Origin of the sequence: Methanothermococcus thermolithotrophicus DSM 2095 (assembly GCF_000376965.1) — an archaeon.
GTDB lineage: Archaea > AGJL01 > Methanococci > Methanococcales > Methanococcaceae > Methanothermococcus > Methanothermococcus thermolithotrophicus.
Map to the genome: position 1 here is coordinate 1 of NZ_AQXV01000055.1, position 57,671 is coordinate 57,671.

The window sequence follows — 57,671 nt, forward strand, 5'->3', positions numbered from 1 at the left end:
CCCTATACTTTTCATCTTTTTTTATTGTTTTACTAGTTTATATGCCTTTCTATTTTGAAGTGATTTTTCTTACTGGTTGATTATCAAATAGTATTTAAAAGCAAGAAAGGTTGTGTATCATGATTATAAATACTAAACACAACAGTAGGAGAAAAGAAGCGTTATCCAACCTTATTTTATATTATTTAAACTCATTAATCCTTAAAACATATAGAATAACCTTAAAATACCAACATATATAAAAAATAAAGAATCTCCATCGAAAAAAACAGTAATACTTTTTTGCATTTTTCTCGGAACAAAATCAGATGCCCCATATATAAAAGCTAGAAAGCAAAATTAAAAAATTTAATGATCATCATCAAAAATATTAATCACTTACAACACACATTCCTATAACAGCAATCAATACATTTTCTTTTATTTACTTTAATGCCATCAGGAAATTCCTCATTTTCAATTATATCAAATATCAAATCAACAAATATAATAGCATCATCAAAATCTTTTTTCTTAAATTCTATTTCCTTAACTAAATTCCCGCTTCTAACATAAACCACATAGCCCTTTTTAACATCCACATCAAAATTATCCTTAATTAACAACCCATAAAGCACCGATTGATACTTATGAGTCTTAAACAACTTATTCTTAAACTCGGCGAACTTATAATCAAGTGGTGAATAACTACCATCCCCGAGCTCTACAATCTCATCCACTACCCCAACAATTCTATACTTTTTAGATGACAAATAAACATCAATGTATTTTGATTTTGCATTTATACTTTTTCTAATGTATCCTTTGTTTATTTTCTCCCTTAATTCATGAATGTTCCTACCAATAACAACTTTTTCCCTTTTTTCTTCATGCTGTGGAATGCCTAAAACTCTCTCAAAATAAACAAATCTCGGGCAATACATATACTCCACAACATCGGAAACTGTTATCATCTCTTCATCGCTCATTTAAAGCACCAGCGTATTTTTATTATCGGTGATTAAATCTTTATCAAATTCTTCCCCCACACATATCAAACTTCCAAAACATTTTTTGCATACTGGTATGATGTATATTTTATCGTTCTCACCACCATTCTTAAGAATATTTTCACAAAAAACCCTGAGCTCATCCACTCTATTGTTATTTAAACTTCCTGCAAAAACCGACTTTTGAATCCTATAAAGTCCATAATTTAAGCATTTATCCGATATTTTTTTCCTTATTTTATTATCACTAATGTCATAAATCACATAAATCATAAAATCTTCCCCCTTATTGATTTGGCAATCTCATAACATTCCTTTTGTATAAAATCAGGCAATAAATATTTTTTATTCTTAAAATAAAACTCCTTTCCAAATACATTATCTTTTATATATGGTGCAAATTCCCCCTTTCCATTATCAGATAATGAAATCCCGTTTTCCAAAGTATCAAAATGATTATCCTTAACTTTTTTAGAGTTTATAAAATTCACAACTCCCCTATCGATATGAGCTCTATACATTTCAATTACATCATAAACCAACGTGGTTTTATTATAATTATCGGCATGTATAAAACCAACATATGGGTCTAAACCTGCAATAATAAGGCATTTTTCAACCATTGGATAAAGCATTCCGTATCCATAATTTAGAAGGGCATTAAACCTATCTTTTGCAGGTCTTCTACTTCTTTCTTTGAATTTATAATTCTTAGGTAGGGCATGATTTATACCTTCAAAGTAGTATTTTGAAGCAATTCCTTCTATCCCAATTATTGTATCTTTTATTTCCCTATGGGGTAATTTATCATCAATATTGTTTGTGTATTGGGTGAGCTCCTCCATACAGTTATCAATGTTTTTTATTATTGTATCAAAATCCCCCTTATGGTTATGATTCTTTTTTAAGTCTTTTAAATAGCCTATTTGGTTTTCCATCTTTCTTTTAATCCAATTCGATGCAAACCTTATGCCTTCAATGGATTCACTAAATTTTAGCTGACTTCTTCGAGTTTTAGCAGTTTTTCCAATTCTACAATGCCAAATCATACCTGTTGGTTCTTCCCATTTTAAAAATATTATTGGAATGTTATTTTCAATAGCGAGAGATACCGCCCCCGTAGTGATTGTTCCATTGTTTGAAAGGATTATTCTTTCTATTTTGCTTGCAGGTATATCTGTTTTTATGATTTTACCATCTTTTTCCAGTTCCACGTGGAATCTATCTTCTTTTTTAGATAGAAAAAATCCATTAGTTTTTAAAAGTAAATCCATATTCCCACAATTTATTTTCTAATTTTAAAATAAAAAAATTATATATATGTTATTAAATATAATTATTACTATACATATATGTTAATATCTATTTATAGTATTAATTGGTGTAGTATGTTATCAAATGTAGCACAAATTGGAAACTATGTAATAAAAAATGAAGAAAAAGATTTAAACAATCCATTATCAATATTGGTTGAAAATCCAAATGTGAAAGGAAATTATAAGGATATATTGAAAATAACTTTTGATTATAATACGTTGGAGTATTTAGGAGTGTATATTGATGAATTTGATAAGGGCAAAATATTAAAATTAATGTATAAAGCAGGGGCTTCCAACGGTGCTGATTTTTCACCAACTTCAAAAATTACAGAACCTGAAAAAACGCTGAAAAAAAAGATAATCAAGGCAGTATCTGAAACAAGAAAATATAAAGATTATAAAGAATCTCATTTACTTAAAAAATTGGAAAAATCCCTAAAAGATAACGAGGATAAAATTTTAAAAGATATCATCGACAAAAAGGGAAAGGATGGCACAATACTCACCATAACATTTAGAGATGGTGAAAATGAATATTTTGTCGGAGATATTCAGGAGTTCAGAAATTATTTCATATACAAAGCTACCATGGATTATTATTATATAAAAACTGGAAACATAAATTCAAAGAGCTCCGGCGTATGTTCAATATGTAATGAAGAAAATGAAGAAGTATATGGTCTGTTTAGAAAATTTGGGTTTTACACAGTGGATAAAATTGGAAATGTAAGTGGATTTAATCCAAATGAAGCATGGAAAACCTTTCCAATATGTTTAAAATGTGCATTGGCTGTTGAAGAGGGGAAAAAATATTTGGATGAAAATTTAAGGGGCAGATTTTACGGAACAGAATTTTATATGATTCCAAAGGTCTTATTTGACAAAGACATGGAGCGAATCCTAAATAGGTATAATGACTTAGTAAAAAATGTGGGAATCAACAAGGATTATTCTAGAAATGAAAAACATTTGCTGAGATTTCTAAAAAACAGGGATATTTACTGCTACACTACATTCATGTTCTTCAACGAAGGTAATGATTTCAAAGTTCTTCAAATGATTGAGGATGTTCTTCCTTCAAGGTTCAGTATATTATACAACGCCATGGAAAAAACTGAAAACATGCCAGTATTCAAAAGCTATAAAATAAATGCGGATTTAAAAAGGCTAAATAAAGATCAGCGGGAGTATCCAACTTCAATATTCAAAAATAGTGAGGATTTAGAGGGGTTGAAGTTTTTATTTGGATATATTAAGGAATTTGTTGATAACGAAGTATTTTTAAAACTTATGAACAGCGTATTTTCAAATGAAAAAATTGATTATCATTACCTAATTAACCAATTTATCTCAAAAATACGGCGAGAATTCACAAATAACAAATCTATCAGTTTATCCGCATACAAATCATTTATGGTTATTTACTTCCTAATTAACACAAATCTACTCAATACTAACCTAAAACCGAGGGGTGAAATCATCACAGAAAAATCCACATATGATTACAGTGAAATAGATAAGTTTTTTGAAGATTATGGGGAGTTTTTCAACAGTGAGGATAAAAAAACAGTGTTTTTAACTGGTGTGTTGGTTAATAAACTTTTAAACCTTCAATATCAAAAACGACAGTCAAAACCGTTTTTAGCGAAACTTCATGGTTTAAAATTGGATAAATCCAAAGTTGAAAATATATTCAAAGAGGCAACTCAAAAATTAATGGAATATGGGCAGGAGGATAATATAAATTATTATTCCCGCCTAAAAGAAGAAACTGCACGCAGATTTATAGAATCTGGTGGCAATTGGAATTTATCAAACAATGAAATATCTTATATATTTTCATTGGGCATTTCCATGAGCTCCGTTTTTGACAACCTACACAAAAACAATAATGAGGGGGAGGAAAATGAGCAATACTGAATCAAATGGCATAAACAGAAGTGAATTAATATTTTTATACGATGTCCAATATGCAAATCCAAATGGGGACCCATTGGATGATAACAAGCCAAGAATTGACCCATCAACTGGAATAAATTTAGTAAGTGATGTTAGATTAAAAAGAACTATCAGGGACTATTTAAATGAATTTAAAGGGGAGGAAATATTTGTAAGGGAAATTGAAGACGATGAAGGTAATATTCAAGATGCAAAGTTGAGGGCTGAGGACTTCCTGTATGATGAAAATAACAATAAAATTGATAAATCAAATCTAAAACTAAATGAAATGAAAGAAATAATGAAGAATAACATTTTAAACAGCTGTATCGATGTTAGACTTTTTGGGGGTACAATACCTATTGAATTAAAGAAAAACAAGGGAGGTTCTATTACACTTACAGGACCTGTTCAGTTTAGATTTGGGAAGTCTCTCCACAAAGTAGAGCCAATGTTTATAAAGGGGACTGGAGCATTTGCATCTGGAAAGGATAAAGGACAAAAAACTTTTAGGGAAGAATATGTCGTTCCATACTCTTTAATATCATTTTATGGAATAATAAATGAAAATGCCGCAAAACATACCAATCTATCAAAAGAAGACATAGATAAACTTATTGATGCAGTATGGAATGGGACAAAAAACCTAATTAGCAGAAGTAAAATGGGACAAACTCCAAGGTTATTAATTAAAGTGAATTACAAGGAAAACAACTACCATATTGGAGATTTGGACAAATGCTTAGCTATTAAATCCGATGTCAAAGACGAGGAAATTAGGAGCTCCGATGACTATGAAATTGACATGACAAAATTAATTGATATTCTACTGAAAAATAAAGATAAAATTGAAAATGTTGAATACGTATGGGATGATAGATTAAAACTAACTTACAACGGTGAGGAGTTTAAATTCAATGTCGATGGAATTGAGTTTAAAGAAATTGTTATTTAAACTTCAATTTTAAATTTTTTAAATATTTTAGACGTATTCATTAAAACAAGGATGTAAAAGTGAGAATATGAAACTAATAGTTTTTGATATATGGGGGGACTATGGACATTTTAAAAAAATTTATACAACTACGAGCCCACTATCTTATGATTTTCCCCCAAAAACTTCAATATATGGCATATTGGGGGCATTTTTGGGATTGGATAAAGAGGACTATTTAAAGCATATAAATAAAAATACTGTAAAGATAGCCCTAAGAATAAAAAATCCCATACAAAAAACCAATATCGCCCTAAATCTAATTGATACAAAAAAAGGCAGGGTAAAAGGACCGGGTTTTAATCTAATAAATGGCAGAACACAAATACGATTTGAAATGCTTAAAAATCCAAAATATAGGTTGTATGTTCATTTAACGGATGAGGGACTATATTCAAAATTAAAGAAATTGTTGGAACAGCATAAAACAGTATATATTATATCGTTGGGACTATCGGAGCTCATAGCAAATTTTGAATATATAGGGGAGTTTGAGGTTGAGAAAAAAGTTTCCTATAATGAATACACGCTCATTAACTCATTAATTAGGCGAGATAATATAATAAATGATGATATTAATTTGGAAATAGATAGGGAGTATTTATTTTCAAAGATACCAAATGAGATGGATGAAAATAGAATAACCACGGAGTATATAGATATATTTTACGAACGAAATGGAGAACCAATAAGTTGCAAGGTTAAAGAGTATTACCCTATTCCAGAACTAAAAGAGAATATTACCTTTATTTAGATATTGGGGGACTCTATATGGAGCTTATATCTCATCCTAATCCTGACTATCCACTAAAAAAACATCTTATAAACACAAAAAATAGGGCATTATCTAAATACAATCCGCCAAAATTAAAATACTTTAATAATGTCATTATCAAGGATATTTTAAAAATAATATGCTTATCCCATGATTTTGGAAAGACTACAACCTATTTTCAAAAATATATAAGAAATGAGAAAATAGAGAAAAAGATATTAAAAAGACATTCGGAAATATCGTTTATTTTAGCAAACTACATTATAAAGAGTTATTTAGTGGCAAAAGAGGTAAATAACAAATACTACCAAATATTTTCATTATGTGTAAAAAATCATCATACCAGTTTATCGGAGCTCATACACGATGCTTCCATATATGATGAAAATATTTTAAAAAAACAGTTTGAATCATTAGATTTCAATTTTATAAACGGCATTTTAGGGGAAAATAATATCCCAAAATTGAATTGTAATTTTGAGGAACTTATTTCAGAAGTTGAAGAATTGGAGTATCTCTGTGATGAACTAAAATATGAAACCAACGATGAAATGAAAACCGAAATGTATTATTTGTATCAATATTTATTTTCTCTGTTAATATCATCTGATAAAGAGGATGCCATATTTAGACAAACTTCTAACAACTATCCAGCAAATTCAGACACTCCGTTAAGGATTTCGAAAACCGACGGTTTTAGTAAAATCCCAACTGATATTATTGATTATATTGAAAATAAACCTAAAATCAAACCAATAGACCACCTAAGAACAGAAATATTTTATAAAATTTCAAATAAAGTGCATAATTTAGATTTAAATCAAAAAATATACACATTAAATGCTCCAACAGGAATTGGAAAGACTCTTACTATTTTTAATTTTGCCCTAAAATTGTCAAATCGGATAAAAACTGAAAAAAACATCGATATGAAAATAATATACTGCCTTCCCTTTTTAAGCATTATTGACCAAAACTACAAAGTTTTAAATGAAGTTTTAAAAAATCCTCCTTCGAATATTCTTTTAAAACATCACCATCTGTCAGATGTGGTATATAGACATGAGGAAAATGGGGAAGAAAATATATTGGATGGAGATAAATCACTTCACTTAATAGAAACATGGAGCTCCAAAATAATTACAACAACATTTATGCAGTTGTTTTACAGTATATTTTCAAATAAAAACAGCGATTTAAAAAAGTTCAGCAGCTTATCTAACAGCATAATCATATTGGATGAAATACAGTCCATTCCTCACAAATACTGGCATTTAGTCAATAAAATATTTAAATTTTTGGCAGGGGAGTATAATATATATTTCATACTTACAACAGCCACGCTACCTATGATTTTTGATAAAAATGAATATGTGGAACTTCTTGACGACAAAGAACATTATTTCTTAAACTTAAACAGAATAAAAATGAAAATACATAATGAACCTATGGATTTAACTGAATTTGTAGATGTATTAGACGAAGACATAAACAACAATCCAGATAAAGATTTTTTAATAGTATTGAATACTATAAAATCATCAAAAGAAGTTTATGACTTATTAAAGGAATATAGCTATGAAAATACTGAATATTATTATTTATCCGCCAATATATATCCAAAGGAGCGTTTAAACCGTATTGAGAAGATTAATAAAAATAATAAAAACAATAACCGAAAAATCATAGTATCCACCCAATTAATCGAAGCAGGAGTGGATATAAGCGTTGATATCGTATATCGAGATATTGCACCATTGGATTCAATAAATCAAACTGCGGGGAGATGCAACAGACATGGGGAAGGAACAGAAAAGGGGAGTATAAACATAGTCAAACTAATCAATGATAATGGTCATCCATTCAGTAGGTATATTTATAACGGAGCTCTCATTTCAAAGACTGAGGAATTATTAAAAAACTATGATGAAATTGAAGAAAGGGAGTTTTTAAACCTTAGCAATTGTTATTTTAACAAATTGAAGGGATATGATGATTCATCGAGAGAGTTATTGGAAACTATTAAAAAGTTTGAGTACGATAAAGTTCCTAAAAACTTTAAGCTAATCGATGAAATACTTCAAATAAATCTGTTTGTAAATGTTGAAGATAAATCAAAAGAAGTATATGATGAATATGAGCGGATAAAAAGCATAAACGACCCATTTAAAAGAAAGGGGGAATTTTTAAAAATAAAAAAGGACTTTTATCAATACATAATATCCGTTCCCAAACATGCCATCAAAGGAAAGGATACTTTAATAGATGAAAATAAGAATATAAATGTGATTGATGAAACATATTATGACGTAGAAACCGGATTTAAGGTTGTTGAAGATAATATGTTAATACTATGAGGGAAAATATGGAATTAAAAACAATGTATTGTAAATTAAAGACAGATAGACCATTAAAAAAGTCTCAAACTTCTTATTTGAGGGGATATATATTAAATAAGTTCAATAAATGTGGTTATAAAGAACTGCACAACCACAGCGGGGGTGGATTTATATACTCTTATCCTAAAATTCAGTACAAAATAATGGGTGGTAATGCCTATCTAATAGGAATATCTGAGGGAGTAAATATTTTAGGAAGTATAGTGCTTGATATTAACAAATTAGAATTGAATCATGAAACTTATAATGTTGTTGATGGATATGTATCAGTAAAATCTGAGGAGCTAGGGGTATGTGACGATTTAAAAAAATATAAGTTTGTATCCCCTTGGGTTGCTTTAAATGAGAAAAATTATTTGGATTACAAAAAATTAAATGAGAATGAACGGAAAGAAAAACTTGAAAGAATATTGGTGGGAAATTTATTATCAATGAGTAAATACTTAAACTACACAGTTAATAAAAGAATAGAAGCAAATATTTTAAGATATAGTGAAATTCCAGTCAAATACAAAGGAAACAAATTTATTGGATTTTTTGGTGAATTTGAAGTTAATTTTAATATCCCAAATCTGTTTGGAATCGGGGGAAAGGTATCAAAAGGTTTTGGCTCAGTGGTGCCATTATAATAATTGGACTATTTTTATTATATTTTCTTAGAATTCCATAATAACATTTATTTTATTTTTACATATATTTTTATATTTCATATAATATAATCCCTAAAGTTTATCATTTTAACCATTAACGTTTATTTTATGATAATAGGACAAAATCAATTTTGTAGTTTTTCAAATTGGTGAGAAAATTTAAAACCGAAGGTTTTAAATCACCTTCGTTACACTCGTGATTGAATAAAATTCCGAAGGAATTTTATATCTTCGTTCGCTTCTCGACGAAACCGAAGGTTTCGTGAGTCAGCAAATCTTCGATTTGCTTCGACAGTAAATCCGAAGGATTTGCTTCGACGCTCATTCCGATTGAACAAATCCTTTCAGGATTTCATAGAGCTCATATCTTATTCAGGTGATTGAGTAAAAATCCGAAGGATTTTTACAACTCACCTTCACATGTTCAGGTGATTGAATGAAAACCTAGCGGTTTTCATAGCTCACCTTCACTACGTTCAGGTGATTTTATGAGAAAGATTCCTAAAATTTGCGTAATTGAAGGAGATGGCGTCGGTAAGGAAGTGGTGCCTGAAACAGTTAGAATTTTAAAAGAAATTGGCGATTTCGAATTTATAAATGCAGAGGCCGGACTGGAATGCCTTAAAAAGTATGGAGATGCCATACCTGAAGAAACCATTCAAACTGCAAAAGAATGTGATGCAGTACTTTTTGGAGCTATAACGACACCAAAACCAACCGAATTAAAGGATAAAACATACAGGAGTCCAATCCTAACACTTAGAAAAGAGCTGGATTTATATGCAAATGTAAGGCCGATATATAATTTTTACGAAAATCAAAGATTTTCGAATCCAGTAGGTGGAGCGAAACATTTTTGTTCAGATAATAATATCGATTTTGTTATTGTAAGGGAAAACACCGAAGGTCTTTATTCAAAAAGAGAATATTACAACGAAGAAGGAGAATTTGCAGTTGCTGAGAGGATTATTTCTAAAAAGGGAAGCGAAAGAATTATAAAATTCGCATTTGATTATGCAGTAAAAAACAACAGAAAAAAAGTTTCCTGCATTCATAAATCAAATGTTCTACGAATAACGGATGGATTATTTTTAGAAATATTTAATAACATCGGGTTAGAATACAATAAAAAGTTTAATATGGAATTCAACGATTATTTGGTAGATGCAACAGCAATGTACATAATAAAAAATCCACAGATGTTTGATGTAATGGTTACTACCAACTTATTTGGGGATATTCTATCTGATGAAGCTTCCGCACTAATTGGTGGACTTGGAATGGCTCCATCGGCAAATATTGGTGATAAGAGTGGATTATTTGAACCGGTTCATGGTTCAGCTCCAGACATTGCAGGAAAGGGAATTGCAAATCCAATTGGAACAATTTTAAGTGCTGCAATGATGTTAGACTATTTGGATATGAAGAAAAAAGGAGATTTATTGAGAGCTGCTGTAAAATCACTCCTGGAAAAAGGATTTGTAACTCCAGACTTGGGCGGAAGTTTAAAAACTTCTGAAGTAACCGATAAAATAATTGAGCATATACATAAAATTTAAAAATAATCATAGAGAATCGAATTATGGTACAATATTCCCCTACTAGTTATTATAGATTATATTAATAGATTATGATATATGGTGATTCCATGAGATTTGAATTGGATGGTAGACTTATATTTAGCAAAGAACTTGAAGAAGAAGCAAAGAAAGACATCGAAGAAGTATTGAACAATAAGGAGATATTTTTAAAAGGAGTTCCTAAAGGAAAAGAAGAGGAAGCTTCAAAAGTAGTGGATTATAACTTTGAAGGGAAAGAACTGAAGTTAAAAATAGTTTCAGGAACTTATACCAGAGCTCATGAAGGATTGATAAGATTAAAAAAACCGATAATGGAAAAAATAGGTAGAAAACACAAAATAGGTATAAGGGACACTGCAATAGACCACTATGTAATTACAGTACCTGCTGAAAAGGAAAAAATGGAAGGATTGAAGAATATTAAAGTCCCTGAATGTGAAGTAGAATTTGACGAAGAAGGAATAAAGTTAGTATTTGAAAATGTTGGAGACAGTGAATTAAAAAGAAATATCATTGATAGGGCTATAAAATTCGTTAAAAATGAACTTGAAAAAGAAGAAAAAGATTTAACATTTGAAGTCTGTAAAATAGCTCCTGGAACTATTGTAAGTGAGTATAAAGCTAAAAGAGAAATTAAATTTGATAAAGACCCGACAGAAGTTGCAGAACAGCTCGGATGGGTTAAGAAATTCCCAGGAAGAGGTCAGTGGTTCTACACCGCTCCAATAACAAAGTTATTTAGAGCATTTGAAGACCTCATTATAGAAGAATGTATTGAAAAAATTGGATTTGATGAATGTTTGTTCCCAAAGTTGATTCCTTTAGATGTAATGTACAAAATGAGATATTTAGAGGGATTACCTGAAGGGATGTACTACGTATGCCCTCCAAAGAGAGAGCCTGAAATGTTCCAAGAGTTTGTAAATGAAATGATGATTAAAAAAGAAATACCAATTCCAAAGTTAAAGAACCTCTTAAGGGATCCAGGTTATGTTCTGGCCCCTGCACAGTGTGAGCCATTCTATAGCTTCTTTGACCATGAGATGGTGGATGTTGACAAACCTATGAAGTTCTTTGATAGAAGTGGTTGGACCTACAGATGGGAAGGTGGGGGAGCCAAAGGTCTTGACAGAGTAAATGAGTTTTTAAGGGCAGAATGTGTTTGGATGGGTTCTCCAGAATTTGTTGAAAAAGTAAGGGATGAAACACTAAAGTATGCTGAAAAACTTGCAGAAAAATTGGATTTAGAATACTGGACTGAAGTCGGAGACGATCCATTCTACTTGGAAGGTAGAAAAAAAGAAGATAGAGGTATTGATTTCCCAGAAGTTCCAAAATACGAAATGAGACTCTTGCTACCTCACGTTAAAGACGAAAGAAAAGGTGTAGCTGTAACATCTGCAAATGTTCATGGAACACACTTTGTTGAAGGATTTGGAATTAAAGACTTTAAAGGAAGAAAAGTATGGACTGGATGTACAGGTTATGGTCTTACAAGATGGGTTATTGGGTTTTTAGCCCAATACGGATTTGATTATGAAGACTGGCCAGAATTGGTTAAGAAAAAAATTAAAAACTTCCCGGAAGTTCCTAAATTGGTAACTTGGCCATAAGATATTATTAAGTAAAAGTGACCATAATATTGGTTTATTGGTCTCCCTTTCTTTTTCTCTTTATTCTCTGTATTACTTTATAGTATTCCTCATGAGGAACTTTTAAAAACTTTGCTCTGACTTTTTTTATAGAACCTGAAACTCCCAAGATTCTTATATTTATTGGTAAATGTCTGTATTCACTTAGGAGTATAAGGGATGCTTTAACGTAATCTACTTCATCACGGGAAACTCTTAGAATTCCTTTTGGATGGGTATAATCAATTAACCAAGGATTTGCTTTTGAACAGCCCCAAGCACCATAATAATTAATGATGGCATTTCTCACAATTCCTACAACTTCATTGCTGGATAATTCATTCTGATAAATGATTTCAAATCCGATGTATCTCTTTTTCTCCCTTAATGTTGGGGGAAGTGTTTTAAGCATGTGATGCCTCCTTTAAATTAATAATTTATGTAAAAAAACAAATGATTGGTATAATATTTAATTGTCAAAGTATAGTCGTTCTGCGATAGTTGTAGATATTATCCTAAATTTTAATTAACAGTTATTTTACCAACATTTAATTGTAGAACGACCATAATATATTCCAATAAATATAATGAAAATTATTATAAAAACTTGGTGATTGAGTAAAAATCCTCGGATTTTTACAGCTCACCTTCACTACTCGACGAAACCGAAGGTTTCGTGAGTCAGTAAATCCTTCGGATTTACTTCGACGTTCAGGTGATATGATGATAAGAGAACATGGTTTAAAGATATTGAAGGAGTCATTAATTTATGATGTTGGATTCGGTGACCTAACTACTGAAACACTAATTCCAAAGGATCAGGAATCAGACGGAGTAATAAAAGCTAAAGAAGAAGTGGTTGTATGCGGTCTTGATTTTGTTATTGATTTTATGGAATCTTTCGAGATAGAATGCAAACCACTTATAAAAGAAGGAGAAACGATAAAAGGGGATTTTTTAAAAATTCATGGAAATACGAGAACAATACTAACACTTGAAAGAACAGTTTTAAATTTTTTAATGCATCTATCGGGCATAGCTACAAAAACTCGTAATATTGTTGAAATGGTAAAAACCGTCAATGAAAACGTAAGAGTAGCATGTACAAGAAAGACTTTACCTGGATTATCGTTATTGGAAAAATATGCAGTCTCTGTTGGTGGGGGCGATACCCATAGATTCAGGCTTGATGACATGGTAATGATAAAAGACAACCATATTGAAGCAGTAGGTATTGAAGAATGCTTCAAAAAAATAAAAAATTTAAGTTTTACAAAAAAGGTTGAAATCGAAGTTGATACAGTTGAACAGCTCAAAGAAGTTCTTAAATATAAGCCAGATATAGTTCTTTTAGATAACTTCAAGCCTGAAGAAATTGGTGGAGCTCTTGAAATTCTAAATAAATTTGAAGAAGATACCAACTACAGGCCCTTAGTTGAAGTTAGTGGTGGAATAAACGAAGACAATGTTTTGGATTATGCCAAATATGACGTGGATATAATCTCAATGGGATGTTTAATACACTCTGCAAGAGCTGTGGATATTAGTTTGGATTTATAGTCGTTCTGCGAATGCAGGCACATAATTATATTTTAAATTAATTATTATTGTTTAAAAACTTCTATAATTTAATCGGAGCTCCGAAGTGAGCGTTATAAAAACCTTACGGTTTTTAAAACCCCTAACGGGAAGAGCTACGAAAATCTTGGATTTTCGTTCAAATTTAAATTATGCAGTAATTACTAATTGCAGAACGACTATATTGGGTGAAAGCATGGCAACAATGAATCGAGATGAAGCTATTGAATTTTTAAATTCAAAGTCCCCAAATGAAATTTTAGAAAAGCTAAATCTAATAAATAATCTTGAAACGGACAAAGAAAAATATGTTACTTATTCAAAGAACGTTTTTATTCCACTTTGTGATTGGTGTAGAAACATCTGTGGGTACTGTACATTCAGAAAAGAAAATTACAAACTCATGAAAAAAGAAGAAGTTAAAAAAATACTCTTAGAAGGGGATAAATACCAATGTAGAGAGGCATTATTCACCTTTGGAGAAGGGGTTGATGAAAACAAAAAAGTAAAGGAAGAACTAAAAAAAATGGGTTATTCTGGGATTTTAGAATATCTGTACGATTTGGAAGATTGGTGTCTGAGTAATACAGATTTATTGCCACATACCAACTGTGGAGTGATTTCATACGATGAGTTAAAAACTCTAAGGGAAGTAAACGCTTCAATGGGACTTATGCTTGAAACTTCAAGTGAAAGGTTGATGGAAACAATTGCCCATAAGGATAGTCCTGGAAAGGATCCAAAAAAAAGAATTGAATTAATTGAAAATGCAGGAAAATTAAAAATCCCATTTACCACCGGAATATTGATAGGTATTGGAGAAACTATTGAAGAAAGGGTAGATTCAATATTAAAAATAAAAGAGATTTACAAAAAATACGGGCATATTCAGGAAGTTATAATCCAAAATTTCAGGTCAAAAAAAGGTATCCCAATGGAAAACTTTAATGAACCTTCACCTTTGGAAATGTTAAAGACAATAATTGTTGCAAAATTGATTTTAAAGGATATTTCGATTCAGGTTCCACCTAACTTAAATAAGGAAACAGGCCAGTTGTTTTTACTTGCAGGAATAGATGACTGGGGCGGAGTCTCACCATTGACAAAAGACTACGTAAACCCAGAAGCTCCATGGCCAGAAATTGATGAGTTAAAAAAATTTACAGCGGAGCTCGGATTCCAGTTAAAGGAAAGGCTTCCAGTTTATGAAAAATACATAAACGAAGAATGGCTTGATAGTAGAATTTATGAAAAAATAATGAGTAAAAAATAATAATATTGACTTTTTTAAAATTTTTACTGTTTCCATCCAACCTTTTCTAAAGGTTGGATCCAAAAATAAGATATGGATGTATCCTCCAGACGCAACCCTTTAAAGTGTTGGATCCCAAAGTAATACACCACTTCGCTGAGCTCGTAGTGTCCTTAATGATATCTTTCAGACATAAAAAAGAGAATACGTGAAATAAATATTATGAACTTTTTTCGTTTACATATCGCCTGTAACGTCATTGTCTTTCGATTCAAAACATAAAATTACAGTTCGTTGATTGGATCGTGTCCTATGCCTGACGTTTTTAGGAATGGTAATCATCTGTCCAGGACCTATTTCTTCGGTGCGATCTTCGAAATCGACAAACAGTTTACCCTCAATAACATAAAAAAATTCGTCGCTGTTTTTGTGAAGATGCCAGTGGAAATCCCGTTGTAGAACACTCAATCTTACAACATGGTCATTTATTTCGCTTACAACAAAATTCTTCCAATCATCATTGATATCTTTTGTCAGCTCACTCACATCCAATTTTTCAAGATGTCCGACCTTTTTATCCATGCACATTCCTCCTGCGATTATCTAAAATTCGACCAGATTATTCTCCCTTGTTTAATCAAACAACTGTGTTATTTGATTTCTTAATCGAGGCAAATCACTATGTGATTTGCTGATCGAGACAAATTTCTAAAGAATTTGTCGATTCACAATCCACCGCAACATAGTTGCGGGGATCGAAGCAAATCTTTCAGATTCGCTGACTCACGAAACCTTCGGTTTCGTCGAGAGTTGAATAATCTACGATTATCTAACTAAACCCATGGTTTTTGTCGATCGAAGTAAATCCGAAGAATTTACTGACTCACAAAAATTCTTCGAATTTTTGTAGAGACTCACGAAATCTTAAAGATTTCGTCGAGAATCTTACAGATTTTAAGATAGTGGATTGGCTATTCAAACTAGATATTAAAGCTATTTTTTGAACATAAATACAGTTTCCATCCTTGTTTTAATGGATGAGTCTTTTAGACTCTACAAACACAAGAAAAAAGACATATTCGTACCTGTGTTTCCATCCTTGTTTAATCAAAAACTATGTTTTTGATTTTTTGAAATCTTGTAAAGATTTCAAGATAATGGATTAGCTATTCAAACACTTAACTTTCATCCTTCTTTTATGCTTTTTCTCTCATAAATATCTTCCTATTTTTGACATATTTTTCTAGGTGCTGGATTATCAAACCCTTTATAAAAGCCAGAAGGATTATGCTGCATAAAACAAATATAATATTAAAAAAAGTACTAAAATAGGTCACTACCCATATAATTCAAGAAAGTAAAATTAAAAAATTATATATTAAATAATTTAAAAAATATTAGTTGAATAATCGTAGTTACCTTTACATGTGTAAATATGGAAGCTCACCGCCTATCCCTACTCATCCACACGTTTTAATGCCTTTCCAACCTCTTCCCCAATTTTTTTGGCAAAATCTATTTTATCAACACTACAGTACACAAAACCTTCCTTTGAGATTACAACCTTATGTCGGTCGGAGCGAAGCGAAGAGTTACAAAATCCGAAGGATTTTGTCTGATTTTCTTCTGCTACAAGTTCACACCTTAAATTTAAAACTTCGCTTTCTTCGTCATAGTTTGCCAGAGCTCCGAATGGTGCCTGACATCCACCGCCGTATTCTCTTAAAGCCCACCTCTCGGCAGTGGCTTCTAAATAAGTTTTTTTATCGTTTATTTTCTGCAAAATTTCATTTATTTCTTTATCGTCCTTTCTTGATGCAACACCTATAACCCCCTGAGCTGGAGCAGGTAAGATATCCAATTTTTTATAGTTAAATTCAGAGAGATCTATTTTTAATCTTCTTAAGCCAGCTTCTGCTATGATTATAGCATCGTATTGACCTTCCCTTAATTTTCTTAATCTTGTATCAACATTGCCCCTCAGGAGTTTAGTTTTTAAATTTGGATACTTAATACTTAAAAATTCAGTCCTCCTTATACTTGAAGTTCCCACTATTAATTCATCGTGTTCTATATCAAATTCATTCTCTTTTTTCCACAGTATTAAATCATGGTAGCTCTCCCTTGGTGGGGTTGCAGAAATTATTAAATTTTCATTCCAAACAGTAGGCACATCCTTTAAACTGTGAACAGCAATATCTACCTCATTGTTCAACATCTTTAAATCAAGTTCTTTTGTAAATACACCAATCCCTAGTTCTGATAGTTTTTTATCCTGTACCTTATCTCCAGTGGTTTTTACTATCTTTACTTCAACATCTACTCCCACTTCTTTTAAAAGCCCTTCTATGTAATGGGTTTGTGCAAGTGCCAGTTTACTTCCTCTTGTACCTATTGTTATTTTCAAAATTTCACCTATAATTATTCATTCAACCTAACCAAATGTTCTCATTCACCTATTCCAACAATTAGACGAAAACCTTCGGTTTTCGTTGCTCGAACCTACGGTTCGATTTCTCCATCCTTCATTCTTATAATCTTTGTTGCATATTTTGTAAATTCTTTATCGTGGGTGACCATTATAATAGTTATCCCTTCTTCATGGAGCTTTTTTAAGGTTTCCAAAACTTGCCTACCGCTCTTACTATCTAAGTTTCCAGTAGGTTCGTCTGCAAATATTATTTCAGGTTTATTTGCAAGAGCTCGTGCTATTGCTACCCTTTGTTGTTGTCCACCGCTTAACTGATTGGGGTAATAATTTTCCCTATGTCCAAGATCTACTGATTTGAGTAGCTCCTTAGCCCGGCTTATCCTATATTTTTCATCTTTTTCATCGAGTATTAATGGGAGCTCCACATTTCCCAGTGCAGTTAATGTATTTATTAAATGAAACTGTTGAAATATGAAACCGCTGATTTTTCTTCTAAAAACTGCTCGTTCATTTTCATCCATTAGTGTGGTTTTTTTGCCTTTTATATGTAGTTCTCCTTTATTGGGAACATCCAAAAGACCTAAAATATTTAACAATGTGGATTTTCCACATCCACTTGGTCCCATAATTGCTACAAATTCACTTTTTTCAATTTTTAAATCTATTCCTTTTAGTACCTCTGTTTTAGCCTCCCCTTTCCCATATATTTTCCATATGTTTTTGGCTTCTATCAACGTCATATCATTCCCCTCTTAATGTATCCACAGGATTTAACTTTGCCCCGCTTCTTGCTGGAAAGTATCCGCTTATAATCCCTACAAAGAACGAAAATGCCAAAACCCCAACTACGAGCTCCCATGAAATCCACGCCTGAATCATTCCGTACCCCATATTTTGAGCCGCAATTTCAATAAGTTTGGCAATGATAATCCCTATTATTAAACCTACTATTCCCCCAAGTAATCCTAAAAAACCTGCTTCTACTACAAATATTTTCAGTATTGTTGTGGTTTCTGCGCCAAGTGCTTTTAAAATACCTATATCTTTTCTTCTCTCCAATATGCTCATATGCATGGTATTTGATATCCCAACTGCCCCAACAAGTAAAGATATTCCTGCAACTCCTGCTACAAACATAGTCAAAACACTTAGTATTCCACCAATTGATTTTGCCATTTGTTCAGCAGTTAAAACGCTGAAATTATCAGTCCCCATAGACTTTTCCAAGGCATCTTTTATATCTTCCGATACTTTTTTAATATTTGCACTATCTTTGATTTTCACCATTATGTAGTTATATTCTCCTTTTTTATTAAATAGTTCTTCACCGGAGCTCATGGGTATTATTACCATATTATCATCTTGCTGGTTACCTACCTGAGTCATGATTCCTACAATTTTAAATTTTTTACCGTCAATATATATGGTATCTCCTACTCCTAATTCTTTTTTGAATAAATTATATGCCGCCCCATGACCTATTATACATTTATAGTTGTCATTATCTGACAACCATCTACCTTTTTCAATTCCATAGCCACCTACATCGGAATAAACGGATTTTAGACTGGATGGTTTTGCATAGAATATATTTACGAAATATTTTTCGTCCCTGCGTTCAATATTAGCTCCGCTATACCACCCATATAGAACTTCATCCACTCCCCGTATATTTTTAATTGCCTTAATTTCTTTATCTCCAAAAAGCTTAGATGGGGGAGTTCCGAACTGTTTCATAGGAAAAATTTGTATTTTATTGGCTCCTAACTTAGCAGTTTCATCTTTTACATAATTTTGAACCCCATATCCCAAAGAAATCAAACTAACTATGGCAATAGTTCCAATAACTATTCCTATGATGGTTAGCAAGCTCTGAGTTCTCTTCTGTTTTAGATTTTTTCCTGCAAAGGAAATAACATCAATTATTTTCATATGTCCCCTCAAAATTAACATTATAACTATCCAATTTATATTTTATAAACAATAATACTTAATAACATACATTCCAATTTGGGGGGAGCTCATGAAATATTTAAAAATTCTGTTTTCTTTACTTGCAATGATTCTAATTTCAAATGTCTATGGATTAGCCATTGACAGCCCGCAGTACAGGGTAGATAACCCGGTACCAGATGAAAAATCGCCGAATATAATTCATCCTGGTGACGATGTAAGTGTATGGTTTAAAATAACAAACAACAACTACGACAAGGAATTAAAAGATATTAAAGTTATTATAAAGCCACATTATCCTTATGAATTAAGACAAGTAAATCCAACAAAGGGAATTGCAACTATATCACACCTAAATGGGGGAGAGAGTGATACGGTTTATTTCAAATTACATGTAAATGAAAACGCACCTTCACAGGATTATAGGATAGATGTAACAGTAGTAGCCACAGAGTATGAAACTAAGGGAAATGAAGTATATGAAAGAGAAATAAACTTTACAAAGATTTACTACCTACCAATATATGGAATTGCAAAATTTGAAATTGATATAAACAACAATACCATAAGTCCCTCTGAATCTAAGGTTTTAAAATTAACTCTTAAAAATAAGGGGACTGGGGTTGCAAAGTATTTGATGGTTAATTTTGAAGGAACTAAAAATGTAAATCTATTGGGTAGTACAACCTATTATTTAGAATCACTAAATCCTAGAAATGAAAAAAGTATTCAACTTAATATCTATGCCACCCCGGAAGTCGAAGATGGAATCCATACAGTTACTACTAAGATATCGTGGATAGGGGAGGACGGAAACCAATACAACTCAACTATACCAATTAATTTAAAGGTCGTTAAGAAAATACACAACAATCAACCTTATATATATTTAGAAGGGTACCGGAAAACACAGGATGGATACGAAGTAACTATTGGTATGGCAAATAGAGGTACTACAAAACTAAAACACTGTGTTTTAGCACTGTCCGGCGGTCCAAAGGAATTGAATAATAACCACATTAAGTATATTGGAGATTTAGATGAAGACGATTACGACACTGCAATTTTTGACTTTAGTTATGACGACCTAAAAAATACAACAGTTTTAAGAGTGAATTTTACCTACTTTGATGAATATCATAATGAATACTACCTTACAGAAACCTTTAACATAGATACTCGACCTAAAATCCGATCTGATAGCAATAAATTATATTACTGGATTGCAGGCGGGATTCTAATCGTGGTAGTGACTTATTTGTATATAAGAAGGAAGAAAAAAGTATATGTTGAGGAATAATCTTTTCTTATTTTTTTAAGTTTCAAAATTAATTTAAAATTAAATAAAATAAAAAAATATAGGCATCAGTTAAGTTTCTCATCTTCTTCGCCTAGTTTAAGACGAATCAGCCGGGGATAATATCATCATTTGCCTATATGGTGTATAATCGTTTGCAAATTATTTGTCATTATTCAATCATGATAATTTCTAAAGAATGATAATTTATACCTTAATTTTTCATGGTTACATCATTTATATGCAAACGACCATATTTAAGAGATATATTTGTCAAGTACGTTTAGCACATCTCTTATTATCCCATTTTCGCTTATTGGATCCACTTCAATATTCGAATGAATTATAAGATAAAGAGGAATATCATTTTTCTTAATGGTTGTTATATAAATGTATTCATCTCCAGCCTTTACGATCACTTTCGATGCGTTTTTTACTATATTATTTACGTTTTGAAATATGTTACTGTACTGTGCAGCAACTTCTTCAGGATCCTTGAGGGTTGATGCAATGGTTAAACCTTCTTCGTTTACTATTGTTATATCTGAGAGCTCGTTATCAAGTGCAATTTCCAATAGGTCGTATTCATCTGAGGCTTTCCTACTATTTTCAGTTGTGTATTTTTTAAGCTCTTTTAATCCTTCAATAACTTCTTCTTCAAGTTTTTCAATATTCTCTTTGCTGTTTTTATAGTGATAGTATTTAGTGAGCTTCCAACACGCTATCGAACCCAAAAATCCCACTATCAACGAAAATATAAAAAGATAAACACTCCCCATAATAACACCTATTCAAGTTCAATAGATATACTTGAATCCATATCAATAATATAATTATCCAAAATTTTTTGAATGAGATCTTCAATATCCCCCGGATTAATTTTCTTTTTTATAACTCCAAAAACCTTTTTAGGCGTTATTTTAACGTTACATATGCATGAGTACCCATCATCGTACTTAACTGAAATACTTACTAAAAAATTCTCAATGTCACTTATGCCCTTAAGTGAATTCTCTATTTTTTCCTTTAATTCTTCCTCTATTTTCTTTAGATCCGATGCATCTGGAACTGTAATATCCTGAATTATCCTATTCACCATATCTTCATCAGGCGGTTGTATTCCAAACTTCTTTAATAGTTCTTCACGGGATAACTTAGGTTCTTCAGCAGATTCATTCTGAGTATCTACTTTATCGGTTCTGGTTTCTTCAGATTTATCTGAAATGTGCTTAAGTTCCCCTGTAGGTACTAATGACCCCTCAAAATCATTTTCAATGTCTTTTGTTACACTTGAAGAAGAAGTATAAACCGTAGGGATTTCAAGTTTTGCATTTGGATATAACTCCAGGAAAACTTCTAATTTTTTAGAATCGTATTCGTAGATATCAACAATTGCACCAGGTTCTTTTATAATGTTTTCCAAAATGTTATATGCTTCTTCCCCAAATATTGCCCCTGAGAGATCTTGATAAGCTGCTGCAAAAGGCACTTTATCTTTGAAAATAATGTATCCTCTTTTATAGCCATTATCAGCTTTTTTGAAAATATCCAAAAGTCGATAACCTTCCAGATACTCACCTAGGAGCTCAGGGATTTTTACACTTTCCTGTTCATCTAATTTATTATAGTCATCATAATTTATGATTACTCCCATTTTAATAGGTTTGCCTTCAGGAACACTTAAATTGATATTTTGACATTTAGTATCTGGAATATATTGGTTTTCCATGGATTCATTCTTTCTATTGTTTTTGTTTAGAAATATTTCCCCATATAGTTCCATCATTAGTTTTAATTTATTGGAGTCGTAAGCGAAAATATCCACCACCTGGTTTTCTTGCTTTTTTATTTCTTCGATTAAATCTTTGGCATCTGCTCCAAAAACTTCTTTTTCATAGTTGTAGTAATAACCAATAATCTCTTTATCTTTAAAAAAAACGTATCCTTCCTCAAATTGACCGTTTTTCTTTGTAGATATTCTTAGGTAACCTTGAAAATCCTCAGGCAGATTCTTAACAACTTCATCATAGTTTTCTCCTATTCCAAGGAATTTTCCTTCTAATATTTCCATTAAAATCCCCTTTTATCATTATTTCTTACGCGTATGCTAATCATCTCCTTTACCCTTATTTATTCTCCTATGGATATTTGCGGCAATTAGCCCTGCAAAAACGCCTGCACCAAAACCATTGTCCATATTTACTACTGTAAGACCTGGAGCACAGGAATGCAACATTGTGAGTAATGGTGTTATTTTTATCCCATACCCTACCGATGTTGGAACTCCAACAACTGGAACGTCCACAAGTGATGTTACAACTGAAGGTAACGCCCCCTCCATACCTGCAACAACAATTATGCAGCACACGTCTTCTTCTATCATCATCTTAAGTGGTCCAAAAAGCCTGTGAACTCCTGCGATTCCCACATCATAGGATGTTAAGACTTCACAGCCCATCAATTCTGCAGCTTCCCTAGCCTCCTCTGCAATTGGAAGATCTGATGTTCCTGCGGCAAGTATCCCAATTTTTCCTATTCTTTCTATCTTGTGATCTTTTTTTATTAATGATGCAGTTCTTGCCATTTCATTAATTTCTAATTTAAATTCGGTATTATCCTTTAAGATGTTTTTCAGCCCTTCGATGTCTTTAACTCTGGTAGCAAGTGCTATTCCATTATCGTGTGCTAAATGAATCATTATTTTTGCTATGTCCTCAGTTCTTTTGCCTTCACCATAAATTACTTCAGGAATTCCAGTTCTCAGTTTTCTGGTGGTATCCAATTTACACATGTTGCCTATCTCTTCAAAGTACGTTAGTTTTAATTTCTTTTCTGCTTCTTCCAAACTTATCTCGCCGTTTTTAAATTTTGTTAAAATCTCCTTCATAATTTCCCTTCAGCTTTTGATTATTACTATCTTATCTGTGAATGGTTTTATAATTTTTTCCTTCATAGCATATTTACAATAAAAATTAACTAAACTAATATGAATAATACAATAAATAGATATATAGTTAAACTAGATTTTTTTCCATTCAATACCTTTATTCTCAAAAAATTCAATGTATCTTCTTTTGTCGTCCCCCCGTAGTCCTTTCCAGTCAAAAACTACATAGTCGAATTCTTGTTTTTCTAGCAATTGTTCAAGTACACTCTCAGAGAGTTGAGCATACTTTGGGGTTAAGTATCCAATATAGTAATCACCGGATAGAGCTCGTCTTGTAAACTTGGAAGTATAGTGGCCCCCACCAAGCCCGATAATTTTTTCCTTTTCTTCAAATTCTTTATTTTTTAAAATATCTAATGTATCGACTACAGATTTTGCGATTATTTCTCCAGCTTCCTCAATAATCCATTCTTTTTCACTACTTCCAATTTCAACAAAAACAGCCGGAGCTCTCAAATCAGATGGTCCGTGATGTACGACTTCAAAAGAAACATCAAAATTTAAAGAACTGTATTCATCCAAACTGTTGTATTCAGAAATCTTATTAAGTAAAATGGTGTTTAAAACAGGATCACATGGACAGACTTCTTCTTTATTGCCCCCAAATGAATTATCCTCAGTTAAGTTTCCAGGGGTGTGGACCGTTAATGTAGGTTTGCCGCTTTCACTCCTGTGTTTTGATAAAAAAATATAGCAGTCGGAATCGGGTAAGTCATTTTGAGACAAACGTGTAAGCTTCTTATCAGTTTCAAAAATCTTAAAATCACAATTTTTTTGTCTTTTTAATTCTTCCAATTTATTCTTAATATTTTGACTAGCTAAATCTTCCGTTGTTGACACGAGTAAATATTCCATACTATCATCCTCATTGCCGTTGTTGTTATAGTTTTTAAATTATTTTTAAATACTACTACAATATACTAAGTATATTGTAACGCATTATTCGTTATTTATGACTTTATTAAATTTAATGTATGTAAATGTGTGACATCTTTCGTCAAACGACCTGTACTGACGACGAGTATTATCATTCAGTTTAAGAAATTACGGTGATAAAGTGGCTGAAGCTAATGAAATATTTGATGAATTTAAAGAACATTCAATTGCAGAATTTTTCAGAAAAAATAGACACATGCTTGGATACAGTGGAAAATTAAGAAGTATGACCACAATAATTCACGAACTAGTAACTAACAGCCTAGATGCCTGTGAAGAGGCAGAGATTTTACCTGATATCAACGTGGAGATAGAAAAATTAGGTGCAGACCACTACAAAATATCAATTGAAGATAATGGACCTGGTATTCCTCCAGAATTCATACCTAAAGTATTCGGTAAAATGCTTGCCGGTTCTAAAATGCACAGATTGGTCCAATCAAGAGGTCAGCAAGGAATAGGGGCAGCGGGAGTACTCTTATTTGCTCAAATGACCACAGGAAAACCTCTTAAAATCATTACATCACTTGGAGATGGTGTAATCCACACCATGGAAATTAAAATGAGCATCGAGAAAAACGAAGGGGATATTGTTTCACATACTACCAGAGACGGTTACTGGAGAGGAACCAGAGTTGAAGGGGAATTTAAAGAAGTTACATACAGTAGAAGAGAACAAGGGCCATTTGAATACTTAAGAAGAATAAGTTTGGCAACACCTCATGCTAAAATAACCTTAAAAGATCCTGATGAAACTGTAGTTTTTGATAGAACAGTTGATGCAATCCCAGAACGTCCGGAAGAAATGAGGCCCCACCCATACGGTTTAACACCTGATGAATTACTTTATATTTCAAGAAAAACGGATTCCGTTAGGATCTCAAGTATGCTAACTAGTGAATTATCAAGGGTTACCTCAAAAAGAATTAAAGAACTACATGAATACATTTTGAGGGATAAATTATTGGAAAACTACAGAGATAGTACTTTTTGGGATATAGTTATAGGATGCTACCTAAATGTTGATATCAACAGTTATTTGGATAAATATGGAAAGTACTTTGACAAGAAGGAAATAGAGGAAGTAAAGAACTTGATAAATGAGCTCCCAGAAAGTTTATCAGAACTTAAGATTTACTACCTGAAATACCTTATAACAGAATATTTGATTAACAAACTGGATGATGAAGAAATAAAAGAGATAAGAAACCAGTTTAAAAAGAAACCAGAAAATTTCATAGAGTACATGGAAAAGAATTACTTAAATGCAGCATTGATGGACGAATTCAAGAGAAAATTAAAAACAATTGCAAAACCTCCAAAAGAATTTATCGATTCACTTATAGAAATGGCAATGGTTTCAGATGAGGAGTTAAAAAGATATAGAAAGGAAATAAAGAATTTATTAAAGAAAAATCCGAGAGAAATGGGATGGGATGATGCCGAATTAATAGTAAGGGTACTTCAAGATATGCATTTTATGGCACCATCCACCACTGGTTTAAGACCTATAAATGACGAAAACATTCATAAATCCTTGGAAACATTGAATCCAGACTTTGTTAAAACATTGACAAGGAGACCAAAAACCTACAAGGGTGGAATTCCATTTGCAGTTGAGGTAGGTATAGCCTATGGAGGAGACGCAGGTAAAGTCGTCGATAGCTCCAGAAAAATGGAAATAATGAGATTTGCAAACCATGTACCATTGCTGTTCGATACTTCAGGTTGTGGAATAACCAATGCTGTAAAGAGCATAAACTGGAGAAGATATGGATTGAGAAGCGATGAAGATGCGCCACTTACAGTATTTGTTAACTTAATATCAACACACATACCTTATACCTCTGCAGGAAAACAGGCAGTAGCTTGTAGCACTGAAGAAAACGAGGAAATATTCAATGAAATAAGGCAGGCCTTAATGATATGTGCAAGGGAGTTGGAACACCACATATCAAGGATAAGGAGAGAAAAAGAAGAAGAACAAAAGAAAAAATACATTCTAAAATACGCGGTAATCTTTGCAGAGGGTCTTGCAAACATTACAAGTAGGAGAAAAGAAGAAATCGAAGAAAGAGTTATTGAACTATTAAAATAATCTCTTTAACTACATTATTTATCCATTTACCGTATTTTATTCGTTCATTTTTATTTTAATATTTTTTAATGAGGGGGGCTTTTTTGTGTTATCAAAAGAAATTGTGGTTGAAAAAATAAAATCTTACAAACCTTGCCTTAACTGCAACAATCCAATACCAAAAAATGTTCCAATAAATAAACTGAAAATAGAAAATAGAAAAAAGGTTTGTGGGTGTGGAAAAACTCATATAGATGACGTGATGTTGGATGTATTTGATATTATGAAAGATGAGGGTGAATTTGAAGATTCAAATAAGGTTTCCTTAAAGGATGTCGGAGCTCCGTTGATGGAAATTGGATATCCATTAAAATATTTGCCAGTATTAAGAAAAAATGAGCTAATTGTTATGACAGATGTTTCAAAGAAATGTGCAAAGGAAATTGTCAAGATAGATGAGGTAAAGGGCGTACTATCTAAAAATCAAAGACCATCTGGTAATTCTTCTGAAATAAATAAGTTATTGTATGGAAATGATTTTAGATGCGATGTTTTTCCAATAAAATCCATTAATGACTGTGTCATAGTTTGCAAAAATCAGTCAAAAATCCACATAGAGTTTCCAAGACTATACAATCCAAAAATATTAAAGGTAGAGAGACTTAACCTTAAAAATAAGGTTGTAATTGATGGTTTTTGCGGTGTTGGAACTTTAGGAATGATTGCATTAAAGAAAGGGGCGAAAAAAGTAATTTTTTGTGATATTAACAAATACGCCATAGGCGATTTAATTTATAACTTAAAGTTGAATTTTGGAGAAGAAGTTTTTAACCATGTTGAGATTGTAAATTCTGATTTTTTGGATTTGGATGTAAAAGCATATAATGGAGATATATGCCTTGTGGATTTGTTCCCATATATGGATCCAACTGAATATTTAAAAAAAGCGAAAGAAATTGCAGACAAGGTAGTGGTTATTTAAACTAAATGTAATTATTGTTGATTTTACTAAAAAAGCTACATTTGTGGGATTATGAGACAGAACAAGAAACTAGGCCAGTGTTTTTTAACAGATAAAAACTTTGTAAAAAGAGCAGTTGAAAGTGCAGAATTAAACAAAAATGATGTAGTTTTAGAGATAGGTCTTGGAAAGGGAATACTAACAAAAGAAATTGCAAAAAATGCAAAAAAAGTTTATGTTATAGAGCTGGACAGAAGGCTTGAACCCTATGCTGACGAAATTTTAAAAGAATTTTCAAATGTTGAGGTTATATGGAACGATGCTTTAAAGGTAGATTTAAAGCAACTTGGCTTTAACAAAATAGTTGCCAACCTTCCATACCAGATTTCATCGCCAATAACATTCAAGTTCTTAGAGAATGATTTTGAAGTTGCAGTTTTAATGTACCAGTATGAGTTTGCCAAAAGAATGGTGGCAGCTCCTGGAACTAAGGAGTATGGAAGATTAAGTGTTGCAGTTCAGTATAAGGCAAATGTGGAGTTTGTATGCAAGGTTCCACCGTCAGCATTTTCTCCAAGACCAAAGGTAAATTCTGCAATAATAAAATTGACAAAAAGGGAAAAACCACTATTTTATGTTGAAAATGAAGAATTTTTTGAAAAAATACTTAGGGCATTATTCCAGCACAAAAACAAGATCGTCAAAAGAGCTCTTATTAACTCAAGTCATGAACTTGGAATTGATAGGAAAGACCTGGAGGATATATTAAATTCAATAGATGATAAATTTAATTTAAATGAAAGAGTTTTTAAACTAAGTCCTGAGAAAATAGGTGAGCTCAGTAATTTACTATTCAATAATATCGCCAAAAAAGATAAAGATAAGTTATAATAATTAATTTTAATTTTTCAATTCCTTAATTACTTCATCAACAATTTGTGGAGCCAATCCAATGTATGTCTTGTAGTCAAATAATCTTTCAACGTCTTCCAAAGTTAAATACTTCATAACTTCTTCATTTTCTAGTAAAACTTCTTTTAAGTGCCTATTTTCATCATGAGCTTTCATTGCACATTTTCTAACTGTTTCATGTGCTGTTTGTCTTCCCATACCTTTTTTTGCAAGTTCCATCATTACTCTTTCAGCCATTATCAATCCTTTTGTTAATTCAAGGTTTCTATTTACGTTTTCAATATTTACAGTTAACTTCTTCATTCCTTTAATTGCAAGGTTTAAAATATGGTCAAGCAAAATGCAGCTCTCAGGGAATAAACATCTTTCAGGTGAGGAGTTTGTAAGGTCTCTTTCTTCCCATAGAGGTATGTTGTCAAATTCTGCCAATGCATTTGCCTTTATAACTCTTGATAAACCGCAGATTTGCTCAAATGTTATTGGGTTTCTTTTGTGAGGCATTGTTGATGATCCGGTTTGTTTTGAAGCATCAAACTCTTCTTCAAGTTCTTTTATTTCAGATCTCTGCATGCTTCTTACTGTAATTCCAATTTTATTTAATGTTTGAGCAATTAAAGCCAGAACTGCCATAAATTCAGCATGCCTGTCCCTTTGAACAACTTGATTTGATATTAAAACAGGATTTAATCCTAAAATTTCACCAACACGTTTGTGAACCAGCAATCCGTTTTCACCAATTGCAGCCATTGTACCTACTGCACCAGTTATCATTGAAACACACAATCTATCTTTACACTCCTTCAATCTTTCAATATGTCTGCTTATTTCAGCTGCCCATAGTGCAAATTTCATTCCATAGGTTGTTGGAACTGCATGCTGTCCGTGTGTTCTACCAATACAAACTGTGTATTTGTGTTCTTCAGCTTTCTTAAGTAACTCTTCTTTTAATTTTTCTAATTTATCTTCTAAAATTGCTATTGCATCCTTAAATTGGAGTGATTGAGCAGTATCTATAATATCGTTAGAGGTTGAACCAAAGTGTATGTATTCACCAGCATTTCCTTCACAAACTTCTGCAAAAGCTTTAACAACAGATACAACATCGTGTCTTGTTTCTCTTTCTATCCCCTTAACTCTTTCCAACTTAACATATTTTGTTGATGCCTTTCTGTTTATTTCTTCTGCAGCTTCTTTTGGTATCATACCGAGCTCTGCCTCAGCCTTTGCCAGTGCAGCTTCTACTTCAAGCATCTTTTGAAGTTTTGTTTCTTCTTCCCATACTCTTTTCATTTCTTCAGTTCCATATCTAAAATCTATTGGGTGTACCGCCATATTTTCACCTTTCTTTTTCTGGTTAAGATATAATCGCTCTGTGAATAGCTGTCATGAATATTGTTTTTTTATATTTAATATTTCGTTTAACACCTTTGATGTAATGATGTGAGTCATGAAAACCTAACGGTTTTTCGAACATCGAAGCAAATCGAAGATTTGTTGAGAAGTGAGAAACCAGCGAATCCGAAGGATTCGTGCAGTTCAAGACCCTTAACGGGCTACGAAATCTGAAAGATTTCATTTAAGTGCATAGATTCTTTTCACATCTTCTAATGTATTTATATCATTTATAGATTTATCCTCCCTAATCTGCACAACCCTCGGGAATCTCAGTGCATAGCCACATTCATACTTATCAGATTTTTGAATTTCTTCGTAAGTTACTTCCAAAACTATTTTTGGCTCAACAATAACTTCTTCTCCTAAATCTTCAATTTTTACCTCTTCTATCATCTTGGTTAATCTATCCAGCTCTTCTTCAGTTAAACCACTGCCAACATGACCAATAGAGTATAGGTTACCTTCTTCATCTTTTACTGAAATCTCAAAGGAGCCGTACCAGTCTTTTCTTTTTCCCATTCCCATCCTTGCCCTTGTAATTACAACGTCAAGATTTTCTAGCGTAGGCTTGAATTTATACATGGTCCTTACCCTGCTCCCTGGAGTGTATGGGGCATTTGGATTTTTGATCATAACCCCTTCGTGACCTATGCTCAAACTCCATTTAAAGAATTCCTCCGCCTTTTTTAAATCATCTGTTGTTAATCTATAAGATATATCGATTTTTTTATCTGATTTTATCTCACTTTCAATTTTTTCTCTGTCTTTTTCCCAGTCGTTTGTACCAACAATTTTTTCCAATATTTTCCTTCTTTCTTTTAATGGTAGGTCAATCAGTTCTCTATCGTGGTATAGTATATCAAAGAGATAGACCCTTAGATTTATCTCTTCAGTCATTCTTTTTATATCGTATTTTCTCCTAAATCTCCTTAGTATATCTTGAAATGGTCTTGGATGTCCTGTTTTTAAATCTATAGCCACACATTCTCCTTCTACAATAATATTGTCCATATTCATTTTTTTTACTTCATCTACAATTTCAGGAATTGAGTTAGTAATGTTTTCCAGTTTTCTGCTGTATATCTTAACAGTATCTCCTTTTTTATGGATTTGAACCCTAGCTCCATCGTATTTTGTTTCAAATTGCGGTTCTCCCATCTCAGTTATTGCATCCTCTATTGAAGAAATTAATTGAGCAAGCATAGGTTTAATGGGCCTAAATACCTTCAGCTTCAAATCTTTATCCTTGTCTATATCGACTCCTAACATTAATTTTTCTGCAATTAACCCTATATCGTTTGTAACTGCATATATCTTCTCCAATTTATCCTTAGGAACATTAAAATAGATCGAAAGAGAATTTAAAATCGTTGGAACATTTAAACCTATTCTCATATCCTCCAAAATAAGTCTAGCTAAGTACCTACGTTCAACTGGGGAAGCCTTTAACAATAAACTTGCAATATGCCTAACTTTCTTTTTTTGAGAATTTGTACCTTCGATTTCAGAGACTTTTTTTAGTGTTTCATATACTTCATTGAGTTTTAAAGGCTGTTGAAACAGTGAAACCTGCCTTATGTCCGAACTTAACTTCTCCACAGCATAACCTATGTCTCCAGTTTCTTTTATAGCTTTTAATAGCCTTTTTTCATCTATTCCCATAGATTTTATAGCTTCTATTAATAAGTTAGGGCCAATTCCTAACTCCTTATCCTCATGCTCTGCAAAAACTCTACCTATTGTGATATAACATATTTTTTTAAGGTCTTCAGGATTCCCTTCTTTTTTTACCCTATCTATCAATTCAATAAAATAATCTGTTTTTTCTAGCCTTTTGGGAGTTTTTTCTATTTTATCGAATATTTCGCAAATATGTGAAAAATTAATGGTGGTCTTAGAATCCATACTTGCATCTTTGACATCGTTATGGTACATATCCTTAAACATTTTTTCACTCGTTTTCTTATATTAATATGGTTAGCAAGGATGAACAGTAATAAAACTATCATATATACAGGGAATAGTCATTTGTCATTTTTACAGGTTAAACCGATAAAAAAATAAATTGGTAATAACAATCGTTAAAAATTTTAAAAAGGTACTGTAAAGAGTTAAAGGTATTTGTTGTCATGTCATTAATTAGTTACTATTATTTTGCTCGCTTGTCGATGTAATTATACTTTTTAGTGTTTCATTGAATTCTGTAATTGTGTTGTTGAGCTCCTCCAGACTTTTATTATCCAGAGAATCTAGGTTCATATTGATTACATCATCACTGAGAACATTATCTCCAACTTCCATCGTTTTATCTACCATATTCAAATATTTATCCACATTGAATATATTTAAACTACCCTCATTATCTTTGTAGTTCTTATAGGTGTTGACGTATCCGCTGTCCTCTAAAAACTTTAGCCCATAACCAAAAAGAATCAAAAGTATAATAAGAGTTAAAAGATTTTTGTAAAATTTTAAGAGCATCTTATCACGATTATAGTGTGCTTCCTAATCATATGATATTTATGTAACTCTTTATTTATATATGATGCGATAATCATTTATCACTTTGTAATCTCCGCCTAACGGCCTCTGCATGGTTGAAAAGACCCTCTGCTTCAGCTAAAGTAATTACTATGTCGCCTATATTCTCTAGTCCTTCTTTGGTGAGCTCCTGAACTGTAGGTTTTTTTATAAATGTTTCAACACTCAATCCTGAATACATTCTTGCACAGGCTGATGTAGGTAGTACGTGGTTTGTTCCACTTGCATAATCCCCTACTGGAACAGGTGAATAGTTTCCTAAGAATATACTTCCAGCATTATTTATTGATTTTAAAACTTCCCTAGGATCTTCTGTAATTATTTCTAAGTGCTCAGGTGCATATTCATTTGAAAATTCTATACATTCTTTTAGGTCTCCAACCACTATTGCAGAGTTTTCCATGGATTTTTCAATAATTTCAGTTCTTTGTACAGTTTTTAATGCTTCGTGTATTTTGTTTTTTATCTTTTCCGCCTTTTCCATGTTTGTGGCAGTTATTATACAGGAAGCATTTGGATCGTGTTCTGCCTGTGCAAGGAAATCCATTGCTACATACTCTTCATTTGCAGTATCGTCACAGATTATTAAAACCTCTGACGGTCCTGCAGGGAAGTCTATTGCAACATCTCCATAAACCAGTTTTTTTGCAGCAGTTACAAAGATGTTTCCAGGACCTACGATTATATCGACTTTTGGTATTGATTCGGTTCCATATGCCAGAGCCCCTATAGCCTGAGCTCCACCTACTTTATATATGTCATCTACATTTGCAATATCGGATGCTACCAAAGTTGCAGGATTTCCTTCGTTTCCAGCAGGTGGTGATGTAACAATTACCTTTTCAACTCCAGCAACCTTTGCAGGAATTACAGTCATTAAAACAGTTGATGGATAGAATGCTCTACCTCCTGGAACATAACAGCCAGCTTTTTCTATCGGCCTTATTATCTGACCTGCTTTGATGCCATTTTTATTTATTTCCCACTCCTTAAGGTTGTTTAACTGCATTTTGTGAAATTCTGCTATACTTTCTGCAGCTTTCTCTATTGCCTCTACGATTTTATAATCTATCTTTTCGTAGGCTCTTTCTATTTCATCCTTACCTACTTTAAAGTCTTCAATATCTACTTTATCAAATTTTTTTGTGTATTCTCTTAAGGCAGTGTCTCCTTTTTCCCTGACGTTGTCCAAAATTTCTTGAACAGTAGGTATTATATTTTCAAGGTTCATTTTGTTTCTGTTAATGATTTTGTCCTTTTCTTCGGGTGTTAGTTCATCTATTCTTTTAATTATCATAAAAAATACCTCCAATGTGTAGGGTGAAACTGTAAATATATATTGTCATAATATTTTTCATACATTCTAAAATATATCTAAATACTCTTTATAACAACGCTATTTTTTCACAGACTCGCTCTAAAGTACTACCATAACCTTTGATATCAAATACTTCTCTTATCTTTTTTTCTTTTTCTTCGTTCAGCTCTAAAACCGAATCGTCTATTTCTCCACCAACAACATCCAAGACCTTATTTAACGTCTCTTCGTTTTCACAAATTATACAAATATTTCCTTCTTTTCCTTCTTTTACTCCAATTGTTTTTATTGCATTTGTTATCTGTCTCTGTGCTGAAGCTCTTACCAATATTTCCATCCACATATTATTTGATATTGGTTTTTTTGTTTTTGCTTGATTTATACTATGAATTATGTGCTTTTTTGAAGCTACCAAGTCGGCATTCAGTATCTGAAATGGAAGATTTAAATTAAATACTTCCTTTGAAACTTTTGCATGTCTAATGCCTTTTATAATCATATTATCGCCAACACTCAATATTAATTAATGTAGGATAAAAATGGATAAAATAGATAATACGTTCTTAATCTTAAATCTTAACCTGAGATATATTATATATCAGTTTATATATATGTAAATGGGATAAATATAATAATCTACCCGATTGTAAGAAAACATAAAAGCATAACAAACATAACGAAAAAAATGGGGAGAAATAATGAAAGTTATTCTCGTTGGTGCAGGACCTGGAGATGAAGAATTAATAACCTTAAAAGGACTTAACGCAATAAAAAACGCTGATGTTATTGTTTATGATGATTTAGTTGGAGAAAATCTCTTAAAATATAGTAAACCAGATGCTGAATTGATCTATGTGGGCAAAAGGAAGGGAAAACACTCGCATAAACAGGAGGAGATAAACCAAATACTTGTTGATAAGGCAAAAGAAAATAAAACTGTTGTTAGGTTAAAAGGTGGAGATTCGTTTGTTTTCGGAAGAGGTGGAGAAGAAGTCTTAGAGTTAAAAAAGAATAATATTCCATATGAGATTATACCTGGAATAACCTCTGCAATTGCAGTTCCTGAAGTTGCAAGTATCCCTGTAACCCATAGAAAGGTTGCTACATCCTTTACGGTGGTAACAGGACATGAAGCAGAAGATAAAGATAAAAAACAGGTTAAATTAAGCGAGCTAAATGCAGATACAATTGTTATATTGATGGGAATAACAAATTTGGAAAAACACGTTGAAGAACTACTAAAAAACAATAAAAGAAACGAAAATACTCCTGTGGCCATAATTATGGATGGTACAAAGGAAAATCAGAAAGTAGTAAAGGGGACTTTAGGGAATATTGTTGAAAAGGCTAAAGAAAACAACATAAGGCCGCCGGGAATTATAGTTGTTGGCGATGTGGTTAACGTGCTTGAATAATATGAAAATATATTATTATAAATCGGCATATACATGCCACAATATTTGAGGGGGTATCATGCTTTGGAATGAGGGGATTTTTGTATCTATTATTTGTTTTTTTGTGATGGTGATTGGAGGGATAATTTCTTACTTTGTTAACTCTTTAAAACACAAATACGAATATGAGATTTTTTCCAGCGGTTTCTTGCTAGGGGTGGCTTTATTTATATTGATACCAGGAGGGTATTCAGAAAATTTCGCAGTTTATGTGGTTATGGGGATGCTTTTAGTTTTAATAATTGAAAAAATACTTGCATTTTGCCCTTTAGGTAAAAATTATTGTATGGACTGTGGGGTGGAGGATGAGATTAAAATAAGACTGATTTATCTAATCTCATTTTTTATACACACCTTTATAGATGGGATTATTATAGCTATAACCTTCGCTGGAAGTCTTGGAATAACCCCTTATTTAGCAATAGTATTACACAAACTTCCTGCAGGTTTTGTTTTATTATCTCCGCTAAAACCTTACTACAAAAATAAAGCCATTATCCTGGGTGCCCTAGTTTCATTTGGAACTGTTCTAGGTACGATTGCTGGACTGCAGTTGATACCTCAGATACCTATAAAACCAACAATATCATTTTCTGGAGGCGTATTTATATCTACATCCCTTTTACTGACTTCTCATGCTACTAAACATAATCCAAATATATATTATGCTTTCCTTGGAGTTTTAATTGCTGGATTAATAAGTTTTTTTTAAATAAATATATTTAATAGATAAAACATTTGTAAAAAAGATATAACATACAATAATATATCAAACAAAGGAAGAAGAAAAAATATTTGTTAAATTTCGAAAGGATCTGAATCTTTATTTCTATTATTTGTTTTTTTATTTTTGTATTTCCATCTCCAGCCACCTTTTATCCAGTCTTCTCCAAGATTTTCCTTTTCCGCCCATTCTTTCAAAAATTCTTCCCACTTCTGCCATAATTGCGGATATCCTCTCTTTATGAGATCAATTTCTCCAATGTCCATTGCAGGACACATAAAACATCCAACCCTGTCAAAGCAACTTTCATAAAGTACATTGTAAGGAGCTTTATTTTTGAACAAGTATATCCAAACATGCATTGCAGACCAATTTAAAATTGGGGCTGAAAGCATCTGTTTTTTAATATGGGGGCTATTCCATATTCTCGGTTTTTTTGATCTGTTTATGGATTCGTATTTTCTCAACCCGACAAAAGTTAAGCATCCATTTTCATATTTTTCGTTTATAATTTTTTCAAGTGGTTTCATCTTGCAAACTTCACTACACCATCTGTAATCTCTTCCAGGGGGGCCGTATTCTCTGACTTTTTCCCAGAACTCTCTAGATTCTGCTTTATGAATTTTTATATTGTATGTCTTTTCAATGAGCTCTACATTTTCAAGTGTCTCTGGGAACTCTATACCCGTATCTGTGAATAAGACATCAAACTTCACAGGTTCTTCACAATCCCTAAATGCCTTTAAAGCCAGTAAAAGAACAATTAAACTATCTTTTCCTCCAGAGTAAGCGATCACACATGGTCTTTTAATTCTCTTTATAGTATTCCTCATAAAACCTACAGAGTTACTTTCAAACCTTTCAATTACATCGTTATTTGCCTTTACCATCTTTTCAATGGCGTCCTCTCCAACTTCATTTAGTATATTGGCTTTTTTTGGCATTTCTGCCTTTCTGACTTTTGCCACCATACCCTTTTCTGAGTCTAGAATTTCGTCATAGCTCATTCTAGCTCTACCGACACCTAAGACATCTAAATCTGTGTATTTATTGCTATCGTTATTGCTACTGCCATTATTGTTTTTTTCAACCAAAATTATAACATCGTCGTTTTTTTCTATATCTTCAGAGGCGTATTTTACACCAGGTCTTAAAACAGAAGCTCCCTTATTCAATATATAAGGAACTACCTCCTCACTTATTGAGATGATCTTTTTAGTCCCTCCAACATTTATTATTCTCCTAGCTCCTTCTATAGTAGGAATTATTTTCCAAGAATAGTCTTTTTCATCAAATCTTAAGATCCCAAATACTTGTCCATCCAATATTATCTCTCGCATATACTCTATACCAGGTGCCTTATTTAGAAGAACAACTCATTAACTCCAAACTGTTTTTCCAGAGTTTCTCTTATTAAATTTAAATCCCTTTCAAATGCAGGTCTTGCATCACCTGGTGGGGTTATTTTTACATCAAAAGGTTCCTCGCCACATATGTTACATTTTTTGTCTATTATAGGTAAATTACAGTTTTTACACCATTTTAGGTGAATTTTTCCAAGCATGTTTTTCATCATTTGTATCACCGTTTTTTACTTAATTCAGTTTTTCATTAAAATATCATTTTAACACCTACTAAAAGCAAAATAATCCCCAATAGTTTCTTTAAAAATTCTGGTTCAAACTTATTTGATAGTTTAGCTCCAAATTGAGATAATAACATACTTGCAATAGCAATAGGTATCCCTACAAACAATGATACATACCCTACAAAGTATAAGTATTTAATATTGTCAAAACCATTTAATGGATTTGAACTTGTTAAATATCCTATCAAGCCGCTTAAGGATATTATAATCATCATAGCTAAAGAAGTTCCTATGCTCTTTTTCATAGGGATGCCCATAATCAATGTTAAAAAAGGCACGATTATTATTCCACCACCTATTCCAAAGATACTTGAAGATATTCCTGCTAAAATACCAAAGAGAAAAATTAATTTTGGGTCGGTCTTTTTAACTTCCATTGTAGATAATGGGTTTGTAGGATTAAGTATGCTAAAACCATGTTCTCTGTTATTCCTATCAATAAGCATCTTTATAGAAATAATTATCAGAAAAAGTCCAAAAATAATCTTATACGAATTTCCACTTAAATAATCCAAGACAATTTTTACTCCAATAAATGACCCAAAAATACCGGAAACCCCCAACATAAGCGAGTATTTCCAAATTACATTTTTATTTAAAGCATGTCTATAAGTTCCAGCTACTGAAGTTAAAAAGACCACAAACAAACTTGTAGCCACAGCTATCTTTACCGTATAATCCTCGGGAATACTTAAGAGTTCAAATAAGTAAATCAATAGTGGGGTGGTGATAAAACCTCCGCCCAATCCCAATAGACCTGAAGTAAAACCTACAAAAGAACCTAAAAAAACCAAAAAACTAAATATATAAACTATACTCATCATATCCCTTACAGTCTCTCATATTATATTCATTTATTACCGCAGATATCCTTTGAGCTCCATTTTCTAATTACCTCTTTTATTATATCGTAGGAACTGTGAAATGGGCATTCAACATATTCTTCAACTTTTACGACCTCTGGATTTAAGTTGTATTTTTTCAGTTGTTTTTTTAATTCTTCAACTTTATAGGTGGTTTGATCAGGACCCAATACAATTACATCAGGTTTAATTTTTAGTATTGGTTCTAATTTGTCATTTAAACTACCTAAAATTGCTTTATCAACTGGTTTTAGTGCCTCTACCATCATGACCCTCTGTTCTTCGGGAATTATTGGCTTTCTACCTTTTATTTTTTCTACAGTTTTATCTCGGGCTATTATTACAACTAATTCATCTGCTAAACTTTTTGCAAATTTTAATGTATTATAGTGACCAGGGTGTAATAAGTCAAAAGTTCCTGCAGTTACTGCTATCTTCTTTTTTCTGCAAGGTTTAAACGCCTCAGAATTTTCTATTTTCTCGTTAGTCTTTGAAATCATGTTATCACATTTTATATTATACAACGGAATATTGAAGTTATTTGTTCAATACTTTATCTTGGTGTTTAGTCGTTCCACAATTATTTGCATGTTGTATTAACTTCAGGAACAACTGTGTTTTCGTATTTTTTTACTTTAAAAACTGCATCCAGAGCTCCGACAATCAATGGTCCAAGTGCAAACCCTCCAAGACCTAGGGTTAATGGACCTATTAAAAAGGCTATCAATATTAAAACAGGATGTACATCACTTTCTTTTTTAACCACCATAGGCCTTATTACAAAATCTGGCATTGTAGATAGAAAGATTACCCCAAATATAAATAGTTCGATAGCTTTTACAACCTCTCCAGTAATGAGGTAATAAATAGAAAACGGCACATAAACCGCCCATCCACCAACTATAGGTAATAAAGCAAATATGCCCGTTATTACCGCCAAGATAAAGGCATTTGGTATCCCAATTAGGTAATAACCAATACCAGAAATCATCCCAATAACTATGGATGTAAATGCATTTCCAATAAATAAGTGTCTGTAAGAATCGTTTAAATTATTCAAAAATACGGCAGTTTTTTGATAGTATGCTTGAGGAATGTTGGGCATAATTACATTTTTGAGTCTGTAACCATCTTTTAAGAAATAATAAGTCATGAAGAATATCATAGTTATTTTTATGATTATTTGTGGTAGGATGGATATTTGATTTAACATACTATTTATTGTAGGTTTTAAAATCTCCCATGTCTGAGATAAGATTATATTTATATTGGCTGCAATCCTCTCTTGAAGACCAAAATAATCAAATAACTCAACAATGTCATTTAATATCTTGTTTACATCCAAATCCAGTAGAAACAAAAGTAAAGATTTTAGGACCATCAATCCCACAATTATGGTAGGTATTGTAAATACCAACAAACATGTTAATGCAGACAAGGATTTTCCTAAATATGGTTTAAGTCTGTCATATATGGGTTTTGCCATGTATGCAAATGCACATGAGAATGCCAATGCATCTATAAACGGCCAAATCATGTAAATTGAGGATAAAAACACAATTAAAACAAAAATTCTCATTATTACTCTAAATTCATTACTGTTCATAGTAACCCCATCCTATTGTAAACACAAACTATGATAAATTAGAAATTCAATATAATTAGTTGTAAGTATCTAATAGTTTTGGAGGAAGACTATATGAATATTTTGATAGACGCGTCAAATAGGAAATATGAAGTGGTTGATAAAGAGCTCCTTACATTAAATTGGGGGATATATTGGCATGAAAAGTATGAAACTTGGAAGTACGATGTGTACGATGATAAAAATGTATTTTGCTTTGGTAAAGGTGTGCTTCCAGTTATTGGGGGCCATAGGTTAATATTTTCATTTAGATCCCCTCTCTGGAATGGGTTTCACTTCTCAGCAATGGGGGGTGCAGGATATACATTTAAAAATACAGGATTACAAAATGTGGCGATAATAGGTAGATGTGAAAAACCAAGCCTTCTAGTATTGGACGGGGAAGGAGATACTCTAAAAATAGATTTTTTAGAGGTAAAAGAGAATTTTGATAGCGTATATACATTAAGTGATTATGTATTGGAGTTATTCAAAGAAAAAGACTTTAGAGCATTTGTTGTAGGCCCTGCATCCATTAGGACAAATATGGGCGCAATATTTTCCCCAGTAGTTAGAAATGGAAGTTTTGCAGAAGGTTCAGAAGATTGGGCAGCTCGAGGTGGTGGAGGTTCTGTTCTTTACAGGGCACATAATATATTGGGGGTTGTATTTTACGGAAAGAAAGAAAAAGGGGAAGATAAAGAAAAAGGAAAAGATTTAAAACATATAGTTGAAGAGCACTACAAAAAACCATATACCAAGGTAATACTCGAAAATACTAAAAAATACCGATACAACGATGAGACAAAAACAGGTGGAACCTTTGGGAACAACTACCTTGTAACAATGGATTTAACACCGATATTTAACTGGAGGATGCCCTACATAAATAGGGAAATTAGATTGAAACTTCATAAAAAAATATTAAAATATTTCGTCAATAGATTTAACGAAGAAGCCATAGAAACAAAAAATTGGACCAACTGTGGAGAACCATGTCCAGTATTGTGTAAAAAGTACAGAAAAGGGCTGCATGTTGATTACGAACCTTATGAAGCAAACGGGCCTTCTATAGGGGTATTTGATATTTATGCTGCAGATAAAGTTGTACATACTGTAGATTCACTTGGATTCGATGCTATAGAATTTGGAAACCTTTGTTCTTGGGTATTTGAACTTCTCGATGTCGGAATGCTAAAACCTGAAGAAGTGGGAATAGAAAAGCCAATTTTCAATGTTATGGATTTTGAGGATGATGAAGATATTTTAAAGAACTCAAATCACAATGCAGAACAGGCTGTAAAGTTAGCCAATATTATAGCTTTCCATGAAAATGAAATTGGAACCATATTATCGCAGGGAATAAGAAGAGCTTCCAAAATATTTAACGAAAAATTCAAAGATAGAATAACAAATAAAAATTTCAGCGACTATGGGGTTTATGTACCATTTGGCGATAACGGACATATATCTCCAACAATGTACTGGTCTATTGGAAACTACATGCCTTACTTGATACAGGGGAAATATTTAACCTACTATCAATGCGGTGTATTCTTGGAACCTGAAGAACTGGCGGAGCTCAGTGTTAAAAGTGCCATTGAAGAAATAACATTGGAAAACCTCGGGGTTTGTAGATTCCATAGAAAATGGCTCTATCCAGTGGCTGAAGCACTATTCAAAGAAGTTAGTGATATAGATTTAAAGGCTGCAACAGATCAGCTCTTTAAAGAAATCTGCAAATACGATAAGAATTTGGGATATCCTACAATGGAAAGTGAAAGAGTTAAAGAATTGATAATGGACGGAGCCTATGAGTTTGATAATGAAAAATGGGCTGAAGAGTTTGAAAAAGGAAACTTTGATGGATACATTAAAAGGGTGTTGGACAGATATAGTGAGCTCCTTGGGATTGACTGGAGAATTGATAAAACTTATAAAAAATAACTGAATTTTTTAATTTTTTAAATTAATATAAAAGAAAGAAAAAAAGTAAAATATAGGAATTTAATTTTATTTTATTTATTATTTATTTTTACTAGCTTTTAATTTGTGGTACAAAGGTGTCCATTTTAATCTTCTTGCAACTCTTTTAAGTTTGAAGTTCTTTTCACATTTTGATGAACAGAAGTACATTACTGAACCGTCCCTTTTTATGTATTTTTTACCGGTACCTGGTTCAATTTTTCCGTCACAAAAGCTACATGTTTTCCATTCCATAATATAACCTCCCTATGCGGGATTCTTCTTTTACTTGAAACTTTTATGCAACAAAGTTGCACGAACCGGTTTCAATTATCTTCTTTTACCTAATGGTTTAGCTTCTCTTTCTGTTTCTCTTAACATTACAATGTCCCCAACTTTGATAGGACCTTTTATGTTTCTTGTTAAAATTCTTCCTGTATCTCTTCCACCTAAGATCTTACATCTTACCTGGAAAATTTCTCCTGTCACACCAGTTCTTCCAATTACTTGGAGAACTTCTGCAGCGACAGCTTCCTTGTAGATCATGTCATCAGACATTTAATCACCTGTAACGCTCCATGATAATAAAATAAATATTTAGTAATTAATAAATTAAGCTTTTAAACCGTTTAATTTTTCAACTAATTCTTTTAATTCTTCTGCGTCGCCTTCAGCTACAACTGCAACTGCTGAAGTAGGTACTTCTAAACCAGCAGCTTTTCCTAAATCTTGTTTTGTTGAAATGTATGAGTAAGGTATTCCTTTTTCTTCGCAGATTACAGGTATGTGTGCTACGATTTCTTCTGGTTGTACGTCTTTAGCGATTACAACTAATTTTGCAATGTTTTTTTCAACCGCTTTTGTTACTTCGTTAGCACCTTTTTTAACTTTTTCTGCTTTTGAAATTACTTCAGCTGTTTTTTCTTCTATTTCTTGTGGTACATCAAATTTTACATAGATAGCCATAGTATGACCTCCTTCATCATCTAAAAAAATGTTTTTATCCGGATTTATGCCCACTCATATCATCATGGTTTCGAAGCCATTCTAAAACTGAAATAGAATTTAGAATGACTTCATTAAAAGAGTGGTACATTCGATATATTGGAAAGGAGTATATATTAGTTTTGGTTGTAAGGTACTTTAACAATGATGATTGATATAAATATATACATAAATTAAAAAATATTAAAGTTCAACTTCTATTCCCAATATATCTTTTTTTCCCTTTAAAACATCTTCAGCAATCATCGCACTGCAACGACGCATCGTTGCATCGTGCACTAATACTTCCTCGCTACACTCGGAAGTATAAATTAATTAAAGTTCTACGCCTATTCCCAATATATCCTTTTTTCCATTTAATACATCTTCAGCAATCATCGCACTTCCAATAGCTGCACTTTCCCCCTCTAAAACAAAAATATTCCCGTCTATATGCTCTTTTATCATTTCAGACACATTTGGATTCTTCCAGGTACCTATGGACCCAGCTAAAACAATATTTTTACCTTCGTTTAAAAACATCAGTGAATTTATTTCCATAGAAACACTTAAAACAAGCGAATCTACGGCCAACTTACATTTATTATCTTTTTCGTAGTTGTTCATTATTTTAGCTTTTGTATCCTCCACGCCACTGTACATGTTTGTAATTTTAACTACCCCAGCTTTTGAAAAGGCTTCATTTGCAGTTATTTCTCCAGAATCTATTTTTCTAATTAGTTCTAAATCCAAAGGTCCATGAAGAATACCTACTGCACCTATGCAGGCATCGAACCCGCCAAATATTTTTTCGTTTTTAATAAGCAGAGTAACAGTATTTGAAGAAATATCGGACAGTATAAAATTTTTTAAATTAAATGTCTTATGGGCATTGTATGCTATGGATATTTTTTCAGGGGAAGCGATATGGGAATACAGAGCTCTGAATCTTTCATCCAAACATTCGCTATTCTTATGTAATCCAGGAATTACAATTGAGGGAATTTTTGAAGCTTTTATCTCTTCGTAAACTTTGGTTCCACCCCCTATTTTCTCACCAATTCCTTCAATATTTATTACTCCCCTGTTTTCTACTTTTTCTATTGGTAAGATTTTATTTATTCCATCACCCATTGAATAACAAACGCCAATTAAATCGATATCCTTTAAATCCACATGGTTACTTAACTCCGACAAAAAGGATTTGTTTTTTAGCTCAGTTCTCCTCATTTTGAAGATCGTGTTGTTGTTTTCTTCTCTTATACATGCCGTTATCCCTGAAGTACCGTGATCAATTCCTACGGTTATCATAAGTTCATCTCCAATTCTTAATATATTAGTTGTATAATTGTTCTGCAAAAATAACACTTAACAAACTTCAAATTTAAATTTAACTAAAACAGTCATAACATAACGGTCATATATAATCATCTATAATTTGCTGGATGATATAGCAGTCAAGGTTAACTGATTAGGTAAAAAATGGAAACTTTATATATAAAACAATACTACTCTATTAAGAACTTTTCATGTGGATGATATCAACAGTATATTATTTATTGAGGATGAGTATTGTTTAATTATTTCTTTATTTTACCATTACTGATGGTTGATAAAGTTCCATAGGATTTGCACAATTCCTGTGACCATGGTTGCAGTGGATATGCTGACCTTCACTACGTTCAGGTGATTGTATATGGATGTTTGGATAGATCTCACAAATTCCCCCCATGTTCATTATTTTTCACAGCTTATAGAGAGATTTGAAAAGGAAGGGATTGAATATTTAATAACAGCTAGAAAATTTCAAAATTTAGAGGAATTAATAAAGCTTTATGGTTATGAATATACTTCAATCGGGATTCATGGGGGAAGCTTAAAGGAAAAACTTATAAATTCTGCAAAACGGGTGATAAATCTCACAAAGATTTTAGAAAGGGAAAAACCAAAGGTGGCTATTGCAAAACATTCTGTAGAGCTCCCGAGAGTTGCATTTGGATTGGGAATTCCAAGTATTTTTATTGTAGATAATGAACATGCAGATGCCCAAAATAGGTTGACACTGCCCCTCTCAACTGAAATTATATCGCCATTGGGAACGAAAAAAAACCTCCTAAGAAAGCAAGGAGGGAGAAAATTTCTTACATTTGACGGCACCTGTGAAGTGGCAAATGTAAATTCAAGATTGGGTTCAGTATTTCCAATAGATAATGAAATAATAGATAAGCTGGGATTGGACAAAAACTTACCAACTATAGTTATGAGGGCCAGACCAAATTCCTCATATTGCAATGGAAAAAAGGACATACTGCCCAAAATTATCGAAATATTGAATAAAAAAATAGACTGTAATATTGTAGCTTTTCCAAGAAGTGAAAAAGAAAAAGAAAAGTATGTTTCTTTAAATGTCACTGTTCCAAACACGATTGATGCAATTTCACTATTATACCATGCCGACGCTATGATAGGTGCTGGAGGTACTATGAATAGAGAAGCTGCTGTTTTAGGGGTTCCAACAATTTCATGTTATCCTGAAAACTTACTTGGTGTGGATAGATATCTAATAAAAAAAGGCAGGATGATTCATACAAGATCAGCTACTAAAATAGTTAATTATGTTCTTGAAAACATTGGAAAGAGAAATAACGGCATAGTATTGGAAGATCCTACAGAACTAATGTTCCAGAAGGTCTGCGAATATTTAAAACAGTAAAAAATGTTTAAATCATATAATTAGTGATTAGTAAAATATATAGCTATAACTATATTTTTTCCACCTTTTTGCAGTACTCCTTTATCGTGTTAACTGAGTGCATGAACATTTCAAGTTCCTTATTACTTATTTTTATTGGAACTACTTCCTCAATACCTTTTCTACCTACCTTTACAGGTACTCCAATACATATTCCATTTATGCCGTCTATCTCACCATCAACATAGGCGGATAATGTTAAAAGTCTCTTCTCATCATTTGCTATACATTTAACTATGTTAACAATGGCAGAAGCTGGGCCGTATTCAGAACCGTTTTTCAAATCAATGATTTTTTTACCGCAGTTTTTAACGGCATCTATGACTTTTTCGTATGGGAAGTTTTCAAAGTTTGGGAGCCTACATATTGGAATTCCCCCAATTGCGGTGGCACTCAATAGTGGGACCATAGTGTCTCCATGTTCGCCTATAATCCTAGTTCTTACATCACCAATATGGACTCCAAAAAACTTGGCAATTGCTACCTTGAATCTCATAGAGTCTAAGTGAGTTCCTAAGCCAAAAACCTGATTTTTTTCATAACCACTTTCAATTAAAGCTTTGTAAGTCATTACATCTACAGGGTTTGTAATAACAAATAGTTTTGTATCGCAGACTTTTGAAATGCTTCTAGAATAGTTTTTAACTATCTCAGCATTTTTTTTAGCTAAATCTAATCTCGACATGTTTCCGTTTCTTGGAATACCTGAGGTTAAAATAGTAATCTCGCTTCCTTCCACAACTGACATGTCGCTATCGTCGTGAACCTCAATATCGGCGTCTGTACCAGACGCCGCAAGGGCATCGTAAATATCCATTTTAATTCCTTCAAGTTTGCTCAACGATTTACTTCTTGATATCATGTTAATATGGTTTATATAGGGTTCTTTTGCGAGTAAGTATGATAAAACAGACCCGATCTTTCCAGACGCCCCTATTATCGATACCTTCATAATCTCACCTAATATAACTAAATCTCACGTAAAAAGCTATTTCATATATTGTGGTTTGTGTTTATATATCTAACTTTGTTTATGTATGGCAAATATTAAACTAGATGATAAATTATATATATGATAATACTTAATTATAATTTATTATTACTTACGTATGCATATTATGGTGATAGTATGAATAACTTATTTAAAGATATGGATGAAACAGATAGGATTGCTATAAAGTTACTTGTTAAGGCACCGTTGATGTCAAAAGAAGAAATGAATAGTACAATAAGTTATTTAAAGAAAATAGCTAGGGAGAAGGATCGAAATAAAAAAGTAAATGAAGTTTTAGATTATTGGGCCAATAAGGCCTATTTAATTTCTATGAAATCATAAATAACTAAAAATTTTTATTTTTTTTTAATTATTCATATTATATTTATTAAAGTTATTATTAATCCATTTTTCTATATATTCCAAAATATCATATTTTTAGGGAGTTTGGGGTTTTTAACGTACATATTATGGGAAAATATATAGTTATAGATATTAAATTAATATCGGAAGGTAAATTCCGCCTATTATTAACTATATGGGTGATAAAAAATGTGGAAGAAGGTTCTATCCATAGGACTTTTAATATTGGTCGTTCTAAGTGCCGGGTGTGTCGGTGAAGGAACAGGAGAAACTGGAACCTCACAAGAAAATGTTATTAAGATAGGTGTAGTTGCAGATCTCTCAGGACCTCTCTCATACACTGGAGTAAGTGTTAAAAATAACCTGGAAATTGCAAAAGAAGACATAAATAACTACTTTAAAAAAGAGGGACTACCTTATCAGGTAGAACTTTATGTTGAAGATACTAGAACTGATCCAAAGATAGCACTGGAAAAAATTCAAACTTTGAAAAGTAAGGGCGTAAATGTCATAATCGGACCAACTTCTAGTGGTGAAGTTAAAAACATAAGAAGTTTTACAGAATCTAATAAAATAATAGCTATTTCACCATCATCAACTGCTGCTCCACCTTTGATAGGTGTCACAAGCCCTAATCAAAAAAAGTATTTGTTTAGATTTGTTGCGAGTGATGATCTTCAAGGGCAAGCAATAGCTGGTGAAGTATCAAGTCTCAACTTAAAACATGTTGTTATAATATATAGGGGAGATGCATGGGGTAAAGGTCTTTCAAATGAGATAAAGAAAAATCTTCCAGATGCAGGCGTTACCCTTGAAGAATCAATTGAATATCCAAGTAACCCATCACCATCAGACTGGTCACCATACCTAAGTAAAGTTGAAAGTGAAGTTAAAACATTAAGTGATCAATATGGTAAAGAGAATGTTGGGGTAATTGCAGTAGGATTCAAAGAATTAGCTACAATGTTCTCACAAATACCTGATGACTCATTCCTTTGGGAAGTTAAATGGGTTGGTTCAGATGGAACCGTTAAAAGTGATAAATTAGAAGAATTAAAAGACAGATTATCAAGAGTTGGATTCTGGAGTACCATATTTGAATCATTTGGTCCAGATGCAGAAAAAGTTAAGGAAAAATATGCTCAAAAATTCGGGGGTTCCCCAGATGCGTATGGGTTAATATCCTATGATGCATTGTGGGTTGCCAGTTTAGCCCAAGCCGAAGTTATCCAAGAAAATGGAAAATACGATCCAGATTTAATGGTCGTAAAAATGAAAGAAGTCATTGATAAATACAACAAAGGGGAGTATGGCCAAAAACCAGTAACTGGCGATATAACACTTAATAAATTCAATGACAGGGCAAGCGGTGACTATGCAATATATAAAGTTACTAAAAATGGATGGGAAAAGGTAGGAGTCTGGAAATTTGATACCAAGACTGTTGAATGGATTGAAAATCCATAATTATCCCATATTTTTTAATTTTATTTGATATGATTTTAATTTCTATTTTGGAGGTGTATTATGACTTTACTCGAGACAAGGAACCTCTCCAAGTATTTTGACGGTTTAAAAGCTCTTGATAACACAAATATAACGGTGGATGAGGGAGCTCTTACACTTATAATAGGACCAAATGGGAGTGGTAAATCTACGTTTATTAATGTTGTTTCTGGTTTTTTAAAAGCTGATGAAGGTAATGTATTGTTTGAAGGTAGGGATATAACAAATAAAGAACCAAATGAAATATACGACTATGGGGTGATTAGGACCTTTCAAAATCCCAATCCCTTAAAATCCATGACAATTTTGGAGAATCTTCTAATAGCTGAGAGACATCGTGGCGAGGACATCGTGAATAGTTTAATTTACAAAAAATGGTTAGATCAAGAGGAAGAATTGGTTGAACGGGCATTTAACACTTTGGAATTCCTTAAACTTGATCATCTATGGGATAAACCTGCTGGATCACTTAGTGGGGGGCAGATGAAGCTATTAGAGATTGGGAGGGCGTTAATGACAAATCCAAAATTAATAATAATGGATGAACCTATTGCAGGGGTTGCTCCTGGTTTAGCTCATGAGATATTTAGTCATTTAATCGACCTTAAAAAGAGAGGAATTTCGCTTTTAATAGTTGAACACAGGTTGGATATTGTTTTGCAGTATATAGATCATCTTTATGTTATGTTCAATGGGCGTGTAATAGCCGAAGGTAAGGGCAAAGAAGAAATTGAAAATGTATTAACAGATCCTGAGGTTGTGGAGGTGTATCTCGGTGATTAGGACAGAGAAACTCAGCGCAGGTTATGACAAATTACAGATACTTTTCGACGTCGATGTTAAAGCTGAGAAGGGGAAAATCACCACTATAGTGGGACCAAATGGAAGTGGTAAGTCCACATTTCTTAAAACAGTTTTTGGATTAACGACAATATATTCTGGAAAGATATATTTGGAAGATAATGAGATAACGAACGTCCCTCCACACGGGAAAACAAAATTTGGTATGGCATATCTTCCCCAGACCAACAATGTATTTACAAACTTGACTATTAAGGAGAATCTTGAGATAGCAGGCTATATCCTGAACAAGGATAAGACAAAGGAAGGAATAGAGTTTGCATTAAGCGTATTTCCCGAACTTAAAGATTTACTCAATAGAAAAGCCGGTACTCTTAGTGGGGGGCAGAGACAGTTTTTAGCCATGGCCACAGCTTTGGTAAGAGAAACCAAAGTTCTGATGCTAGATGAACCAACTGCTCAGCTCTCTCCAAAACTCGCTGATGTAATATTTAACAAAATACTCGAGCTCAGGGACGAGCATAATATGGCGATATTATTGGTTGAACAAAATGCAAAAAAAGCCCTTGAAATAAGCGACAAGGGATATATGTTTGTAAGTGGAAGTGTGGCTTACGAAGGTCCTGCAAAGGAGCTACTTGAGCATGAAAAATTCCAGAGTTATTTCTTAGGGCTTGTTAATGAAGAGAAAGGTGATTAAATATGGGAGTTCTTGAAGGTGCCTTGGTGTGGTCAAATCTTATTGTGTTACTTAGTCTTGGGCTGACATTGACATACATAACAACGGCAGTTCCAAATTTTGCACAGGCTTCATTTGCCATTGTAGGTTCTTATGTTGCATTGGCATTGCTGAGATCTTTGGGTTTGCATCCCTACCTTTCTGTCCCGTTAACATTCATAATTGGAGGAATAGTCGGGATATTAACATACGTTGTTGTTTTAAAACCTCTTGTTAAGAAGAAGGCATCAATTGAAATGTTAATGATAGCCACTCTTGCCTGGGATTTAATACTCTTTGGTTTTGTGGGGGCATTTTCAGAAACATTAGGTAGTATAACAAAAAGGACAGAGACTTTATTCGTATTTACAAACATTGATTTTGAAATCGGAGGGCTCTCTGGAAGATTTATAGTATCCACTCTTGCAGTAATTTTGACTCTTGTTGGATTGTATATTCTACTCTATAAAACCAAATTTGGTATTGCATTAAGGGCGTCAATGGAAAATCCTGCCTTAGCAGAGACAATGGGTATAAACGTTGAAAATACGAGATTGTTCTCATGGTTTCTTTCAGGAGCTCTGGCTGGAATGGCTGGTTCTTTATTGCCGTTCCTTCAGGAAATAGTACCTCAAACCGGTAGTTTGGTTATAGTGTCAGTATTTGCTGCAAGTATTGTAGGGGGATTACAAAACATTGTTGGAGCTCTTGTTGGAGGTTATGTTGTAGGACTTTCAGAGTCTTTAGTAACATACCAGCTCTCAAACATATTTGGTCCAGGAGTCTTAGTATATAATAAGGTAGTATCCCTCTTGATGATGATAATTGTTATATTATTAATGCTTGAGGGGATTACGGGAACTAAATTGTGGAGGAGGTTAGAAAGATGGTTGAACTTATAATTTTAATGCTATTCCTCTTTGGGGTATATCTCATAGTTTCACTTAGTCTTAACTTGGAGTTTGGATATGCAGGAATACCGAACTTTGGAAGGGCGTTAGCTGTTTTAGTAGGGGCTATAACTGTCGGAGGAATACTGAACAGACTTTTAATATGGTATTATGGCATTCCTGGAGACCTTGTATCTGCAAGTGGTGAAGCATGCTATAAAATAACTGAAGTGATTGCAAACGATCCTATTGTAGGTCTTGGAATACTGGTGCTTTCCATAGTCATAGCCATGGTCCTGAGCTCGATAGTGGGGGCCATATTCATACTTCCAAGTTCAAAACTCAAAGGCGATTACCTTGGTGTTACACTCTTAGCAATTAGCGAAGTTGCCTTCTTCTTTACCTACTACAACACCAGCATTATGGGAGGCTACTATGGAGTTTCTGCTCCAGACATACTTGCATTTGCAGCAGGTGGAGATAGAACACTTTACTTTACCATTTTAACATTAGTTATCGCATTTTTGGTATATTTGCTTAGTGAAAGGCTGTTAAATACACCATACGGAAGGCTTCTAAGGGCCCATAGAGAAAATGAAGATATTGTGAAAGCTTTTGGTAGAGACATAATGAAAATTAGAATTAAATCTGTTGCAGTAGGTTCTGCTATTGCAGCTATTGCAGGTGTTTTGTATGCATTCTACTCCTCAAACGTTATTGGCAATGCATTTACAAGAGTAGAATGGACATTTTTCCCTTTCCTAATTGTGCTCCTTGGAGGCAGAGGTAACAACAAAGGGATAATATTGGGAACCATCATATTCGTAATGGTCAGGGTATTGCTTGAAACTTATAAATTTGAACTTAGGCATATTCTAAACCTACCATTCGAGGCCGTATGGCTGGAGTATGTGTTCTTTGGAGTATTGGCTTTGCTTGTGCTGTTCTATAAGTCCGAGGGACTTCTTAAAGAGAAGCCGATAATGACTGAACCGATAAAAAATCTAAGAAAGTAAAAAAATAAAGAGATAAATAAAGAAAATAAATAAAGAGAATAAAAAATGAAGATAGAATAAAAATAAACTTCAGGAGAATGCGGACAAGGTTATAAATCAACGATATATCTTATAATCCATTCTTCATTCTCCTGTTTAATCTCCATTTTATGATATGTTATGGCCTTAACTTCTTCTTTAGGTTCGTGTTTTTCTTTGTTTAACTCTTCCCCGTATGCAGTACATTTTAGTATATATTTCTTAGGTTCTTCGTTTGATGTACTATTTTCTTTTATGGAAACTTCAAAATCAGAGAAAATTAAAAACTCACTATCGTGTATTATCAGTAATTCAGTTAAGAAATCGTATAAAAGTCCAAGTAAATCCTCTGAAGTTACTTCAAATTCCCTTTCTTCTTTTTTATCTATGGTATTTATATCCACCATTAAATTAAATAGTCCCTTGGCAGCATTTTTAAAAGCTTCTTCTAAAGACTTCCCTTTTGCAATTATCCCTATATCTGCCATAGTTTCAAAGTATTCAAACATTCTTTCACCACTAATTTAATAATATTATCCATCCAGTCCTATTAAAAATCCATTACAAATTCCTCTGGAGTATTCTTCAATCTTAAATTTACATCTAAAAATTTTTCAACTACATAGATGTTGGTTAAAGTATGATGTGTTATTTCAGATACTCCGACTGTGGATTTTGAATAATATAGAAATGGAATTATCTGGTCCCCCATATATTTGTCAAGAGCCATGCCTGTTTTTAGTTCATTGATTAAGTTTTCAGCCGCCATTTTTCCAACAGTTTCCGATCTTAATCCCCTTTCTCCCAATACATCTGTACCTAAGGTATCACACCACAGAGATATTCCAACTCCTGTGGAGCTCCCATTTGTATTTTCTATCTTAATGTTTGGTATGTAGTTGTTTTTCATTAAAACATCTATTGCAGATTTTCTTATTCTTCGTGGAATATCCTCACTTAGATTTTGATTGAAAACTATTCCTTCAACTTTTTTAACATTAGTTCCTCTATGTTCCACTAAATTAATAGGCTTTAAATCTGAAGGTTTTAAGGTTAGTTTAACTTTCCCGCCACCTTCTGGATAAAAACCTCTTTTAATTATTTCAATATCTCCGCGATAACCCATAAATCCTAAAACCTTTAAAGTAACGTTCTTAATGTAATCAATTGGTGGTGAATATTTTACATTAGTTCCTCCAATTATTGTTATTTCAACGGTTTTATCGATAAACATTGCCATAGGTAAGAGTGTTTGAATTACAAGGGAAACACTACCTGCAGTTCCAACATTTATTTCAAAATTTTTTGGTACTATCTTATTTGGGTAGAATGTGATTTCTTCGGAGCCTACCTCCAAACCATCAACTTTTCCATTGCATAGTTTTTTAATGGCTTTAACACAGGTTACATGCTGGTGTGCAAGACCTTTATTTCTTCTTTTTTTTCTTATGTTGGTGATTTTTACAGGTTTTTGAGTTATTGCAGAAAGAGATATTGAAGTCCTTATGATTTGGCCACCGCCTTCAAGGTAACTCCCATCTATTTCTATAATTTCTGTCATACTTTCACGTTATTATCATCCGTATTTTCTATTTTTCTCAATTTTGCAATGAAAAATGGTTCATTTGGGGGAACTACTCTTAAGGTACCTTCTATCTGACCTTCAACTACATTTATGCCTTTAAACATATCGCTTTTAATTTCAACCAATTCAATATCATCTCTGGTTTTTAGTAAATACTCAATTACTTTTTCGTTTTCCTCAACTTCTGAAGAGCAGGTACTATATACCAATATACCGTTTTCCTTTAGTAAATCTACTGCTGCTGTTATGAGCTCCTTCTGCCGGTTTGAGCAAAATCTAATATCGCTTCTAGTGGCAACCCTATGTTTGTCTTTTATAATGTTTCCAGTACAGGGTGCATCTAAAAGTATTTTATCAAATTCTAAACCATAGTCATTGAGTCCTAAAGCGTTCATATTTAAGAGTATGGTGTTTGTAATACCTAATCTATTTATATTTGACCTTAAACTCTTTATTCGGTGTTTGTTTATCTCAACTGCAACAACTACTCCTTTGTCCCCCATTATTTGAGATAGGTGGGTAGTTTTACCACCTGGTGCCGCACACATGTCTAAAACTAGGTCGTTTTTTGAAGGATTTAGAACTACAGGAGGTATCATGGAAGATATACTCTGAAGAAAGTAATATCCAAAGAGATACTCTGGGGTAGCCCCTACTGAGAATGGAGATTTTAAAACGTTAAATGCGTAATCTAAAAAAGTCTCCTCTAACTGTACTCCTTTATTCTCAAGCCTTTTTTTCAAATCTTCAGGAGGTATTTTCAGGGTGTTTACTCTTATAAATTGTAAATCTGTCAAGTTAACCACCAAAATCTAAAATTTTACCATATTATTTATCTTATTTATCTTCTTATTGTACTACTATTCATATCATTTATTCTTCATTTTATTTTGAATATCAAACCAAATCAAAGTAGCAATAACTGATATTACTGGAACATCAATATAACTGACCAAATCATGAAATAATATTGGATTTCCATACTTGTTGGATAATATTCCAATTAAAGCTATCCTAATTACATTCCCAAAATATATAAAAATTACACCAAACAAAGTTCCAATAAAATATTCCTTTACATTTTTTCCAGTAATAAATACAACTGCCAGGTATATCGATATTGAAGTTATCCCAGTACAGCCTTCAATGACTTCTATAGAAAGGTTGGGAAGGTATATAATATTATCCTTTAAACTGCACTCTTCAAAAATTTTTATAACAATATAACTATTAAATGCAATATATCTTTTTAGTATCCCTTCCAAAGGTTTTAAAATTAGATATATTATGGGAGATAGTATTAAAAACTTTAGAATTATGCCAAATCCTTTTTTTAATTCTTTTTTGTTCATGGTATAACCAATTATGGATAATAACTAACAGTTTACCAAGAATGTAAGTATCCTTTAAATTCAAATTCCCTATCATCGATATAATGTCCATCTTCAATTACTTTACCAATTTTTACCACGTTTAGATTTTTAATTCCTTTAACTTTAGAATATTCTTCAGTGGTAAAGAGTAATTCAAATTCTTCTCCACTGTTCAATGCAGTTTCTATTGGATCCAAATTAAATCTCTCACAGAATTCAACAACATCATTTGGAACAGCATCCATGAGCTCCTTTGAGCTCAATTCAAAACAGCCAATATATGAAAGATCTTTTGAAAGTCCATCTGAAATATCGCAGCAGGAATTAATAAGTTTGTTTATAATAATTCCTTCTTTAACCCTTGCCCTTGGCTCACACAATTTTTTCATGATTTCAGGGTATTCCTCCAAAAGATTTTCAAAACGACTTTTACTTATTATTTCTTTATCCTTCATTTCAAGAATCTTTAAGGCACAATAAACCCTTCCAACGTCATTTGTTAAGCAGATACTGTCCCCAACTTTTCCCCCTCTATAAATAGGATTGTCGGTTATTCCAAATGCAGTTCCACAGAGTGTTAATTCCTTTGATTTGTTTGTATCTCCGCCAACAATGGGACATTCATATTCTTTTGCAATAAAATCCATTCCTTTAGTTAATTCCTCTACAAAACTACTTTTTGGATTATTAAAGCCCATTGAAATTACAATTCCCAAAGGTTTTGCACACATGGCCGCAATATCTGAAACATTTGCAGTAATTACCCTCATACCGATTTGAAATGGCGTTAATATGTCTGGAAAATGGGTGGATTTAAACATCATATCTGTAGTTATAGTTAAATATTGATCCCCCAGTTTAAAAACTGCGCAGTCGTCTCCAATAGTTTTTATAGCATTTCCTTTGTATATTATGTTTTTGGAGATGGTTTTTATTATATCCAGTTCGTTCATAGATTCACCTTTTAGAAAAATATGCATCTGAGTATAGATAAGGCATCTAGCGGATGCAACTAGTCCGTTGTTTTGAGATGGTTTTTATTATATCCAGTTCGTTCAGATTCATCGCCAAGTTGAAACCAATATTATATATACTACTTTTAAATAATTAAGTTATGGTGGATGATGATCGGAGTAGCTTCTGACTGATGATGAAAGATGGGCGAGCTGACACCACTTTTCTTTTTTTAAGAATTAGTTTTAAAAAATGGACAGATCGAATATAACTTATGATAATCATTTTTCTATTTTATCATGGATTTATCGACAGGAAGCCACGACTTCCCGGAACATAGTTCTACTGGCCGAAAACCTAAGATCGAACAGTTATTATTTTATTTGAGATGCTGAATTTACATCAGTGTTCTTTAATAGGAAACTTTGAAAAATTCGTTAGTTTTGAACGCAATCGTGGGGCAGTACTCAACCATGTAATTTTATAACCCTAGTAAATATTAAATACTATAACAAGGGATATATAACGTTTATAACAAGATAGAGGGGTGGACCATGAAAGTTAGTATTAGAAACCAATTGAAAGGCGTTGTAAGTAATATAGATGTTGGACAGGTTATGGCAAAAATAACTGTTCAAGTGGGGGATCAAAAAATAGTCTCTGTTATCACAAAGGAAGCTGCTGAAGATTTAGGGTTAAAAGTTGGAGACGAAGTTACAACGCTTATAAAATCAACATCTGTTGGATTAGCCAAATAAATAACTCTTTTTCAATCTTTTGTATTTATTTAACCAATATTACACTATTTTAGTTAATACTTTTTTATATTATTATTTTAAAAATATAAACTCAGTCCTGAAAATATAGTGGTGTGCAATTTTAACTAAACTTATTAGAATATTTAAAATTAAATTAGGCAAAATTACTTTATTTTTAATTTAAAGAAAGGTTATACTTATGATAAATTTATCGGTAATTGTTAGTTTAATAGGGTCATGCACACCACTATAATATACGTTTAAAATTAGTATTTTCTCAGGGAGGTAGTATGGTCATTAAAAACGTTGCCTTAGTTTATCCAAACAAATTCAAAGGAGGAATATCCTGCCTAGCTATGCATGTTTTACACAATCAGTTGAATAAATACCGAGATATAAACTGCAATATGTATTTTATTGAGAATTATGAGAAAATAAAAAATAGTGACGCCATTATCATAACTCTACAATATGAAAACGACTATTTTAATGTGGTTAATATAATTAAAGAATTAAAACAGAAAAACCCGAATGCTATTTTTATTGGAGGAGGGCCCTGTGCAATTGCCAATCCTCTACCATTGAGCAGTTTTTTTGATGCCTTTGTAATTGGTGAGATTGAAGGAACCGATATTATGTATGAGCTCATACATGGAAAAACTGATTTAAAAGGTGTTTATTATCCAAAACTTGATGGAGTAGATGGGAAAGATTTTAGAAAAATAAAGAGAATTTATCCGAAAAAATTGGGAATTGAAGACTATCCCATAAATCAATTTACTCATCCATCTGGGGCCTATGGGGAAGC

54 protein-coding genes and 2 pseudogenes (1 of these 56 running past the window's edge) are annotated in these 57,671 nt (G+C 32.5%); 25 read left to right on the top strand and 31 right to left on the bottom strand.

What is annotated here, in order from left to right; all coding sequences use genetic code 11:
- Positions 1-374 precede the first annotated feature (374 nt).
- The 3 genes from cas4 to cas1 are packed head-to-tail and all read right to left on the bottom strand — an operon-like array spanning position 375 to position 2,263.
- Positions 375-968, bottom strand: a complete 594-nt coding sequence (gene cas4 / locus F555_RS0107770) for a CRISPR-associated protein Cas4 (RefSeq protein WP_018154658.1) — start codon at positions 966-968, stop codon at positions 375-377.
- The gene (gene cas2, locus F555_RS0107775; RefSeq protein WP_018154659.1) at positions 969-1,262 is read right to left on the bottom strand and encodes a CRISPR-associated endonuclease Cas2; all 294 of its coding nucleotides are present in this window, start codon (positions 1,260-1,262) and stop codon (positions 969-971) included. It abuts the gene before it with no gap.
- Positions 1,259-2,263 carry a CRISPR-associated endonuclease Cas1 gene (gene cas1 / locus F555_RS0107780; RefSeq protein ID WP_018154660.1) on the bottom strand — a complete coding sequence of 335 codons (1,005 nt, stop codon included), beginning with the start codon at positions 2,261-2,263 and terminating at the stop codon, positions 1,259-1,261. Before cas1 ends, cas2 begins: the two co-directional genes overlap by 4 nt.
- A 114-nt stretch (positions 2,264-2,377) precedes the next feature.
- Here cas1 and F555_RS0107785 point away from each other — a divergent pair, with 114 nt between their 5' ends.
- From F555_RS0107785 to serS, 7 genes are all read left to right on the top strand, one after another.
- A complete protein-coding gene (locus F555_RS0107785) occupies positions 2,378-4,228 on the top strand; it encodes a TIGR02556 family CRISPR-associated protein (protein WP_018154661.1) in 1,851 nt (616 codons plus the stop codon).
- On the top strand, positions 4,215-5,201 hold the full coding sequence (gene cas7b / locus F555_RS0107790; RefSeq protein WP_018154662.1) for a type I-B CRISPR-associated protein Cas7/Csh2: 987 nt from the start codon (positions 4,215-4,217) through the stop codon (positions 5,199-5,201). Before F555_RS0107785 ends, cas7b begins: the two co-directional genes overlap by 14 nt.
- A 67-nt stretch (positions 5,202-5,268) precedes the next feature.
- On the top strand, positions 5,269-5,994 hold the full coding sequence (gene cas5b, locus F555_RS0107795; protein WP_018154663.1) for a type I-B CRISPR-associated protein Cas5b: 726 nt from the start codon (positions 5,269-5,271) through the stop codon (positions 5,992-5,994).
- Positions 5,995-6,011: 17 nt separating this feature from the next.
- Positions 6,012-8,372 carry a CRISPR-associated helicase/endonuclease Cas3 gene (locus F555_RS0107800; RefSeq protein ID WP_018154664.1) on the top strand — a complete coding sequence of 787 codons (2,361 nt, stop codon included), beginning with the start codon at positions 6,012-6,014 and terminating at the stop codon, positions 8,370-8,372.
- Between the two features lie 8 nt (positions 8,373-8,380).
- Positions 8,381-9,043, top strand: a complete 663-nt coding sequence (locus F555_RS0107805; protein WP_018154665.1) for a CRISPR-associated endonuclease Cas6 — start codon at positions 8,381-8,383, stop codon at positions 9,041-9,043.
- A gap of 509 nt (positions 9,044-9,552) precedes the next feature.
- The gene (aksF, locus tag F555_RS0107810; protein ID WP_018154666.1) at positions 9,553-10,623 is read left to right on the top strand and encodes a homoisocitrate dehydrogenase; all 1,071 of its coding nucleotides are present in this window, start codon (positions 9,553-9,555) and stop codon (positions 10,621-10,623) included.
- A gap of 89 nt (positions 10,624-10,712) precedes the next feature.
- Positions 10,713-12,257 (top strand): serine--tRNA ligase, encoded by a 1,545-nt coding sequence (gene serS, locus F555_RS0107815; RefSeq protein ID WP_018154667.1) that lies wholly within the window; start codon positions 10,713-10,715, stop codon positions 12,255-12,257.
- A 34-nt stretch (positions 12,258-12,291) separates the two neighbouring features.
- Here the strand turns inward: serS and F555_RS0107820 are convergent, their stop codons facing one another.
- A complete protein-coding gene (locus F555_RS0107820; protein ID WP_018154668.1) occupies positions 12,292-12,687 on the bottom strand; it encodes an Rpp14/Pop5 family protein in 396 nt (131 codons plus the stop codon).
- Positions 12,688-12,998: 311 nt separating this feature from the next.
- Here F555_RS0107820 and nadC point away from each other — a divergent pair, with 311 nt between their 5' ends.
- Together nadC and cofG are read left to right on the top strand one after the other, a co-directional pair.
- Positions 12,999-13,835, top strand: coding sequence for a carboxylating nicotinate-nucleotide diphosphorylase (gene nadC / locus F555_RS0107825; protein ID WP_018154669.1), 837 nt, complete (start codon positions 12,999-13,001; stop codon positions 13,833-13,835).
- 214 nt (positions 13,836-14,049) lie between these two features.
- Positions 14,050-15,126 (top strand): 7,8-didemethyl-8-hydroxy-5-deazariboflavin synthase subunit CofG, encoded by a 1,077-nt coding sequence (cofG, locus tag F555_RS0107830; protein WP_018154670.1) that lies wholly within the window; start codon positions 14,050-14,052, stop codon positions 15,124-15,126.
- A gap of 216 nt (positions 15,127-15,342) precedes the next feature.
- Here cofG and F555_RS0107835 read toward each other — a convergent pair whose 3' ends face one another.
- From F555_RS0107835 to F555_RS0107850, 4 genes are all read right to left on the bottom strand, one after another.
- Positions 15,343-15,687, bottom strand: coding sequence for a cupin domain-containing protein (locus tag F555_RS0107835; protein ID WP_018154671.1), 345 nt, complete (start codon positions 15,685-15,687; stop codon positions 15,343-15,345).
- 874 nt (positions 15,688-16,561) lie between these two features.
- Positions 16,562-17,512 carry a hydroxymethylbilane synthase gene (hemC, locus tag F555_RS0107840; RefSeq protein ID WP_018154672.1) on the bottom strand — a complete coding sequence of 317 codons (951 nt, stop codon included), beginning with the start codon at positions 17,510-17,512 and terminating at the stop codon, positions 16,562-16,564.
- Positions 17,513-17,607: 95 nt separating this feature from the next.
- Positions 17,608-18,276, bottom strand: a complete 669-nt coding sequence (locus F555_RS0107845) for an ABC transporter ATP-binding protein (RefSeq protein WP_018154673.1) — start codon at positions 18,274-18,276, stop codon at positions 17,608-17,610.
- 1 nt (position 18,277) lies between these two features.
- On the bottom strand, positions 18,278-19,468 hold the full coding sequence (locus tag F555_RS0107850) for an ABC transporter permease (protein WP_018154674.1): 1,191 nt from the start codon (positions 19,466-19,468) through the stop codon (positions 18,278-18,280).
- A 91-nt stretch (positions 19,469-19,559) separates the two neighbouring features.
- Here F555_RS0107850 and F555_RS0107855 point away from each other — a divergent pair, with 91 nt between their 5' ends.
- A complete protein-coding gene (locus F555_RS0107855; RefSeq protein ID WP_018154675.1) occupies positions 19,560-20,789 on the top strand; it encodes a COG1361 S-layer family protein in 1,230 nt (409 codons plus the stop codon).
- A gap of 254 nt (positions 20,790-21,043) precedes the next feature.
- On the opposite strand, the gene F555_RS0107860 is transcribed toward F555_RS0107855, so the two are convergent.
- The 4 genes from F555_RS0107860 to F555_RS0107875 all read right to left on the bottom strand — a co-directional run bounded on the left by F555_RS0107860 (position 21,044) and on the right by F555_RS0107875 (position 24,588).
- A complete protein-coding gene (locus F555_RS0107860; RefSeq protein WP_018154676.1) occupies positions 21,044-21,565 on the bottom strand; it encodes a hypothetical protein in 522 nt (173 codons plus the stop codon).
- 8 nt (positions 21,566-21,573) lie between these two features.
- Positions 21,574-22,857, bottom strand: coding sequence for a DUF2226 domain-containing protein (locus F555_RS09465; protein ID WP_018154677.1), 1,284 nt, complete (start codon positions 22,855-22,857; stop codon positions 21,574-21,576).
- Positions 22,858-22,893: 36 nt separating this feature from the next.
- Positions 22,894-23,673: a nickel pincer cofactor biosynthesis protein LarB gene (larB, locus tag F555_RS0107870; protein ID WP_018154678.1), complete on the bottom strand. Its 780-nt coding sequence runs from the start codon at positions 23,671-23,673 to the stop codon at positions 22,894-22,896.
- Between the two features lie 132 nt (positions 23,674-23,805).
- On the bottom strand, positions 23,806-24,588 hold the full coding sequence (locus tag F555_RS0107875) for a D-aminoacyl-tRNA deacylase (protein WP_018154679.1): 783 nt from the start codon (positions 24,586-24,588) through the stop codon (positions 23,806-23,808).
- Between the two features lie 202 nt (positions 24,589-24,790).
- On the opposite strand from F555_RS0107875, the gene F555_RS0107880 reads away from it, so the two are divergent.
- From F555_RS0107880 to rsmA, 3 genes are all read left to right on the top strand, one after another.
- Positions 24,791-26,767, top strand: a complete 1,977-nt coding sequence (locus F555_RS0107880) for a DNA topoisomerase VI subunit B (protein WP_018154680.1) — start codon at positions 24,791-24,793, stop codon at positions 26,765-26,767.
- Between the two features lie 85 nt (positions 26,768-26,852).
- Complete coding sequence (locus F555_RS0107885; RefSeq protein WP_018154681.1) at positions 26,853-27,728, top strand: RsmD family RNA methyltransferase; 876 nt, start codon at positions 26,853-26,855, stop codon at positions 27,726-27,728.
- Positions 27,729-27,779: 51 nt separating this feature from the next.
- Positions 27,780-28,598, top strand: a complete 819-nt coding sequence (gene rsmA / locus F555_RS0107890; RefSeq protein WP_018154682.1) for a 16S rRNA (adenine(1518)-N(6)/adenine(1519)-N(6))-dimethyltransferase RsmA — start codon at positions 27,780-27,782, stop codon at positions 28,596-28,598.
- Between the two features lie 9 nt (positions 28,599-28,607).
- Here the strand turns inward: rsmA and purB are convergent, their stop codons facing one another.
- The 5 genes from purB to cgi121 form a co-directional block, all read right to left on the bottom strand.
- Positions 28,608-29,951, bottom strand: coding sequence for an adenylosuccinate lyase (gene purB / locus F555_RS0107895; RefSeq protein ID WP_018154683.1), 1,344 nt, complete (start codon positions 29,949-29,951; stop codon positions 28,608-28,610).
- Between the two features lie 240 nt (positions 29,952-30,191).
- Positions 30,192-31,901, bottom strand: a complete 1,710-nt coding sequence (locus F555_RS0107900) for an ATP-dependent DNA ligase (protein WP_026183013.1) — start codon at positions 31,899-31,901, stop codon at positions 30,192-30,194.
- A 252-nt stretch (positions 31,902-32,153) separates the two neighbouring features.
- A complete protein-coding gene (locus tag F555_RS0107905; RefSeq protein ID WP_018154685.1) occupies positions 32,154-32,495 on the bottom strand; it encodes a hypothetical protein in 342 nt (113 codons plus the stop codon).
- Between the two features lie 73 nt (positions 32,496-32,568).
- On the bottom strand, positions 32,569-33,852 hold the full coding sequence (gene hisD / locus F555_RS0107910; protein ID WP_018154686.1) for a histidinol dehydrogenase: 1,284 nt from the start codon (positions 33,850-33,852) through the stop codon (positions 32,569-32,571).
- A gap of 88 nt (positions 33,853-33,940) precedes the next feature.
- On the bottom strand, positions 33,941-34,372 hold the full coding sequence (gene cgi121 / locus F555_RS0107915; RefSeq protein ID WP_018154687.1) for a KEOPS complex subunit Cgi121: 432 nt from the start codon (positions 34,370-34,372) through the stop codon (positions 33,941-33,943).
- Between the two features lie 199 nt (positions 34,373-34,571).
- Between cgi121 and cobA the strand changes: the two genes are divergently transcribed.
- Together cobA and F555_RS0107925 are read left to right on the top strand one after the other, a co-directional pair.
- The gene (gene cobA, locus F555_RS0107920) at positions 34,572-35,288 is read left to right on the top strand and encodes a uroporphyrinogen-III C-methyltransferase (RefSeq protein WP_018154688.1); all 717 of its coding nucleotides are present in this window, start codon (positions 34,572-34,574) and stop codon (positions 35,286-35,288) included.
- A gap of 58 nt (positions 35,289-35,346) precedes the next feature.
- A complete protein-coding gene (locus F555_RS0107925) occupies positions 35,347-36,039 on the top strand; it encodes a ZIP family metal transporter (RefSeq protein WP_018154689.1) in 693 nt (230 codons plus the stop codon).
- An 86-nt stretch (positions 36,040-36,125) separates the two neighbouring features.
- On the opposite strand, the pseudogene F555_RS09125 reads toward F555_RS0107925, so the two are convergent.
- The 4 genes and pseudogenes from F555_RS09125 to F555_RS0107945 form a co-directional block, all read right to left on the bottom strand.
- A pseudogene (locus F555_RS09125) lies at positions 36,126-37,624 on the bottom strand (phosphoadenosine phosphosulfate reductase domain-containing protein).
- A 38-nt stretch (positions 37,625-37,662) separates the two neighbouring features.
- Positions 37,663-38,520, bottom strand: coding sequence for a sulfite exporter TauE/SafE family protein (locus F555_RS0107935; RefSeq protein WP_018154690.1), 858 nt, complete (start codon positions 38,518-38,520; stop codon positions 37,663-37,665).
- A gap of 29 nt (positions 38,521-38,549) precedes the next feature.
- Positions 38,550-39,062, bottom strand: coding sequence for an adenylyltransferase/cytidyltransferase family protein (locus tag F555_RS0107940; RefSeq protein WP_018154691.1), 513 nt, complete (start codon positions 39,060-39,062; stop codon positions 38,550-38,552).
- Positions 39,063-39,142: 80 nt separating this feature from the next.
- Positions 39,143-40,168 carry an AI-2E family transporter gene (locus tag F555_RS0107945; RefSeq protein ID WP_018154692.1) on the bottom strand — a complete coding sequence of 342 codons (1,026 nt, stop codon included), beginning with the start codon at positions 40,166-40,168 and terminating at the stop codon, positions 39,143-39,145.
- A 93-nt stretch (positions 40,169-40,261) separates the two neighbouring features.
- Here F555_RS0107945 and F555_RS0107950 point away from each other — a divergent pair, with 93 nt between their 5' ends.
- A complete protein-coding gene (locus F555_RS0107950) occupies positions 40,262-42,133 on the top strand; it encodes an aldehyde ferredoxin oxidoreductase C-terminal domain-containing protein (protein ID WP_018154693.1) in 1,872 nt (623 codons plus the stop codon).
- Positions 42,134-42,211: 78 nt separating this feature from the next.
- Here F555_RS0107950 and F555_RS0107955 read toward each other — a convergent pair whose 3' ends face one another.
- The 4 genes from F555_RS0107955 to F555_RS0107970 form a co-directional block, all read right to left on the bottom strand.
- Positions 42,212-42,406, bottom strand: a complete 195-nt coding sequence (locus tag F555_RS0107955) for a 50S ribosomal protein L24e (RefSeq protein WP_018154694.1) — start codon at positions 42,404-42,406, stop codon at positions 42,212-42,214.
- Positions 42,407-42,481: 75 nt separating this feature from the next.
- On the bottom strand, positions 42,482-42,709 hold the full coding sequence (locus F555_RS0107960) for a 30S ribosomal protein S28e (protein WP_018154695.1): 228 nt from the start codon (positions 42,707-42,709) through the stop codon (positions 42,482-42,484).
- Positions 42,710-42,763: 54 nt separating this feature from the next.
- Complete coding sequence (rpl7ae, locus tag F555_RS0107965; protein ID WP_026183015.1) at positions 42,764-43,117, bottom strand: 50S ribosomal protein L7Ae; 354 nt, start codon at positions 43,115-43,117, stop codon at positions 42,764-42,766.
- Between the two features lie 354 nt (positions 43,118-43,471).
- Positions 43,472-44,446, bottom strand: a complete 975-nt coding sequence (locus F555_RS0107970) for a methanogenesis marker 12 protein (protein WP_018154697.1) — start codon at positions 44,444-44,446, stop codon at positions 43,472-43,474.
- A 385-nt stretch (positions 44,447-44,831) separates the two neighbouring features.
- Between F555_RS0107970 and F555_RS0107975 the strand changes: the two genes are divergently transcribed.
- On the top strand, positions 44,832-45,848 hold the full coding sequence (locus tag F555_RS0107975) for a DUF354 domain-containing protein (RefSeq protein ID WP_018154698.1): 1,017 nt from the start codon (positions 44,832-44,834) through the stop codon (positions 45,846-45,848).
- 49 nt (positions 45,849-45,897) lie between these two features.
- Here F555_RS0107975 and F555_RS0107980 read toward each other — a convergent pair whose 3' ends face one another.
- The gene (locus F555_RS0107980) at positions 45,898-46,839 is read right to left on the bottom strand and encodes a malate dehydrogenase (RefSeq protein ID WP_018154699.1); all 942 of its coding nucleotides are present in this window, start codon (positions 46,837-46,839) and stop codon (positions 45,898-45,900) included.
- Positions 46,840-47,016: 177 nt separating this feature from the next.
- Between F555_RS0107980 and F555_RS0107985 the strand changes: the two genes are divergently transcribed.
- The 6 genes from F555_RS0107985 to F555_RS0108010 all read left to right on the top strand — a co-directional run bounded on the left by F555_RS0107985 (position 47,017) and on the right by F555_RS0108010 (position 52,175).
- Positions 47,017-47,223, top strand: a complete 207-nt coding sequence (locus F555_RS0107985; protein WP_018154700.1) for a hypothetical protein — start codon at positions 47,017-47,019, stop codon at positions 47,221-47,223.
- 210 nt (positions 47,224-47,433) lie between these two features.
- Complete coding sequence (locus tag F555_RS0107990; RefSeq protein WP_018154701.1) at positions 47,434-48,711, top strand: ABC transporter substrate-binding protein; 1,278 nt, start codon at positions 47,434-47,436, stop codon at positions 48,709-48,711.
- 60 nt (positions 48,712-48,771) lie between these two features.
- Complete coding sequence (locus F555_RS0107995; protein WP_018154702.1) at positions 48,772-49,533, top strand: ABC transporter ATP-binding protein; 762 nt, start codon at positions 48,772-48,774, stop codon at positions 49,531-49,533.
- Positions 49,526-50,251 (top strand): branched-chain amino acid ABC transporter ATP-binding protein, encoded by a 726-nt coding sequence (locus F555_RS0108000; RefSeq protein WP_018154703.1) that lies wholly within the window; start codon positions 49,526-49,528, stop codon positions 50,249-50,251. Before F555_RS0107995 ends, F555_RS0108000 begins: the two co-directional genes overlap by 8 nt.
- Before the next feature lie 2 nt (positions 50,252-50,253).
- Positions 50,254-51,171, top strand: a complete 918-nt coding sequence (locus F555_RS0108005; RefSeq protein ID WP_018154704.1) for a branched-chain amino acid ABC transporter permease — start codon at positions 50,254-50,256, stop codon at positions 51,169-51,171.
- Complete coding sequence (locus F555_RS0108010; RefSeq protein ID WP_018154705.1) at positions 51,156-52,175, top strand: branched-chain amino acid ABC transporter permease; 1,020 nt, start codon at positions 51,156-51,158, stop codon at positions 52,173-52,175. The genes F555_RS0108005 and F555_RS0108010 overlap by 16 nt, the downstream gene beginning before the upstream one ends.
- 89 nt (positions 52,176-52,264) lie before the next feature.
- Here F555_RS0108010 and F555_RS0108015 read toward each other — a convergent pair whose 3' ends face one another.
- From F555_RS0108015 to thiL, 5 genes and pseudogenes are all read right to left on the bottom strand, one after another.
- Positions 52,265-52,702, bottom strand: coding sequence for an archease (locus F555_RS0108015; protein ID WP_018154706.1), 438 nt, complete (start codon positions 52,700-52,702; stop codon positions 52,265-52,267).
- A 24-nt stretch (positions 52,703-52,726) separates the two neighbouring features.
- A pseudogene (gene rtcA, locus F555_RS0108020) lies at positions 52,727-53,754 on the bottom strand (RNA 3'-terminal phosphate cyclase).
- Positions 53,751-54,575: an NOL1/NOP2/sun family putative RNA methylase gene (locus F555_RS0108025; RefSeq protein WP_018154707.1), complete on the bottom strand. Its 825-nt coding sequence runs from the start codon at positions 54,573-54,575 to the stop codon at positions 53,751-53,753. The pseudogene rtcA and the gene F555_RS0108025 overlap by 4 nt, the downstream one beginning before the upstream one ends.
- A gap of 72 nt (positions 54,576-54,647) precedes the next feature.
- Positions 54,648-55,130: an archaeosortase family protein ArtE gene (gene artE / locus F555_RS0108030; protein ID WP_018154708.1), complete on the bottom strand. Its 483-nt coding sequence runs from the start codon at positions 55,128-55,130 to the stop codon at positions 54,648-54,650.
- Between the two features lie 32 nt (positions 55,131-55,162).
- Positions 55,163-56,104: a thiamine-phosphate kinase gene (gene thiL, locus F555_RS0108035; protein WP_018154709.1), complete on the bottom strand. Its 942-nt coding sequence runs from the start codon at positions 56,102-56,104 to the stop codon at positions 55,163-55,165.
- A 555-nt stretch (positions 56,105-56,659) separates the two neighbouring features.
- Here thiL and F555_RS0108040 point away from each other — a divergent pair.
- Together F555_RS0108040 and F555_RS0108045 are read left to right on the top strand one after the other, a co-directional pair.
- Complete coding sequence (locus F555_RS0108040) at positions 56,660-56,863, top strand: TOBE domain-containing protein (protein WP_018154710.1); 204 nt, start codon at positions 56,660-56,662, stop codon at positions 56,861-56,863.
- 290 nt (positions 56,864-57,153) lie between these two features.
- Positions 57,154-57,671, top strand: partial view of a B12-binding domain-containing radical SAM protein gene (locus F555_RS0108045; RefSeq protein WP_018154711.1) — the start only. It continues 805 nt past the right edge of the window; 518 of the gene's 1,323 nt are visible here — the first part of the coding sequence; its start codon is at positions 57,154-57,156; the stop codon falls past the right edge of the window.

What these genes read in the sequence shown, in the direction of transcription:
- cas4 (WP_018154658.1), bottom strand. Translation starts at nt 968, where the DNA reads ATGAGCGATGAAGAGATGATAACAGTTTCCGATGTTGTGGAGTATATG.
- F555_RS0107990 (WP_018154701.1), top strand. Translation starts at nt 47,434, where the DNA reads ATGTGGAAGAAGGTTCTATCCATAGGACTTTTAATATTGGTCGTTCTA.
- F555_RS0107995 (WP_018154702.1), top strand. Translation starts at nt 48,772, where the DNA reads ATGACTTTACTCGAGACAAGGAACCTCTCCAAGTATTTTGACGGTTTA.
- purB (WP_018154683.1), bottom strand. Translation starts at nt 29,951, where the DNA reads ATGGCGGTACACCCAATAGATTTTAGATATGGAACTGAAGAAATGAAA.
- F555_RS0107860 (WP_018154676.1), bottom strand. Translation starts at nt 21,565, where the DNA reads ATGGGGAGTGTTTATCTTTTTATATTTTCGTTGATAGTGGGATTTTTG.
- F555_RS0107785 (WP_018154661.1), top strand. Translation starts at nt 2,378, where the DNA reads ATGTTATCAAATGTAGCACAAATTGGAAACTATGTAATAAAAAATGAA.
- F555_RS0107925 (WP_018154689.1), top strand. Translation starts at nt 35,347, where the DNA reads ATGCTTTGGAATGAGGGGATTTTTGTATCTATTATTTGTTTTTTTGTG.
- F555_RS0108015 (WP_018154706.1), bottom strand. Translation starts at nt 52,702, where the DNA reads ATGTTTGAATACTTTGAAACTATGGCAGATATAGGGATAATTGCAAAA.
- F555_RS0108005 (WP_018154704.1), top strand. Translation starts at nt 50,254, where the DNA reads ATGGGAGTTCTTGAAGGTGCCTTGGTGTGGTCAAATCTTATTGTGTTA.
- cas5b (WP_018154663.1), top strand. Translation starts at nt 5,269, where the DNA reads ATGAAACTAATAGTTTTTGATATATGGGGGGACTATGGACATTTTAAA.
- rsmA (WP_018154682.1), top strand. Translation starts at nt 27,780, where the DNA reads ATGAGACAGAACAAGAAACTAGGCCAGTGTTTTTTAACAGATAAAAAC.
- cas7b (WP_018154662.1), top strand. Translation starts at nt 4,215, where the DNA reads ATGAGCAATACTGAATCAAATGGCATAAACAGAAGTGAATTAATATTT.
- artE (WP_018154708.1), bottom strand. Translation starts at nt 55,130, where the DNA reads ATGAACAAAAAAGAATTAAAAAAAGGATTTGGCATAATTCTAAAGTTT.
- F555_RS0107950 (WP_018154693.1), top strand. Translation starts at nt 40,262, where the DNA reads ATGAATATTTTGATAGACGCGTCAAATAGGAAATATGAAGTGGTTGAT.
- F555_RS0107960 (WP_018154695.1), bottom strand. Translation starts at nt 42,709, where the DNA reads ATGTCTGATGACATGATCTACAAGGAAGCTGTCGCTGCAGAAGTTCTC.
- F555_RS0107805 (WP_018154665.1), top strand. Translation starts at nt 8,381, where the DNA reads ATGGAATTAAAAACAATGTATTGTAAATTAAAGACAGATAGACCATTA.
- serS (WP_018154667.1), top strand. Translation starts at nt 10,713, where the DNA reads ATGAGATTTGAATTGGATGGTAGACTTATATTTAGCAAAGAACTTGAA.
- rpl7ae (WP_026183015.1), bottom strand. Translation starts at nt 43,117, where the DNA reads ATGGCTATCTATGTAAAATTTGATGTACCACAAGAAATAGAAGAAAAA.
- F555_RS0107945 (WP_018154692.1), bottom strand. Translation starts at nt 40,168, where the DNA reads ATGAACAGTAATGAATTTAGAGTAATAATGAGAATTTTTGTTTTAATT.
- F555_RS0107955 (WP_018154694.1), bottom strand. Translation starts at nt 42,406, where the DNA reads ATGGAATGGAAAACATGTAGCTTTTGTGACGGAAAAATTGAACCAGGT.
- F555_RS0107980 (WP_018154699.1), bottom strand. Translation starts at nt 46,839, where the DNA reads ATGAAGGTATCGATAATAGGGGCGTCTGGAAAGATCGGGTCTGTTTTA.
- nadC (WP_018154669.1), top strand. Translation starts at nt 12,999, where the DNA reads ATGATAAGAGAACATGGTTTAAAGATATTGAAGGAGTCATTAATTTAT.
- F555_RS0107935 (WP_018154690.1), bottom strand. Translation starts at nt 38,520, where the DNA reads ATGAGTATAGTTTATATATTTAGTTTTTTGGTTTTTTTAGGTTCTTTT.
- cobA (WP_018154688.1), top strand. Translation starts at nt 34,572, where the DNA reads ATGAAAGTTATTCTCGTTGGTGCAGGACCTGGAGATGAAGAATTAATA.
- F555_RS0107855 (WP_018154675.1), top strand. Translation starts at nt 19,560, where the DNA reads ATGAAATATTTAAAAATTCTGTTTTCTTTACTTGCAATGATTCTAATT.
- F555_RS09465 (WP_018154677.1), bottom strand. Translation starts at nt 22,857, where the DNA reads ATGGAAATATTAGAAGGAAAATTCCTTGGAATAGGAGAAAACTATGAT.
- aksF (WP_018154666.1), top strand. Translation starts at nt 9,553, where the DNA reads ATGAGAAAGATTCCTAAAATTTGCGTAATTGAAGGAGATGGCGTCGGT.
- larB (WP_018154678.1), bottom strand. Translation starts at nt 23,673, where the DNA reads ATGAAGGAGATTTTAACAAAATTTAAAAACGGCGAGATAAGTTTGGAA.
- hisD (WP_018154686.1), bottom strand. Translation starts at nt 33,852, where the DNA reads ATGATAATTAAAAGAATAGATGAACTAACACCCGAAGAAAAGGACAAA.
- F555_RS0107905 (WP_018154685.1), bottom strand. Translation starts at nt 32,495, where the DNA reads ATGCTCTTAAAATTTTACAAAAATCTTTTAACTCTTATTATACTTTTG.
- cas2 (WP_018154659.1), bottom strand. Translation starts at nt 1,262, where the DNA reads ATGATTTATGTGATTTATGACATTAGTGATAATAAAATAAGGAAAAAA.
- cgi121 (WP_018154687.1), bottom strand. Translation starts at nt 34,372, where the DNA reads ATGATTATAAAAGGCATTAGACATGCAAAAGTTTCAAAGGAAGTATTT.
- F555_RS0107985 (WP_018154700.1), top strand. Translation starts at nt 47,017, where the DNA reads ATGAATAACTTATTTAAAGATATGGATGAAACAGATAGGATTGCTATA.
- F555_RS0107970 (WP_018154697.1), bottom strand. Translation starts at nt 44,446, where the DNA reads ATGATAACCGTAGGAATTGATCACGGTACTTCAGGGATAACGGCATGT.
- F555_RS0107875 (WP_018154679.1), bottom strand. Translation starts at nt 24,588, where the DNA reads ATGGAATATTTACTCGTGTCAACAACGGAAGATTTAGCTAGTCAAAAT.
- cofG (WP_018154670.1), top strand. Translation starts at nt 14,050, where the DNA reads ATGGCAACAATGAATCGAGATGAAGCTATTGAATTTTTAAATTCAAAG.
- F555_RS0107800 (WP_018154664.1), top strand. Translation starts at nt 6,012, where the DNA reads ATGGAGCTTATATCTCATCCTAATCCTGACTATCCACTAAAAAAACAT.
- F555_RS0107845 (WP_018154673.1), bottom strand. Translation starts at nt 18,276, where the DNA reads ATGACGTTGATAGAAGCCAAAAACATATGGAAAATATATGGGAAAGGG.
- F555_RS0107940 (WP_018154691.1), bottom strand. Translation starts at nt 39,062, where the DNA reads ATGATTTCAAAGACTAACGAGAAAATAGAAAATTCTGAGGCGTTTAAA.
- F555_RS0108010 (WP_018154705.1), top strand. Translation starts at nt 51,156, where the DNA reads ATGGTTGAACTTATAATTTTAATGCTATTCCTCTTTGGGGTATATCTC.
- F555_RS0107850 (WP_018154674.1), bottom strand. Translation starts at nt 19,468, where the DNA reads ATGAAAATAATTGATGTTATTTCCTTTGCAGGAAAAAATCTAAAACAG.
- F555_RS0108040 (WP_018154710.1), top strand. Translation starts at nt 56,660, where the DNA reads ATGAAAGTTAGTATTAGAAACCAATTGAAAGGCGTTGTAAGTAATATA.
- cas1 (WP_018154660.1), bottom strand. Translation starts at nt 2,263, where the DNA reads ATGGATTTACTTTTAAAAACTAATGGATTTTTTCTATCTAAAAAAGAA.
- F555_RS0107835 (WP_018154671.1), bottom strand. Translation starts at nt 15,687, where the DNA reads ATGGATAAAAAGGTCGGACATCTTGAAAAATTGGATGTGAGTGAGCTG.
- F555_RS0107975 (WP_018154698.1), top strand. Translation starts at nt 44,832, where the DNA reads ATGGATGTTTGGATAGATCTCACAAATTCCCCCCATGTTCATTATTTT.
- thiL (WP_018154709.1), bottom strand. Translation starts at nt 56,104, where the DNA reads ATGAACGAACTGGATATAATAAAAACCATCTCCAAAAACATAATATAC.
- F555_RS0107820 (WP_018154668.1), bottom strand. Translation starts at nt 12,687, where the DNA reads ATGCTTAAAACACTTCCCCCAACATTAAGGGAGAAAAAGAGATACATC.